The 56306-nt window shown below is 59.9% G+C and carries 59 protein-coding genes (1 of these 59 running past the window's edge); 47 read left to right on the forward strand and 12 right to left on the reverse strand.

Going from position 1 to position 56306, the window contains the following annotated elements:
- Window positions 1-133: 133 nt before the first annotated feature.
- The gene (locus tag AC07V0_RS23510) at window positions 134-997 is read right to left on the reverse strand and encodes a helix-turn-helix transcriptional regulator (protein WP_064616543.1); all 864 of its coding nucleotides are present in this window, start codon (window positions 995-997) and stop codon (window positions 134-136) included.
- A 412-nt stretch (window positions 998-1409) separates the two neighbouring features.
- Between AC07V0_RS23510 and AC07V0_RS23515 the strand changes: the two genes are divergently transcribed.
- The 12 genes from AC07V0_RS23515 (at window position 1410) to AC07V0_RS23570 (ending at window position 11700) form a co-directional block, all read left to right on the forward strand.
- Window positions 1410-1604: a Flp family type IVb pilin gene (locus tag AC07V0_RS23515; RefSeq protein WP_018926261.1), complete on the forward strand. Its 195-nt coding sequence runs from the start codon at window positions 1410-1412 to the stop codon at window positions 1602-1604.
- Window positions 1605-1758: 154 nt separating this feature from the next.
- Entirely contained in the window at window positions 1759-1953 is a 195-nt protein-coding gene (locus AC07V0_RS23520; RefSeq protein ID WP_018926260.1) for a Flp family type IVb pilin, read from the forward strand.
- 27 nt (window positions 1954-1980) lie between these two features.
- Window positions 1981-2511, forward strand: coding sequence for an A24 family peptidase (locus AC07V0_RS23525; protein ID WP_018926259.1), 531 nt, complete (start codon window positions 1981-1983; stop codon window positions 2509-2511).
- A gap of 2 nt (window positions 2512-2513) precedes the next feature.
- Complete coding sequence (locus AC07V0_RS23530; protein WP_192350873.1) at window positions 2514-3839, forward strand: DUF8689 domain-containing protein; 1326 nt, start codon at window positions 2514-2516, stop codon at window positions 3837-3839.
- A 15-nt stretch (window positions 3840-3854) separates the two neighbouring features.
- Window positions 3855-4661, forward strand: a complete 807-nt coding sequence (gene cpaB / locus AC07V0_RS23535; RefSeq protein WP_495019975.1) for a Flp pilus assembly protein CpaB — start codon at window positions 3855-3857, stop codon at window positions 4659-4661.
- Between the two features lie 75 nt (window positions 4662-4736).
- Window positions 4737-6080 (forward strand): TadE/TadG family type IV pilus assembly protein, encoded by a 1344-nt coding sequence (locus AC07V0_RS23540; RefSeq protein ID WP_192350875.1) that lies wholly within the window; start codon window positions 4737-4739, stop codon window positions 6078-6080.
- A gap of 8 nt (window positions 6081-6088) precedes the next feature.
- Window positions 6089-6568 carry a TadE/TadG family type IV pilus assembly protein gene (locus tag AC07V0_RS23545; RefSeq protein WP_018926255.1) on the forward strand — a complete coding sequence of 160 codons (480 nt, stop codon included), beginning with the start codon at window positions 6089-6091 and terminating at the stop codon, window positions 6566-6568.
- Window positions 6568-7062 carry a TadE family protein gene (locus AC07V0_RS23550; protein ID WP_018926254.1) on the forward strand — a complete coding sequence of 165 codons (495 nt, stop codon included), beginning with the start codon at window positions 6568-6570 and terminating at the stop codon, window positions 7060-7062. Before AC07V0_RS23545 ends, AC07V0_RS23550 begins: the two co-directional genes overlap by 1 nt.
- A complete protein-coding gene (locus AC07V0_RS23555) occupies window positions 7056-8276 on the forward strand; it encodes an AAA family ATPase (protein WP_192350877.1) in 1221 nt (406 codons plus the stop codon). The genes AC07V0_RS23550 and AC07V0_RS23555 overlap by 7 nt, the downstream gene beginning before the upstream one ends.
- A 3-nt stretch (window positions 8277-8279) precedes the next feature.
- Complete coding sequence (locus tag AC07V0_RS23560; RefSeq protein WP_018926252.1) at window positions 8280-9719, forward strand: TadA family conjugal transfer-associated ATPase; 1440 nt, start codon at window positions 8280-8282, stop codon at window positions 9717-9719.
- Entirely contained in the window at window positions 9716-10702 is a 987-nt protein-coding gene (locus AC07V0_RS23565; protein WP_064616557.1) for a type II secretion system F family protein, read from the forward strand. Before AC07V0_RS23560 ends, AC07V0_RS23565 begins: the two co-directional genes overlap by 4 nt.
- Window positions 10703-10731: 29 nt before the next feature.
- Complete coding sequence (locus tag AC07V0_RS23570) at window positions 10732-11700, forward strand: type II secretion system F family protein (RefSeq protein ID WP_018926250.1); 969 nt, start codon at window positions 10732-10734, stop codon at window positions 11698-11700.
- A gap of 433 nt (window positions 11701-12133) precedes the next feature.
- Here AC07V0_RS23570 and AC07V0_RS23575 read toward each other — a convergent pair whose 3' ends face one another.
- The 6 genes from AC07V0_RS23575 to AC07V0_RS23600 all read right to left on the reverse strand — a co-directional run bounded on the left by AC07V0_RS23575 (window position 12134) and on the right by AC07V0_RS23600 (window position 17195).
- Window positions 12134-12406: a DUF3613 domain-containing protein gene (locus tag AC07V0_RS23575; RefSeq protein ID WP_018926249.1), complete on the reverse strand. Its 273-nt coding sequence runs from the start codon at window positions 12404-12406 to the stop codon at window positions 12134-12136.
- An 18-nt stretch (window positions 12407-12424) separates the two neighbouring features.
- Window positions 12425-13141 (reverse strand): tetratricopeptide repeat protein, encoded by a 717-nt coding sequence (locus AC07V0_RS23580; protein ID WP_026286433.1) that lies wholly within the window; start codon window positions 13139-13141, stop codon window positions 12425-12427.
- A 122-nt stretch (window positions 13142-13263) separates the two neighbouring features.
- Window positions 13264-14493, reverse strand: coding sequence for a type II and III secretion system protein family protein (locus tag AC07V0_RS23585; protein WP_064616561.1), 1230 nt, complete (start codon window positions 14491-14493; stop codon window positions 13264-13266).
- A 572-nt stretch (window positions 14494-15065) separates the two neighbouring features.
- On the reverse strand, window positions 15066-15704 hold the full coding sequence (locus tag AC07V0_RS23590) for a LysE family translocator (RefSeq protein WP_192350879.1): 639 nt from the start codon (window positions 15702-15704) through the stop codon (window positions 15066-15068).
- 1 nt (window position 15705) lies between these two features.
- Window positions 15706-16476: a 2OG-Fe(II) oxygenase gene (locus AC07V0_RS23595; RefSeq protein ID WP_019581187.1), complete on the reverse strand. Its 771-nt coding sequence runs from the start codon at window positions 16474-16476 to the stop codon at window positions 15706-15708.
- Between the two features lie 92 nt (window positions 16477-16568).
- The gene (locus AC07V0_RS23600) at window positions 16569-17195 is read right to left on the reverse strand and encodes an alanyl-tRNA editing protein (RefSeq protein ID WP_018926244.1); all 627 of its coding nucleotides are present in this window, start codon (window positions 17193-17195) and stop codon (window positions 16569-16571) included.
- 90 nt (window positions 17196-17285) lie between these two features.
- Between AC07V0_RS23600 and AC07V0_RS23605 the strand changes: the two genes are divergently transcribed.
- On the forward strand, window positions 17286-18284 hold the full coding sequence (locus AC07V0_RS23605) for a LysR family transcriptional regulator (protein WP_064616565.1): 999 nt from the start codon (window positions 17286-17288) through the stop codon (window positions 18282-18284).
- A 69-nt stretch (window positions 18285-18353) separates the two neighbouring features.
- Here AC07V0_RS23605 and AC07V0_RS23610 read toward each other — a convergent pair whose 3' ends face one another.
- Window positions 18354-18761 (reverse strand): PA2817 family protein, encoded by a 408-nt coding sequence (locus AC07V0_RS23610; protein WP_007938686.1) that lies wholly within the window; start codon window positions 18759-18761, stop codon window positions 18354-18356.
- A 108-nt stretch (window positions 18762-18869) separates the two neighbouring features.
- On the reverse strand, window positions 18870-21326 hold the full coding sequence (locus AC07V0_RS23615; RefSeq protein WP_192350881.1) for an acyl-CoA dehydrogenase: 2457 nt from the start codon (window positions 21324-21326) through the stop codon (window positions 18870-18872).
- A gap of 237 nt (window positions 21327-21563) precedes the next feature.
- Between AC07V0_RS23615 and AC07V0_RS23620 the strand changes: the two genes are divergently transcribed.
- From AC07V0_RS23620 to AC07V0_RS23635, 4 genes are all read left to right on the forward strand, one after another.
- On the forward strand, window positions 21564-22223 hold the full coding sequence (locus AC07V0_RS23620) for a transglutaminase-like domain-containing protein (protein WP_192350883.1): 660 nt from the start codon (window positions 21564-21566) through the stop codon (window positions 22221-22223).
- A 43-nt stretch (window positions 22224-22266) separates the two neighbouring features.
- Window positions 22267-22890, forward strand: a complete 624-nt coding sequence (locus AC07V0_RS23625) for a glutathione S-transferase family protein (RefSeq protein ID WP_018926240.1) — start codon at window positions 22267-22269, stop codon at window positions 22888-22890.
- Between the two features lie 133 nt (window positions 22891-23023).
- A complete protein-coding gene (locus tag AC07V0_RS23630) occupies window positions 23024-23956 on the forward strand; it encodes an ABC transporter ATP-binding protein (RefSeq protein WP_018926239.1) in 933 nt (310 codons plus the stop codon).
- Window positions 23953-24732, forward strand: coding sequence for an ABC transporter permease (locus AC07V0_RS23635; protein ID WP_018926238.1), 780 nt, complete (start codon window positions 23953-23955; stop codon window positions 24730-24732). Before AC07V0_RS23630 ends, AC07V0_RS23635 begins: the two co-directional genes overlap by 4 nt.
- A 742-nt stretch (window positions 24733-25474) precedes the next feature.
- On the opposite strand, the gene AC07V0_RS23640 is transcribed toward AC07V0_RS23635, so the two are convergent.
- A complete protein-coding gene (locus AC07V0_RS23640) occupies window positions 25475-25996 on the reverse strand; it encodes a DUF2062 domain-containing protein (protein ID WP_018926237.1) in 522 nt (173 codons plus the stop codon).
- A gap of 136 nt (window positions 25997-26132) precedes the next feature.
- Here AC07V0_RS23640 and AC07V0_RS23645 point away from each other — a divergent pair, with 136 nt between their 5' ends.
- The 12 genes from AC07V0_RS23645 (at window position 26133) to AC07V0_RS23700 (ending at window position 37591) form a co-directional block, all read left to right on the forward strand.
- Window positions 26133-28367 (forward strand): DNA internalization-related competence protein ComEC/Rec2, encoded by a 2235-nt coding sequence (locus AC07V0_RS23645; protein WP_192350885.1) that lies wholly within the window; start codon window positions 26133-26135, stop codon window positions 28365-28367.
- A 97-nt stretch (window positions 28368-28464) separates the two neighbouring features.
- Entirely contained in the window at window positions 28465-29100 is a 636-nt protein-coding gene (locus AC07V0_RS23650; protein ID WP_007941964.1) for a MotA/TolQ/ExbB proton channel family protein, read from the forward strand.
- Window positions 29097-29525, forward strand: a complete 429-nt coding sequence (locus AC07V0_RS23655) for an ExbD/TolR family protein (protein WP_018926235.1) — start codon at window positions 29097-29099, stop codon at window positions 29523-29525. The genes AC07V0_RS23650 and AC07V0_RS23655 overlap by 4 nt, the downstream gene beginning before the upstream one ends.
- Window positions 29525-30535 (forward strand): tetraacyldisaccharide 4'-kinase, encoded by a 1011-nt coding sequence (gene lpxK / locus AC07V0_RS23660; protein ID WP_018926234.1) that lies wholly within the window; start codon window positions 29525-29527, stop codon window positions 30533-30535. The genes AC07V0_RS23655 and lpxK overlap by 1 nt, the downstream gene beginning before the upstream one ends.
- Before the next feature lie 25 nt (window positions 30536-30560).
- The gene (locus tag AC07V0_RS23665) at window positions 30561-30746 is read left to right on the forward strand and encodes a Trm112 family protein (protein WP_003179363.1); all 186 of its coding nucleotides are present in this window, start codon (window positions 30561-30563) and stop codon (window positions 30744-30746) included.
- Window positions 30743-31507: a 3-deoxy-manno-octulosonate cytidylyltransferase gene (gene kdsB, locus AC07V0_RS23670; protein WP_018926233.1), complete on the forward strand. Its 765-nt coding sequence runs from the start codon at window positions 30743-30745 to the stop codon at window positions 31505-31507. The genes AC07V0_RS23665 and kdsB overlap by 4 nt, the downstream gene beginning before the upstream one ends.
- Window positions 31507-31971 (forward strand): low molecular weight protein-tyrosine-phosphatase, encoded by a 465-nt coding sequence (locus AC07V0_RS23675; RefSeq protein ID WP_192350887.1) that lies wholly within the window; start codon window positions 31507-31509, stop codon window positions 31969-31971. Before kdsB ends, AC07V0_RS23675 begins: the two co-directional genes overlap by 1 nt.
- A complete protein-coding gene (gene murB / locus AC07V0_RS23680; protein WP_064616576.1) occupies window positions 31968-32987 on the forward strand; it encodes a UDP-N-acetylmuramate dehydrogenase in 1020 nt (339 codons plus the stop codon). Before AC07V0_RS23675 ends, murB begins: the two co-directional genes overlap by 4 nt.
- Before the next feature lie 242 nt (window positions 32988-33229).
- A complete protein-coding gene (locus tag AC07V0_RS23685; protein ID WP_007941956.1) occupies window positions 33230-33700 on the forward strand; it encodes a (2Fe-2S)-binding protein in 471 nt (156 codons plus the stop codon).
- Window positions 33697-36018 carry a xanthine dehydrogenase family protein molybdopterin-binding subunit gene (locus AC07V0_RS23690; protein WP_495019976.1) on the forward strand — a complete coding sequence of 774 codons (2322 nt, stop codon included), beginning with the start codon at window positions 33697-33699 and terminating at the stop codon, window positions 36016-36018. Before AC07V0_RS23685 ends, AC07V0_RS23690 begins: the two co-directional genes overlap by 4 nt.
- Entirely contained in the window at window positions 36018-37001 is a 984-nt protein-coding gene (locus tag AC07V0_RS23695) for an XdhC family protein (RefSeq protein WP_192350891.1), read from the forward strand. The genes AC07V0_RS23690 and AC07V0_RS23695 overlap by 1 nt, the downstream gene beginning before the upstream one ends.
- The gene (locus tag AC07V0_RS23700) at window positions 36998-37591 is read left to right on the forward strand and encodes a nucleotidyltransferase family protein (protein ID WP_192350893.1); all 594 of its coding nucleotides are present in this window, start codon (window positions 36998-37000) and stop codon (window positions 37589-37591) included. Before AC07V0_RS23695 ends, AC07V0_RS23700 begins: the two co-directional genes overlap by 4 nt.
- 92 nt (window positions 37592-37683) lie before the next feature.
- On the opposite strand, the gene rne is transcribed toward AC07V0_RS23700, so the two are convergent.
- Window positions 37684-40878: a ribonuclease E gene (gene rne / locus AC07V0_RS23705; protein WP_310398330.1), complete on the reverse strand. Its 3195-nt coding sequence runs from the start codon at window positions 40876-40878 to the stop codon at window positions 37684-37686.
- 700 nt (window positions 40879-41578) lie between these two features.
- Here rne and rluC point away from each other — a divergent pair.
- The 3 genes from rluC to sppA are packed head-to-tail and all read left to right on the forward strand — an operon-like array spanning window position 41579 to window position 44201.
- Entirely contained in the window at window positions 41579-42538 is a 960-nt protein-coding gene (gene rluC / locus AC07V0_RS23710; RefSeq protein ID WP_192350897.1) for a 23S rRNA pseudouridine(955/2504/2580) synthase RluC, read from the forward strand.
- Window positions 42525-43187 carry an HAD-IA family hydrolase gene (locus tag AC07V0_RS23715; RefSeq protein ID WP_192350899.1) on the forward strand — a complete coding sequence of 221 codons (663 nt, stop codon included), beginning with the start codon at window positions 42525-42527 and terminating at the stop codon, window positions 43185-43187. The genes rluC and AC07V0_RS23715 overlap by 14 nt, the downstream gene beginning before the upstream one ends.
- A gap of 24 nt (window positions 43188-43211) precedes the next feature.
- On the forward strand, window positions 43212-44201 hold the full coding sequence (gene sppA / locus AC07V0_RS23720) for a signal peptide peptidase SppA (RefSeq protein WP_064616586.1): 990 nt from the start codon (window positions 43212-43214) through the stop codon (window positions 44199-44201).
- A 61-nt stretch (window positions 44202-44262) separates the two neighbouring features.
- On the opposite strand, the gene AC07V0_RS23725 is transcribed toward sppA, so the two are convergent.
- Window positions 44263-44841 (reverse strand): Maf family protein, encoded by a 579-nt coding sequence (locus AC07V0_RS23725; protein WP_192350901.1) that lies wholly within the window; start codon window positions 44839-44841, stop codon window positions 44263-44265.
- 105 nt (window positions 44842-44946) lie between these two features.
- Here AC07V0_RS23725 and AC07V0_RS23730 point away from each other — a divergent pair, with 105 nt between their 5' ends.
- The 15 genes from AC07V0_RS23730 to AC07V0_RS23800 form a co-directional block, all read left to right on the forward strand.
- Window positions 44947-45474: a YceD family protein gene (locus AC07V0_RS23730; RefSeq protein ID WP_007942001.1), complete on the forward strand. Its 528-nt coding sequence runs from the start codon at window positions 44947-44949 to the stop codon at window positions 45472-45474.
- A gap of 13 nt (window positions 45475-45487) precedes the next feature.
- Window positions 45488-45670: a 50S ribosomal protein L32 gene (rpmF, locus tag AC07V0_RS23735; RefSeq protein WP_003179396.1), complete on the forward strand. Its 183-nt coding sequence runs from the start codon at window positions 45488-45490 to the stop codon at window positions 45668-45670.
- Window positions 45671-45673: 3 nt separating this feature from the next.
- Window positions 45674-46684 carry a phosphate acyltransferase PlsX gene (gene plsX / locus AC07V0_RS23740; protein WP_018926222.1) on the forward strand — a complete coding sequence of 337 codons (1011 nt, stop codon included), beginning with the start codon at window positions 45674-45676 and terminating at the stop codon, window positions 46682-46684.
- 125 nt (window positions 46685-46809) lie between these two features.
- On the forward strand, window positions 46810-47748 hold the full coding sequence (gene fabD / locus AC07V0_RS23745; protein ID WP_026286430.1) for an ACP S-malonyltransferase: 939 nt from the start codon (window positions 46810-46812) through the stop codon (window positions 47746-47748).
- A gap of 16 nt (window positions 47749-47764) precedes the next feature.
- A complete protein-coding gene (gene fabG, locus AC07V0_RS23750) occupies window positions 47765-48508 on the forward strand; it encodes a 3-oxoacyl-ACP reductase FabG (RefSeq protein ID WP_064616588.1) in 744 nt (247 codons plus the stop codon).
- A gap of 192 nt (window positions 48509-48700) precedes the next feature.
- The gene (acpP, locus tag AC07V0_RS23755) at window positions 48701-48937 is read left to right on the forward strand and encodes an acyl carrier protein (RefSeq protein ID WP_003175607.1); all 237 of its coding nucleotides are present in this window, start codon (window positions 48701-48703) and stop codon (window positions 48935-48937) included.
- 109 nt (window positions 48938-49046) lie between these two features.
- Entirely contained in the window at window positions 49047-50291 is a 1245-nt protein-coding gene (gene fabF / locus AC07V0_RS23760) for a beta-ketoacyl-ACP synthase II (RefSeq protein WP_026286429.1), read from the forward strand.
- Window positions 50291-51106 carry an aminodeoxychorismate lyase gene (gene pabC / locus AC07V0_RS23765; protein ID WP_064616590.1) on the forward strand — a complete coding sequence of 272 codons (816 nt, stop codon included), beginning with the start codon at window positions 50291-50293 and terminating at the stop codon, window positions 51104-51106. Before fabF ends, pabC begins: the two co-directional genes overlap by 1 nt.
- Before the next feature lie 3 nt (window positions 51107-51109).
- Complete coding sequence (gene mltG, locus AC07V0_RS23770; protein ID WP_192350903.1) at window positions 51110-52300, forward strand: endolytic transglycosylase MltG; 1191 nt, start codon at window positions 51110-51112, stop codon at window positions 52298-52300.
- Between the two features lie 19 nt (window positions 52301-52319).
- Window positions 52320-52952, forward strand: coding sequence for a dTMP kinase (gene tmk, locus AC07V0_RS23775; protein WP_064616594.1), 633 nt, complete (start codon window positions 52320-52322; stop codon window positions 52950-52952).
- Window positions 52945-53931: a DNA polymerase III subunit delta' gene (locus tag AC07V0_RS23780; protein WP_018926215.1), complete on the forward strand. Its 987-nt coding sequence runs from the start codon at window positions 52945-52947 to the stop codon at window positions 53929-53931. The genes tmk and AC07V0_RS23780 overlap by 8 nt, the downstream gene beginning before the upstream one ends.
- 32 nt (window positions 53932-53963) lie before the next feature.
- Window positions 53964-54320, forward strand: a complete 357-nt coding sequence (locus AC07V0_RS23785; RefSeq protein WP_018926214.1) for a PilZ domain-containing protein — start codon at window positions 53964-53966, stop codon at window positions 54318-54320.
- A 14-nt stretch (window positions 54321-54334) separates the two neighbouring features.
- A complete protein-coding gene (locus AC07V0_RS23790; RefSeq protein ID WP_018926213.1) occupies window positions 54335-55126 on the forward strand; it encodes a TatD family hydrolase in 792 nt (263 codons plus the stop codon).
- Between the two features lie 383 nt (window positions 55127-55509).
- A complete protein-coding gene (locus tag AC07V0_RS23795) occupies window positions 55510-56148 on the forward strand; it encodes a TetR/AcrR family transcriptional regulator (protein ID WP_007942012.1) in 639 nt (212 codons plus the stop codon).
- A 146-nt stretch (window positions 56149-56294) separates the two neighbouring features.
- Window positions 56295-56306, forward strand: partial view of a GTP 3',8-cyclase MoaA gene (locus AC07V0_RS23800; protein WP_018926212.1) — the 5' end (the start) only. The gene runs 957 nt beyond the window's last position; the window shows 12 of its 969 coding nt (coding positions 1-12); its start codon is at window positions 56295-56297; its stop codon lies off the right edge, out of view.

The raw sequence follows: 56306 nt of genomic DNA on the forward strand, positions 1-56306 counted from the left end.
GGGAATAGCTCAGTTGGTAGAGCACGACCTTGCCAAGGTCGGGGTCGCGAGTTCGAGTCTCGTTTCCCGCTCCAAATTCAAAAAAACGCCGCTCATTTGAGCGGCGTTTTTTTATGCGCGTAAAAAACCTGCCTCAACTTCCAAGGCTCTGCACCAGGCTTTCGAGTGCTTCAATGGTTGTATCTTCCAGTGGCGGTTGCGCTGCTACCGCTCTAAGTTGGCTGGCCAAACGGTATTCGCTGGGCGTGCAGTTGACGAACTGCTTGAAGGCGCGGGCGAAGTAGGAAGGATCCTTGAAGCCGGCTTCATAGCCGATGCTGGTAATCGGCATCTGGCTGTTGTCGAGCAGTTGTTTGGCGAAACTCATGCGCTTGTCCAGGATGTAATCGGTGAAACCGACGCCATTGGCCTCTTTGAACAGACGACTGAAGCGAAAAGTCGTCATGCCGCAGCGCTTGGCCAAATCCCTCTGATCGATGCTGTCCCGAAAGTGCTGGTCGATGTACAGCATGGTATGGCTCAGCGCCTGGTGTTTTTGGTGCCCGGAGGTCAGGCGGATGCTCTCTGGCAGAGTGGGCGAGTGGTCGATCAGCAATGTCTTGTCCTGACCGGCATTGCGGCGCAATTCGCAAAGCTGCAGCAGAGCCGTCAGGTAGCGCTTCCTCTCGGCGTTGGTGAGCGGGAGCACCATGTATTCCCAGACACTGGAGCGCATGGCCCAGACGGCCAATTCTTCTGAGTGCTGCACGGTGAACATGGTAATCGGGATGGTAGGGGTGGTGCGTTTGATCTCCAGCAACAACCTCAAGCCGGGGGTGTCGGGGCGATCGAAATGGATGCAGATCATGTCTGCCTGTTCCCCGCTGGGCAGCACGGAATTTTTCGCCAGTTTGCAGTCGCAAGTCTCCTCGAACTGCGCGATGAGTTCCTTCGTGGAACGATCGTGAGTCAGATCGAACCAAAGCAGCGATGGCCTTCTGGTCATGTTGGACGTCATGTCTCTACTCTGCGGTTCTACGGGCCCCTCTTCGCTGAGTAGTATTGCTAACGTGCCATCACTTTGCAGATTAAATACTGATAAGAAAGACGAATTTTAGTTCTATCCGCTCTATGCGTTGCCTGGAAATCAGTCCCAGGCAACAGTCTGTTGGTGTGTCGTCTATGAACCAGGTATCAGCCGCTCGTCGCTTGTAAATCGAAGTCAGTGGTATTCGCGAGCCATCCCTTGTTTTACCCCTCCTGCTACTTCTGCAAAGGCCAATAACCGTATTTGGCCGCACCCGCAAAAAAGTCCTAGTGATGTGCAAAATCTTCCTAACGCCCATGCCTTGCCCCTGACTAGGGTTGCATCAGGCAGTGCAGAACGTACTGCCTTCCGGAAAAAACAACATTCGAGTGAGGTGGGCAAAATGAATCTGCAGACAATCAAGGCTTCGGTAGTGAAGTTCGCCAAAGACGAAGACGGCCTGACCATCGTGGAATACGCCGTGGCCGGTGGGCTGATTACGGTAGCTGTTGCCGCTGCGTTCGTTCTTTTGGGCGGTGCCGTGAATACCAAAATCAGGGCGCTGTGCCAGGCCGTCAACGGCAACGTTGCGTGCTGATAACGAAATTTACGGTGGCGGGACGCGGCGAAGTCCATGAATGACCGGTTGTTGCTGTTTTGCTGATAGAGCGACCGGATAACTCAATGGACTTCGCGCTGTCCCCGCCAATGTACTTTCCGAGCCGTATGACCGCTGAAGTGAGGTACACAAAATGACTCTGCAAACAATCAGAACTTCGATAAGCAAGTTCGCCAAAGATGAAGATGGCCTGACCATTGTGGAATACGCGGTGGCAGGTGGGTTGATTACGGTAGCTGTGGCTGCAGCCTTCGTTCTTTTGGGCGGCGCCGTGGATACCAAGATCAGAGCGCTGTGCCAGGCGGTCAACGGCAACGTTGCCTGCTAACGATAATCCCGGTAGGGGAGACGCGCCATGTCCATGGAATTGCTGGTGTCGACTGTTTTACTGCTAGGACTGCTGGGCGTCGCGGTGGTGAGCGATCTGCTTCGCCACCGTATCCCCAACACGCTGGTCCTGTTGGGCATTGCCCTGGGATTGGCCGGTCAGACTTATTCAGGTGGTATCAGCGGATTGGGTGACAGCCTGTTGGGTATCCTGATCTGTTTTGCGTTCTTTCTGCCGATGTACGCCCTGGGAGGCATGGCTGCTGGCGACGTCAAGTTGATGGCCATGGTCGGCAGCTTTCTTCCGTTCCATTTCGCCTTGTGGGCAGCCATGTTCAGCCTGATAGCTGGTGGGGTGTGCGGTTTCCTGATCGTGCTGGTTCGCGGGCAATTGTTGCAGACCCTGGGGCGTTATTGGCTGATTCTCAGGGCGCAGGCCTATCTGGCGCCGACTTCGGATGAAGTCGCCGGCAAACCTTTTCCTTATTCGATCGCAATCTTGATCGGCACTTTAAACAGCGTCTACTGGCAACTGGTTGCCGGTGGATTGGGAGGTTAGTCATGCACGTCATTGTCGATAGTGATGCCTACTCCAGCGATCGGGAAGCGGTGCAACGGCTAGCTCCTCAGCCTTGCACAATCCGCGAGACGGGTCTGACCGACAGTTTTCTCGGTGAGTTGGTATGCAAGCATTTGTACGACGCCGGCGTGCTGGACATGCCGCGACTGGTGGAGCGCCTGGCGCTGACTGGCGCCGTACTTGAAGAAGTCCTGGCGTTTCTGCGCAAGGACGGTCGTGTCGAAGTCCTGGGTCAGGTGGGGCAATCGGGTGGGCAGCTGCGTTATAGCCTGACCGAACGCGGTCGCAGTGCTGCCCGCGATGCCCTGTCACGCAGCGGCTATATTGGCGCGGCCCCCTTCCCGGTGAGTACCTACCGTTCCCTGATCAAAATCCAGACCATTCACCATGGTCGCATCAGCTCAAGCGATATGCACAAGGCCCTCACCGGCGTAGTGCTCACGGAGGGGATGCTCGATCAACTGGGTGTGGCCCTGAACTCCGGGCGCGCAATCATGATTTATGGCCCCGCGGGTACCGGCAAGACCTACGTCAGCAGTCGGTTGATTCGTCTGTTCGCCGAGGCCATCTGGGTGCCTCATGCCATCGTGATCAACGAGTCGGTGATCGAGATCTATGACCCGCAGGTGCATCAGCGGCTGGATGACAACGGTCAACAGAACAATCTGATGCTCAACGAAGGGATCGATCGTCGACTGCTGTGCTGCAAACGCCCGGTCGTCATTACGGGCGGTGAGTTGAGCATGGAACAGCTGGATGTTCGCTATGACCCCTTCACCCGCCAGTACCAGGCCGCCTTGCAGCTCAAGGCCAGCAATGGCCTGTTCATCATCGATGACATGGGCCGCCAGCGCATGGCACCCGCCGAGCTGTTCAATCGCTGGATCGTACCGATGGAGGAGAAGCGCGACTTCCTCAATTTGGGCGGTGGTCGGCATTGCGAGCTGCCATTCGATCTGATTCTGGTGTTCTCCACCAACCTCAATCCCCTGGAACTGGCTGATGAGGCCTTCCTGCGGCGGATTGGCTACAAGTTGCAGTTCGGTTACCTGAAGCCCGAGGAGTACGAAAAGATCTGGCGTCAGGAAAGCGAGCGTCTGGGCATTCCTTTTGACCCACTGCTGCTGCGTTATGTACTGCAAAGGCTTTATGCAAGTGAAGGCATGCCCCTGGTGCCTTGCCATCCCCGCGATCTCCTGAACATGGCCCTCGATCGTCAGCGTTATATGGGCGGTTCCGGAGCCTTGTCGCCACAAGAGTTGGAATGGGCCTGGCACAACTACTTCGTCCAGCTCGACTTTCTTTGATACGGAGATACTGACATGAGCTCTCGTACTGTTTCCCTGATAGGCGTTTCCCTGGTCATGGGCCTTGGGGCTGCATGGATGGCCGACTCCTGGCTGAGCGCGCGGCTCAATGCTACTCCGGATGACCATCTTCGAAGCGTGGTGGTTGCCACGGTAGAGATTCCATTCGGGCAGATGGTCGAGGCCCAACAGGTCACGACCGTACGCATGCCGATGGACACGATCCCGGACGATGCTCTCGACTCCAGCGACAAGGCCGTGGGCAAGATCGCAACGTTCGACATCTTGCGTGGCGACGTCATGCGCAGCGCACGCCTGAGCGAGCATCTGGGCGGCAGTACCCTGGCCTCTCTGATTGCCACAGACAAACGTGCCATTTCGGTACGCGTGGACGATGTGGTGGGTGTGGGCGGATTCCTCCTGCCAGGTAACCGGGTCGATGTACTGGCGACCAAAACCACCAGTGCCGGCAGTAACAGTGCCGTGTCCAGGACCATCCTTGAGAACTTGCGGGTGTTGGCGGTGGATCAGACGGCGGGTACCGACAAGACCCAACCGGTGGTGGTGCGCGCAGTGACGCTGGAGATGACGGCCGCCGAGGCGGAAACCCTGGTCACGGCGCAAACGGAAGGCAAGCTGCAACTGGCGCTGCGCAATCCGCTGAACTCCGAGAAAAAAATCGTGACCGCCGCGCCTGCTGCGCCGGCCTCCATGGTTGTGGCCGCTGCCCCAGTGCAAAAACGCGTGGTGCACCGTGCCGAGGGTGGCGGGGCTGTCACCATCATTCGCGGGATCCAGACCAGTTTAGTGAAAGTTCGTTGACAGAGCGGTAGGGGTGCCTGTGCACCAAGGTATTGGCGGAGCCGATCCGGATCAGTATCGGCAAACGAGGGCTTGATGATGAATCTTCGTATTCAGCGGCCGTTCACTGCGACGCCAAGGCGCCAGGGAGGAGCGGTGAGCGTACTGATGGTGATCGCCCTGGCGGCGATTTCCATGATAGCGGCGTTGGCTCTGGACGGCGGGCACATGATGTTGAACAAGACGCGCCTGCAAAACGCTGTGGATGCCGCCGCCCTGAGTGGCGCCAAAACCCTGCTTGAGGTGGCAGGTGCTGCCTCCATGGCCAGCGCGACACGCACTGCCGCGCTCAATACGCTGACGCAAAATGCCAATGCCACGGGCAACACCGAATTGGCAACGGCGGTCGCCGGCAACCCAGGCGCATTTGCGACGGTGGAACTCTCCAGCAGCGTCTATGGCCCGTTCTCCTATCCCGGGCCGGCAAATGCCAAGTACGTTCGGGTATCGGTACCGAGCTATCAACTGACAGGTTTTTTCTGGAGCTTCGTTCAGACGTTAGGCACTGCGGGCCTTGGGAACAAGGCCGTGGCGGCGATCGCCACCGCCGGCCCCAGCCCTACCAGCCCCTGTGATCTTGCCCCATTGATGGTCTGTGGCGACCCGACTAAATACAACCCGGCCGCCGGCGTGTTCTGGGGCTTCCAGTTTGGCGATTTGCAGGTGTTGAAGACGGCTGCCGGCAATTCATCTCCCATTGGCCCAGGCAACTTTCAGTTGCTCGACTTTGGCTCCGGCGGCAGTACCGTCAGGGATGACCTGGCCGGAGGCGGCACGGTTTGCCGCAACGTCGGGCAAAACGTCCAGACCGCCCCTGGCAACAAGGTCGGCCCTACCTCTCAAGGGTTGAATACGCGCTTCGGCATCTACAACGGCCCGGTCAGTGCCTCGGACTACCCGCCAGATCTGGTAACAACGTCCAGCACCCCCGCGATCACATACGACGATGCAACGGGACAAAAGATGTACAAGGGGCAAACCGTCACATCGAGCGGCGGCAATCTCACGGCGGGCGCCGACGCGATACTGGACTACAACGACTGGCGTGCGAGCACTGCCGCGTGTGTGGCCGGGACCGGCAGCGGCTGTCAGAGCGGTGGGGTGTTCGAGCGTCGGATGCTGAAAATCGTGGTGGGCGACTGCACCGGTAAACAGGGGGGTACAACCTCGGTGCCGGTCCTGGGTTTTGGTTGCTATTTCGTGGTACAGCCCATGAGCAACGGCGGCACGGAATCGCAGATATTCGGCCAGTTTGTGAAGGAGTGCGAAGGCGATAACGTAGCCGGCCCCTCGCCGTCCACCGATGTCGGCCCGCAGATCATTCAACTCTACAAAACCTATATTGGCAGCGGCACTGGCACTCCGAGCACAGACTCGTAGGAGGCGTCATGGGACTTCACTCATTCAAGCGACCACAGGCTCAGCAAGGCGTGGCATTGGTGGAATTCACCCTCGTCCTGCCGCTGTTGCTTCTGTTGTTACTGAGCCTCGGCGAATTCGGCCGCATGCTCTACCAGTACAACGTCCTGTTGCAGGCCAGCCGTGATGCCGACCGTTTTGTCGCCAGCCAGGCCTGGGACTCGACGCTCGGCGCTATCGCTCTGAGCAATACGCTGCTGACCCAGACGAAAAACGTCGCGGTCTATGGCGTGCCCAGCGCTACCGGCAGCGCTGTGGTGTCAGGGTTGACGACCGCGAACGTCGCGGTCGCCGCGGTGGGCACCGACCATGTGCGAGTCACCATCACCTACAGCTTCTGCCCGGTGATCGGCAGTGGCAATTGTGTCGGCACGTTCCCTGGTCTTATCGGTGGGCAGTTTGCGCTGGCCATTCCGTTGGTTGCCACCACTGTCATGAGGGTGCTGTGATGAATAAAAAACGCATGCACGGCACCTATGTCGTGGAGTTCGCTTTCATCGGCATGCTGGTGTTCATCCTGTTGTTCGGCGTGGTGGAAATGGGCCGCCTGTACTTCACGGTCAGTGCGCTGGATGAAGCCGCGCGGCGTGGTGCGCGTCTGGCGGCGGTGTGCAACATCAGCGATCCGGTGGTCTTGCGGCGGGCAATCTTCAACGCCTCGACCGACGCTGGTACGAGCCAGCTGATCACAAGTCTGGCCACCACCAACCTGACGCTGACCTATCTGGACGTTAACGGTGCTGTGGTGGCCAATCCCGGCGACCTGGTCAGCGCCACTGGTTTTCGTGCCATCCGTTATGTCCAGTTGAGTCTGCAAGGCTTCGTTTTCAATCTGTTTATTCCCGGGTTCGGCGTGCCCATTACCTTGCCTGCATTCAAGGCAACTTTGCCACGCGAAAGCCTCGGGCGTCATTCCGATTCCGGGGAGATCACACCATGCTGAATACCAAGGACACCCCGCTCTCCAGCTCGACCGGCAAGACCGGGCTGCGGTTGCTGATCAGCAGTCGTGATGCCACCTCGTTGCGCGATCTGCAGAGCGTCTGCCAGCGCATGCCCTGCCTGGAGGTGAGCACTCGCCTGGTGAGCAATGGGCATGTTGACCCACTCTACGGCCTGGACCGGATGCCTGATCTGTTGCTGCTGCGTGTCAGCCACCTATGGCGTGAGGAGCTGGCTGCGCTGTTGCAGCGTCCGGCCCATGAGCGTCCACCGATGTTGGTGTGCGGCCTGCTCAGCGAACAGGAAGGCATGCGCCTGGCGATGCAGGCCGGCGCCCGTGACGTGCTGCCGGAGCCTATCGCCGAGACCGAACTGGTTGCCGCCTTGAATCGCCTGGTCATGGAGGTTCGCACCGGCAGCGGGACAGAAGGGAAATTGATCGCCGTGATGAGCGCCAAGGGCGGCTCCGGCGGAACCTTGCTGGCCTGCAACCTGGCTCAACAGCTCAGCGTCAGGGGCGGCAGTACCCTGCTGCTGGACATGGACCTGCAATTCGGCAGCGTGACGCATTACCTGGACGTGGCGCAGACGCACAGCCATCTCGAGGTGCTGCATCAGATCGATGGCATGGACAGCGTCGCGCTACGCGGTTTTTGCAGCCACTTCAGCCCGACCTTGCATGTGCTGGGTGGTCGGGCCGGTGAGCTGTGCCTGCCGCAGGATGCCCAACCCGAGCAACTTGACACCCTGTTGCAACTGGCCCGCGCCAGCTATGACTGGGTGGTGATCGACCTGCCGCGGCAAATCGACCACCTCACCGGCTCCGTGCTGGAACAGGTGGACCGGGTGTACGTGGTGGTGCAGCAGAGCGTCAGTCATCTGCGCGATGCCAGCTCCCTGGTGCGGATTCTTCGCGATGACCTGGGCGTGCGCGGCGATCAGTTGCAGATCGTGGTCAACCGCTATGACAAGGCCGCAGCGATCAGCCTCAAGGATATTGGCGAGGCACTGCGCTGCACCAATCTGTCGAAATTACCCAACGACTTCAACCTGGTCAGCCAGAGTCAGAACACTGGCGTGCCGTTGGGGCTGCATGCGCCGAGGGCCGCGATTACTACCGCCCTGCGCGACATGACCGAGGACCTGGTCGGTCAACAGGTGGCCGGGAACAAAGGCTTACTCAAACGCGCCTTCAACCGTTTCTTCGGGGGATGACCCATGATCAGCGACTTTCGTAACCGCTTGCGCAAACAGTCCGGTAAACCCGCAGCATCGTCAGCTGCTCAGGGCGACGACCTGCTGGATCCGGCAGAGGAAATAATGGCGTGGGAGCGTGCAACACCGGACGTTCTTTACGAAACCAGAAGCCAGGTCACCCCGGTGGAAGCCGAGTGGCGGGAAAAAATCTACCAGCAATTGCTCAAGGTCATGGACCTGTCCTTGCTGGACTCCCTTGAACAGGCCGAGGCCTCACGGCAGATCCGTGATATTTGCCAGCGCCTGCTCGACGAGCATTCGGCACCGGTGAGTACCACCAGCCGCCAGTTGATCATCAAGCAGATCACCGACGAGGTGCTCGGTCTGGGGCCTCTGGAGCCGTTGCTGGCCGATCACAGCGTGTCCGACATTCTGGTCAACGGCTATGCCTCGGTCTATGTCGAGCGCTTCGGCAAACTGCAACGGACCGATGTGCGTTTTCGCGATGATCACCATTTGCTGAATATCATCGACCGCATCGTGTCCAGCCTGGGTCGGCGTATCGACGAGTCCTCGCCCTTGGTGGACGCCCGGCTCAAGGACGGTTCGCGGGTCAACGCGATTATCCCGCCGCTGGCCATCGACGGCCCGAGCATGTCGATTCGCCGTTTTGCGGTGGACCTGCTCAATACCGACAGCCTGATTCAGGTGGGGACATTGACCCCGGCCATTGCGCTGCTGCTCAAGGCGATTGTTCGTGGGCGCCTGAACGTGCTGATTTCCGGCGGTACCGGTAGCGGCAAAACCACCATGCTCAACGTGTTGTCCAGTTTCATCCCGCACAACGAGCGGATCGTCACCATCGAAGACTCGGCCGAACTGCAACTGCAGCAGCCCCACGTGGTGCGCCTGGAAACCCGGCCTTCGAACATCGAAGGGCGTGGCGAGGTGAGTCAGCGGGAGTTGGTGCGTAACAGTTTGCGGATGCGCCCGGACCGCATTGTGATCGGCGAAGTGCGCGGTGCCGAGGCGCTGGACATGCTGACGGCCATGAACACCGGCCATGACGGTTCATTGACCACGATCCACGCCAACACCGCGCGCGATGCGTTGGGGCGAGTCGAGAACATGGTGTCGATGAGCGGGGCGACCTTCCCGATCAAGGCCATGCGTCAGCAGATCGCGTCGGCCATCGATGTGGTGATCCAGCTGGAACGTCAGGAGGACGGCAAGCGCCGGCTGGTCAGCGTGCAAGAGATCAACGGCATGGAAGGCGAGATCATCACCATGACCGAAATTTTCTCCTTTGCGCGCCAGGGCATGGGTGAAAACGGTGAAGTGCTTGGCGATTATCGTCCCAGCGGCATGATTCCGGCCTTCCGCGATGTGCTGGCCAAGCGCGGCATCGAGTTGCCGCTGACGATGTTCAGGCCTGAATGGATGGAGGCACGGCAGCCATGAGCCATATTCCTGCTGAATTCATTGTGATGTTCCTGGGCATGGTGTTTATCGCCGTGTTCCTCTTGTCCCAGGGCGTGGTGGTGCCGGTGTTCGGCGAAGCGGGCAAGATGCGCAAGCGCATCCGCGGCCGTTTGCATGTACTGGAAAAAGCCAACAATTTGCCCAACATGCAGACGGTGTTGCGGCAGAAATACCTGACACGTTTGTCGCCACTGGAGGCCATGCTCGAGCAGTTGCCGTTCATGGCGAGCCTTACGCAGATGATCGAGCAGGGCGGCCATGAATACCGCGCTTATCGAGTGATCTTGCTGGGGCTGTTCCTGGGTGCGTGTGCGGGCATCTCGATCTGGATGGTCGTGACCGTCTGGTGGATGGCGTTGCTGGCAGGCTTCGGGGTGTTCTGGTTACCCCTGCTGAAAATTTCTCGTGACCGTAGCAAACGTTTCGCTGCGTTTGAGGAAGGCCTGCCGGATGCGCTGGATGCCATGTGCCGGGCCTTGCGTGCCGGGCACCCGTTCAACGAAACCCTGCGTCTGGTCGCCGAGGAGCACAAGGGGCCGGTCGCTCATGAGTTCGGCCTGACCTTTGCCGACATCAACTATGGCAACGATGTTCGCCGGGCCATGCTCGGCCTGCTGGAGCGCATGCCCAGCATGACGGTGATGATGCTGGTGACTTCGATCCTCATCCACCGCGAGACTGGCGGCAATCTGACGGAAGTGCTGGAGCGTCTGAGTCGGCTGATCCGCGGGCGTTTCCGCTTTCAGCGCAAGATCAAAACCCTGTCGGCGGAAGGGCGCATGTCGGCCTGGGTGCTGGTGGCGATTCCCTTTGTGCTGGCTATTGCGATCGTGCTCACAAGCCCCAGCTACATGCCTGTGCTGCTCAATGATCCCATAGGCCACAAGCTGATCATCGGGGCTTTCTGCGCCATGTTGATCGGGATTTTCTGGATACGAAAAATCATCCGGATTCAGGTTTAAGCGATATTCGCTACCGGGAGGTACAGGTCATGGACTTTTTACTCGGGTTGTTCAGTCGGTTCACGGGGAACGAGGAAGTAGCGCGCCTGTTGTTCCTTGGCGCGATCGGTTTGAGTACGGTGCTTGCGGTCGTCGCCTTGATGTTGCTGATGCTGGGTCTCCAGGACCCGGTACAGCGTCGTCTGGCGCTGATCAAGCGCGGTTATTTGGGCAATACGGCAGGGCAGGAAGCTCCGGGTAATCTGCAGCTGTTGCTGGAGCGGGTCGGCCAGCGTTTTGCCTCGGCTGAATCGGCCCAGGCGTCAGTTACCCAGACTCTGTTGACGCATGCGGGTTACCGCTCCTCTTCGGCGGTGCAGATGTACTGGGCGGTGCGCTTGATGTTACCGCTGTTGATGGTCGGTCTTGCGTTGCTGCTGTTGCCGCTGATTCCCAAGGTTTCCCTGGCTGTGGGGCTGTTGTTGGTGGTCATGGTGGCCGGTATCGGATGGTTGCTGCCAGCGCTGTATGTCGCCAAGCGTAAGCAGGCGCGTCAAAACCGGCTGCGTATCGCGTTTCCAGATGCGCTGGATCTGATGGTGGTCTGCGTGGAGTCAGGCCTGTCACTGCCCACGACCATTGAACGGGTGGCTGAAGAGATGTCGGTCAGTCATGTTGAACTGGCTGAAGAGCTGGCCCTGGTCAATGCGCAGATCCGCGCGGGCATCACCAGTACCGAGGCGCTCAAACAACTGGCCATACGCACCGGTCTGGAGGACGTGCAAGGGTTGGTCAGCTTGTTGGCGCAGAGTATTCGCTTTGGTACCAGCGTGGCCGACACCCTGCGCATCTATGCCGATGAATTCCGTGATCGGCGTACGCAGGCCGCCGAAGAGGCGGGGGCGAAAATCGGCACCAAGCTGATATTTCCACTGATTTTCTGCCTGTGGCCGAGCTTCTTTCTGGTCGCCATCGGCCCGGCCATGATTGGCGTAATGAAAGCATTCGGAAATATGTAAGAGGATCGGGTGGGGGGCTGTCGAATCAGATGGCCTTGCCACCCGAACCTGATCTGTACTTCCCCTCCCAAGATCTACACCGCTCGCTCCTACGGGCAATGTTGTTCACTTAAGCCGTAATGCGATCTGTCGCAGCTGGCGAAGCCTGCGTTCGGCTGCGAAGCAGTCGTAAAATCAGCCATTGCGGTGCGTCAGGTACATCACGGCAGCCGGACTCACGACTGCTGCGCAGCCGAACGCAGCCTTCGGCAGCTGCTACAAAGAATGCGTCGCGGCTGAAACTGTTTAAGTGAACAGCATTGCGCTCCAGGGGGACTCGGTCAGAACTGAACAATGTGTAGATGCCAATACTTTCCAGCAGACGTGATTAAGCCTGGCGTTTTAGCCAGGCTACTCTGGACGATGCCAGAGGTTGATCATCCATTGACGTCCCTCAGTTGCTGCTGGAGGTCATTTTCCCCCCAGCCTTCTGCTCAAAGAACATCGGGATCGGGTAGGTGAAGCTGTTCAGCCAGCGCTGGAAGGACAGGTCACGCTCAGTGACCGATGCAGTTTGTCGAAAAGGGGAGGCAACCACACCACGAATCTGTAGCTGCATCCACTGTTCGGTGCCCTTTTGCGGCGCCGAGGAGGGACCTGGCTCAATAGCCCAGGCACTGGTGGACAGGCAAGCCATGCACACAATCAACAGCCCTTTGGTATTCATCTCGACTCCTCGTACGTTCTACTTGATCGCAGCATTGGCTGAGGCATCGACTACGGCCTCAGTCTTGCGATTCCCCTCGGAAGCCACCGCTTTTTTGGCAGAGGCCTTGAGTTTTTCCGCTCGGGTTTGAGCCTCTGCAACTTGCTGGGGACTCAAGCTGGCGCGGTTCGCGAGTTCGGCAGCCGCCTTCCAGTTATCCTGATAGATCAGCAGCGTCACCATGTTGAGTGCCGCCAGTGAATCCGCCTGCTTGAGCTCCATGGCCGTCATGAACTCGAAGCGTGCTTCAGGGATCCGTCGCTGATTGAGGTAGACGACCCCCAGGTCATTGCGCATCTTGTCGTCGGTGGGGGACATCTTCACCGCGCGTTCGAGGTGAGTGGTAGCGCCGGCGTTATCATTTTTGGCCGCGGCCAACTGGCCCAGGCCATGTTCCCCTTCAGCGGCCAGACAGGTGCCGAGCAGGCTTTGATACAACGGCTCCGCATCTTTACGCCCCATCAAGCGCAGCACCCGGGCCTTGCGCAGACGAACCTGGACCAGGTCATCGGGCAAACCTTCCAGGTTCGCCAGGCTGGCGTACAAACGGCCTTCGTTGGCCATGTTGTCGGCCAGGTTCAGGGCCAACTCTTGCTCCGAAGCGGGTTTGGCACAACTGCCCGGTCGCGAAACGATACCGTTGGTGGCACAACCTGCGAGCATCAATGTCGCCGTTATTGCAATGACTGCTTTCATCGAGTGTCCTCTGGCTACAACACGTTGAACGCCTGGCCAATGGCAATACAGCTGGCCCGCCAAGCGCTCAAGGTCACCGTTAAGAGTGAGGGCGAAAGCCCGGTTCAGCGTCTGGCTCCGGTTCATTGCGAGAGCCCGGTCTTACTGTCGAAATCACCATTTTCGAGGAAGAACATGCGGTAGAAGTTCGGGTCGTAATTGCGCAGCTGCTCGCCAGGCAACGACGGCAGTTGTGCATTGGCAGCCAGGGGCTGGACCAGATGCGGGGTGACGATCATCAGCAGTTCGCGCTCCTCACGGTTGACGGAGTTGTCGCGGAAGAACGCGCCCAGAATCGGGATATCGCCCAGCCCCGGGAATTTGTTCACCTGGGAATTGTTGCGAGTGCTGATCAGGCCGCTGATGACGAAGCTTTCGCCGTCGGCCAGGGAGATGCTGGTGTCGGTACGGCGTATGGTCAGCGCCGGAACTATGGTGCCGGCGATGCTGACGGCGTTGGTGAAGTCCAGTTCACTGACTTCCGGCGCCACCTTCAGGGCGATACGGTTTTTCTCGATGATGGTTGGCGTCAGGGTCAGGCGGATACCGAACTCCTTGTACTCGATGGAGATGTTATCGCTGCCCGAACTGGGCACCGGAATCGGTACTTCACCGCCGGCCAGGAAGCTCGCACTCTGCCCGCTGAGCGCCACCAGGCTTGGCCGCGCCAGGGTATAGGCGAAACCGCTGCCTTCCAGCGCGTTGATCGCTACCAGGGTATTACCGGTAGCAAAGTTGAGGTTGAACATGCCGTTGTCCACCGGCACCGACGGTGTGACGACGCCGCCAATGGTAGGCAAGGTTCTCGGCGAGCCGAACAGGAAGTTGCCGCGGGTGCCGAAAATAGACGCTGAGGCTTCCTTGAGTTTGGTCCGGCTGACTTCAACGAAGCGAATATCGGTCTGTACCTGGCTCGGCAGCAGCGGGTCTTCGTAAGGTCCGGTCGACGCGCTGGTCAGCGCCGAGGTGGCCCGGCCCTTGACGAACACCATGCTATGGCGCGGCTCTTTCGAACAGCCGGTCCAGACCATCAGGCTGGTGGTGCCCGGTGTCAGACCAGTGAGCAGGAAGGCGTTGGGGTTGTTGCCGCTGGGTTGCACATCGGCAATTTTCGGGTCACCCACGGCCAGTTGCGTCACCGGAACCGGAGTGCGCAGTTCACTCTGAAGCCCCTGACCGACCTCGAACGTTGTCGGCATACTGTCCATCTGCGAACAATTGGCCGCCGCGGCCTGAGCCGCGTCCACGCTGAGGCCCATCCAGAACAGGCCATGGATAATTCGCTTGAAAGCGGGCACGGTACGATAGCTCATTAAGTGCATCCTCGCTGAATAGGCCATCTACAAGGCAAACCAAGTTGCCTTGGATCACTACAAGGGGCCTGAGTCGACCCTCAACCTCGCCAGAGCACTTACCACTAACGATTAATGCCCCCGGCAATATTCCTTGGTGCTACACGCAAGCAGGTGCAATACGCTGATCCGAATGAACAGCGAGCAACCTTCTAAAACGGCTTTTAGTGATCCAGATACCTGGGCTGCCGACCCGAGCAACAGGCTCAGGCTCGACAACCATCGCGGTTATAGGCGGCACTTCCCGCCAACCTGACTCCCCTAAAAAGCAACCGGCAACCACAGCTCTGCGCCGGAAAACGCCTGTCAGGATCATAGTGAGGTAACTCCTTTTGCCAATTCGCTATCTGATCTCTGAACCTAAACGTCAAAATTCAAACCGTTATGACTTCTTCTTGTTTGAAGGTAGTTCAAACAAAGCAAAGCGCCATGATTTAAAACAAAACTTTAAGGGCAGAGTGCGGAGATAGCCGTGTTGCTGGCGTGGGAGCCGCATAAAGTGCGGTTCGACGAGGCGACTAAGGCAGCATGACTTACATGGACAGAATCAGGCGTCCTGCGAACAGAATGAGGATCACCCCCATGGTTCTTTCGAACCAGTGGCCCATGCGCATGAACAGCAGTCGCACCCGGGCGCTGGAAAAGAACAGGGCCACGATCACGAACCACAAGGCGTTCACGAAACACATCCACAACCCGTATAGCGCTTGAATCTGCAGCGGTGTCGTAGCGCTGATGATGGTGGTGAAAATCGCCAGGAAGAACAGCGTTGCCTTGGGGTTGGTGGCGTTGGTCAGAAACCCGGTGCTGAAAGCCTTGAACAACGTCTGTTGCTCAGTTGACGCTGCCGCGCCGTTGTCGCCTTCAATCGCCACTTTGGGTTTGCTGCGCAACAGGCTCACACCGAGGTACAAAATGTAGGCCCCCCCGATCACCTTGGCCACCGTCAATAGCCAAGGCGTGGTGTGCATCAATGCGCCGACGCCGAGCAAGGTGTACAGCACATGCACGGAAATGCCCGCGCCGATGCCCAGCGCCGTGCAGATGCCCACTAAACGCCCGAAACGCACGCTTTGGCGGATGGTCACGGCGAAGTCCGGACCGGGAGCTACCACGGCCAGAAAATGGATGGTTGCCAGCGCCAGAAACTCGCCCAGGTAATTCGAAAACATCTCAACTCCAGAAAGTCAGGGGGGAAGCATTGCCGCGATAGCCGACAAAGAAAGAAAGGCTCAATCGCGGATCGTCCACACCCGGCGTCACCGAGTGCATGCGGCGTGAATTGAACATGATGAAATCACCGGGCTCAGGGCGAATTTCCAGGGTCGGAGGGCCGAGCAAGGCCGGATCGATGCCGTAACTGTCGCCACGCATCTCGTCGAACTGGTCCGGGGAAATGTCGTGGTCCCACATCTGCAAAGCGCCGCCCTCGGTCGGCATGTTCAGGTAAACATTGCAGGCGAACTGCGCTTCCAGGCTTCTGGCCTGGAAGCTGTCCGGGGCGTCCTTGGCGAAAATGTCGTGATGGGCAAGGAAGCACACGCCGGGTTTGACCACGCGCGATAGCCCGACATACATCTTGCGGCCATAGAGATTTTCCAGATGCGCCCCCGCCGGCCAGGACTCATCGAGCATGCAGCGCAGGGTGTCGACAGGCGAGGAGTAGGGCGCACAACGGCTGCGCAACTCGGCAATGTTGCTGGTGGCGCGCTCGAAATAGTCTTCGATCAGCAGTGGCTGGTTTTCCGCTTCGTAAAACGCCATGCCGATGCGACCGATGCTCGGTGCGTTGATGTAGCCTTCAAAGCCGGGGGCGAGGATCTTGTCGCCGATCTGGATCGCCAGTGGCCGAGGCAACAAGCCTCTGACGCGGATGGCGAGGACTTCTTCGTTGGCCAGTTTTTGTATGCACGTCTCATCGAGACGCTCGACGTCAAGCATCATGTCTTAGGTCCATCTATCAGATAGTCAACAGAGCCCGCGAACGCAGGCTCCTCCGGCGTCAGGCGATGACGGGGTCGACATCGCCCAAAAGCTCAATCCACGTGGTAGTGGACTGACAGCGTTCCCTTTTTCTGCGAAAGGGAAGCGATCGTGACCTTGCCCAAATCCTTCAGGCTACGTACATGGGTGCCGCCGCAGCCGTAGGCGGGCAGCTCACCGAAACCGATTTCACGGGCGCCTTCGCGCAACGACGTCAAGCGTGGCAGATCATGGGCGATCCATTGCTTGATGCCGTGCTGAATCGTCTGGGCATCAACCTCCTGCGCGCCATCGCCCGGTTTGAATTGCACACGTCCTTCATCCGGCCAGTGATGAGCCTTGATCGGCATCCAGCCCATGGCCTGGACGAAGTGACCGATCAGGTGCCCCGCCGAATGCATGCGCGTATTGAACTGGCGGCGTTGCTCGTCGACCCGAATCTGGATCATGCCGAGTTTTACCGGGTGGTCGACGAAATGGATGATCCGCTCCGTTTCCTGCACCACGCGCAGCACCTGGCTTTCGCCGATCCAGCCGGTATCACAGGGTTGCCCGCCGCCCTGGGGGTGAAACAGAGTGGCGCGCAGCACCACGGCGAACTCGTTCTCATAGGGCGTGCAATCCAGGACTTCCACGTTGGCCCTGAGGTCATCACTATGGAAAAAGAGGCGAAGCGTCATATTCCATGCCCTTATTAAAGTTTCTATTTTTATTATATGAACCGTGGAATTGCGTGATAATCCGTTCAACCATCAAAGGACTGTTGCGCTGTGAGCATAAATCTTCCCCTGCCGCTGCTCGGTGAAATGGCGATTTTCGTCAAGGTTGTCGAAACCGGCAGTTTCTCCGAAGCGGCGCGTCAGTTGGGGTCTTCCCCCTCGGCGGTGAGTCGCAGCATTTCGCGGCTGGAGAAGGCGCTTGCCACGCGTTTGTTGCAACGAACCACGCGCAAGCTACGCCTGAGCGACGGAGGCGAAGAGGTGTTCAAGCGCTGCCAGGAGATGGTCAGCGCGGCGAAGTCGGTGATGGAAATCAGCGGTCAGTTCACCCAGGAAGCGGAAGGGCTGGTGCGCGTCAGCGTGCCCAAGGCCGTCGGGCGATTTGTGATTCATCCACATATGCCGGAGTTTCTGCGGCGTTATCCCAAAGTGGATGTGGAGTTGTTGCTCGAGGACCGCCAGGTGGATTTGATCGATGACAACGTCGACCTGGCCATCCGTATTACCGATCGGCCCCCTGCGGGGCTGGTGGGGCGCCAATTGCTGACCATCGACCATTTGCTCTGCGCCACGCCGCAGTACCTGGCCGAGCACGGCACACCGACTCATCCCCACGACTTGCTCAATCACAGCTGCATCTATCTGGGCGAAACCCCGAGCGATGCGCGCTGGAAGTTCAAGAAAGGCAGTAAAGCCGTGACCGTCGGCGTGCGCGGACGTTACGCCGCCAATCACACGGGCGTGCGATTGGGCGCGGTATTGCAACACATCGGGATCGGTAGCCTGCCGTACTTCACCGCCCGTTATGCGCTGGAACAGGGGCTGATTGTGCAGGTATTACCGGACTGGACCTTTCTGGCGTCCTACCACGGAGGCGCCTGGCTGCTGCATTCGCCCACCCGCTATCTGCCGCCCAAGTTACGGGTATTCATCGACTATCTGGTGGAATGCCTGGAGAAGGAGCCGACCTTGAGCAATCCGGGCAAGCCAAGCGCGATGGGCAAGGGCGCGGCAGCGTATGAGTTGCCGGAGAGTGATGGGTTGTTTTGATCTTTACCCGGCCAACAAAAAAGGCCCGCATGATTAACCATGCGGGCCTTTTGCGTTACTGATTGGAGATCAGTGCTTGCTGTCCTGGTTCGACATCGCCAGCAGCTGTTTTTCCTGATTCCAGTCGAACGGTTCATCGTTCTGTTCGGCTTCGAAGCGACGTTCTTCCAGTGCCTGGTACAGGTCGATTTCATCATCGGGCATGTAGTGCAGGCAGTCACCGGCGAAGTACCACAGCAGATCGCGCGGCACCAGGTGGGCGATTTGCGGATAGCGGGTGATGATCTGGCACAGGATGTCCTGGCCCAGGTATTGGCTTTCGATCGGGTCGACCGGCAGCAACGCACGCAGTTCGTCGAAGCGCTCCAGGAACAAGGCATGGCTTTCTTCGGGAACCTGTTCGGCCTCACCTACGGCGACCAGGATACTGCGCAGGTGGTCGAGCAAGACGAGATGATCGGCAACGACATTGGACACGAGATAAGTCCTCAAGAGCAAAACGGGCGCAGGAGTATAAAGCTCCCGCGCCCCTTTTTCACAGGGTAAAGCGCCCCATGATGGTAAGGCGACACACGGTCCTCTGGATTAGCGGACCTTGCCCTTGCCCAGCACCAGCACCTCTTTATCGAAATCATCGACGTCGATCACCTTGCGCCGCGCCACCTCCACCTCACGCAAGGTCTCCGCTTCAACCGGTTGCAAGACGCCAGCCTCCAGTGCGGCATCGATGACCGACTCCCCGACAGAGGGTTTGACCTGGCGACTTCTCAGCGCCGTGTTGAGTTTTTTCTGTAGCGGTTTGGCGGCGTTCAGCAAGTCGCAGGCGTGCTGCAAGGCGCCGACCGGATCCTCTGTCGATTGCGGGCGATAGCAGCCCGCCAATAACTCCTCAAGGGTCGGGTCGCCCTTGGCGCGGCCGAGGACTGCGGCGACTTTGGCCGCCAGTCTGTCCGACGGGCCTCTGTGCCGGCGACCGAACGGGAACACCAGTACCCGCAGCAAGCAGCCGAGTACCTTGTTCGGAAAGTTGGTCAGCAGTTCGTCCAGCGCACGCTCGGACTGGCCGAGGCTCTCTTCCATCGCCCAGGCGAACAACGGACGCATATGCTCCGGCGAATCGAGATCGTGATATCGCTTGAGCGCGGCGGAGGCCAGATACAGGTAGCTGAGCACATCGCCCAGACGTGCGGACAAGCGTTCGCGGCGTTTCAGGTCGCCGCCCAGCAGCATCATGCACTGGTCTGCAAGCATGGCAAATGCTGCGGCCTGACGGTTGAGGGCGCGCACGTAGCGTTGGCTGAGCTTGTCCCCGGGCATGTGTTCGAAATGCCCGAAGCCAAGGTTCAGCACCAGGGTGCTGGCGGCGTTGCTCACGGCAAAACCAATGTGATTGAGCAGCAGGGCGTCGAATTCGATCAGCGCCTGTTGTTTGTCTTCGCGGTGGACAAGGGCCATTTCCTTGAGCACGAACGGATGGCAGCGAATAGCCCCCTGGCCGAAGATCATCAGGTTGCGTGTCAGGATGTTCGCACCTTCGACCGTGACGGAAATGGGCGCACCTTGCCAGCTACGCGCGAGATAGTTGTTCGGGCCCATGATGATGGCCTTGCCGCCGTGAACATCCATGGCGTGGCTGATGCACTCGCGACCGCGTTCGGAGAGGTGGTATTTGATGATGGCGGAGGGCACCGACGGCTTTTCGCCGAGGTCGACGGCGTTGGCGGTGAGCATCCGCGCGCTGTCCATCAGCCAGGTACTGCCGCCGATCCGCGCCAGTGCTTCCTGAATCCCTTCGAAGGCTGACAGCGGTGCGTTGAATTGCTCGCGAACCTGTGCATATTGGCCTGTCACCAGGCTGCTGAACTTGCCCGCGGCGGTACCGATGGCAGGCAGCGAAATGGAACGCCCGACCGACAGGCAGTTCATCAGCATCATCCAGCCTTCGCCGAGCATTTCCTGACCGCCGATGATGAACTCCAGCGGTATGAACACATCCTTGCCGGCGTTCGGGCCGTTCATGAAGGCGGCGCCCAGCGGCAAGTGACGGCGGCCGATGTCTACACCGGGAGTCTGGGTTGGAATCAATGCGAGACTGATCCCCAGGTCGACTTTATCGCCCAATAGATGATCCGGGTCATAGGCCTTGAAGGCCAGGCCGATCAAGGTCGCCACCGGACCGAGGGTGATGTAGCGTTTTTCCCAGTTCAGGCGCAGGCCGAGGGTTTCCTGGCCTTCCCATTCACCTTTGCAAATCACCCCGGTGTCGGTCATGCCCCCGACGTTGGAACCGGCCATCGGGCCTGTCAGGGCAAAGCAGGGGATATCGTCGCCGCGGGCCAGCCGTGGCAGGTAATGATTGCGTTGTTCGTCGGTGCCGTAGTGCAGCAGCAGTTCCGCCGGGCCGAGGGAGTTGGGCACCATGACGGTGGAGGCCAGGTCACCGCTGCGGGTCGCCAGTTTCATCGCGATCTGGGAGTGCGCATAAGCCGAGAAGCCTTTGCCGCCGTACTCCTTGGGAATGATCAGGGCAAAAAAGCCATGCTGCTTGATGTGATCCCAGGCCTTGGGCGGCAGATCCATCAACTGGCCGATCTGCCAATCGCTGACCATGGCGCAGAGCTCTTCGGTCGGGCCATCGATAAACGCCTGTTCCTCTTCGCTCAGCTGCGCTTTTGGATAGGCCAGCAGCTTGTTCCAGTCCGGACGACCGCTGAACAGCTCGCCATCCCACCAGACCGTGCCGGCTTCAATGGCTTCACGCTCGGTTTGCGACATGGGCGGCAGGTTTTTTTGAAACCAGTTGAATATGGGCGCCGTGAACAGTTTTCGGCGCAGGTCCGGCAGCAACAGGGGGGCGGCCACGGCCGCGAGCAACACCCAGAAAATCAGCAGCAGCCAGACGGGGGCATGGCTCGCATGTCTGAAGATGCCCATCGCCAGCAGATAGACAGCGATGATGCCCAAAGCGGGCAGAGGTGCGGTGCGGCGATGTGCCAGCCAGGCAATCCCGACCACCAGAACCAGTATCCACAACAGCAGCATAATTAATTCTCCTGAAGCCAGGGGCAAAACCACTCTCAGAGCTTAGACGGCATCCATAAAAGTGGGTGGTCGGAGCGATCGGGTTGAGCTTGTAGGACGAAACGGCCGGACTTCGTCAGTTATTTCGATGCAGGGCTCGTCAACAGGGCGGGCAAGCGCTGATATTTGGCCGAAACGTCGTTATCTCTGTGCTGAAGGTGTCGCTAGACTCGTGGCTTCCCCCAGGAGATAGCTCCCATGCACGCGTATCTGAGCCCCGGCCGCTTCATCGACAGTGACCATCCCTCGGTGGTGGAGTTCGCCGAAAAACATCGTGGCGCCGGGCGCGATCCGCAGGAGCAGGCGATCAATCTCTATTACGCCGTGCGCGAGGCCGTGCGCTACAACCCCTACACCTTCAGCCGTGATCCGCAGACCTTGCGCGGCAGCTATGCGCTGGCGGCCGGGGAGAGTTATTGCGTGCCCAAAGCCACGCTGCTGGCAGGTTGCGCTCGGCATTGCGGGATCCCGGCGCGTATCGGTCTGGCGGATGTGCGCAATCACCTGTCGACGCCGCGCCTGCTCGAACTGCTCAAGAGCGATGTGTTCGCCATGCACGGCTACACCGAGCTGTATCTGGACGACCATTGGGTTAAAGCCACGCCGGCTTTCAATCAACAACTCTGCGAGTTGTTCAATGTCGCGCCGCTGGAGTTCGACGGGATCAACGACAGTGTGTTCCATCCCTTCAACCGTGACGGCGAGCAACTGATGGAATACCTGGTCGATCACGGCCAGTTCACCGATGTGCCTGAAGCGTTTTTTTTCGAGCACCTGGAAAAGTGCTATCCGCATTTGTTCGGCGAGCGGCTGCCGCTGCAACTGGGTGACATGCAGAGCGATTTGAGTCGCGCCTGATCCGGCGTATGCTGCCTGCGCATTCATCCAACAAGGGGCGGTCATGCTGAAAATCTGGGGTCGGAAAAATTCGTCGAATGTCAGAAAACCGTTGTGGGCCGCCGAAGAGCTGGGCCTGGCCTATGAAGCCATCGACGCCGGCGGTGCCTTTGGCGTGGTCGACACGCCTGAGTACCGGGCGATGAATCCCAACGGTCGCGTGCCGGTGATCGAAGACGACGGCTTCGTGCTGTGGGAATCCAACACCATCGTGCGTTACCTGGTGGCTCGCCATGCCAGCGGCACTGCCTGGTATCCGACGGACCTGCAAGCCCGTGCCTCGGCCGAAAAGTGGATGGACTGGACCACCTCAAGTTTTGCCGCGCCGTTTCGCACGGTGTTCTGGGGCGTGTTGCGCACCCCGCAAGAGCAGCAGGACTGGCCGGCCATCAAGGCTGCGATCAAGGAGTGCGACGATCTGCTGTCGATGGCCGATCAAGCGCTGGCGGTTAAGCCATACCTGTCGGGCGATGAGATCGGCATGGGCGACATTCCCTTGGGCAGCTTCATTTATGCCTGGTTCGAGATGCCGATCGAGCGCGCGCCGCTGCCACATCTAGAAGCCTGGTACGCACGGTTGAAACAGCGTCCGGCCTATCGCAAAGCCGTCATGACCGCGTTGACTTAATACTCACTATCAACACGCGTGACTGTACTTGTGTGGCGGCGACAAGCACCATTGCGCTCATGCGCCGCGGTTGCATTGCTCGCCGCCCGCCCTTATTTATTCCTTTCTTCCCTTCCTGGTGCGTAAATCCGATATGAGTTCCGCTCTGTCCATCCGGCAGCTAACCAAAACCTACGGCAACGGTTTCCAGGCCTTGAGCGGTATCGATCTGGACGTCGCCGAAGGTGACTTTTTCGCTTTGCTCGGCCCGAATGGCGCCGGCAAATCCACGACCATCGGCATTATCTCGACCTTGGTGAACAAAACCAGCGGCACGGTGAATGTGTTCGGTCACGACCTGGACAAGGAACCAGCGGCGCTCAAGCGCTGCATTGGTGTGGTGCCCCAGGAGTTCAACTTCAACCAGTTCGAAAAGACCTTCGACATCGTCGTGACCCAGGCCGGTTACTACGGCATCCCGGCGAGAATCGCCAAGGAACGCGCCGAGCAGTACCTGACCCAACTGGGGTTGTGGGACAAGCGCGATGTGCCGTCACGCTCCCTGTCCGGCGGCATGAAGCGCCGACTGATGATCGCCCGGGCGCTGGTTCACGAGCCACGCCTGCTGATCCTCGACGAACCGACGGCGGGGGTGGACATCGAATTGCGTCGCTCGATGTGGACCTTCCTCACTGAACTGAACAAGAAAGGCATCACCATCATCCTCACCACCCACTACCTGGAGGAGGCTGAGCAGTTGTGCCGCAACATCGGCATCATCGACCACGGCACCATTGTCGAGAACACCAGCATGAAGCAGTTGCTCAGCCAACTGCATGTCGAGACGTTCCTGCTGGACCTGAAGAACACCTTGCAAGTGGCGCCGCAGTTGCTTGGTTACCCGGCCAAACTGATCGACAGTCATACCCTGGAAGTCCAGGTCGACAAGGCCATGGGCATTACCGCGCTGTTCACCCAGTTGGCGCAGCAGAACATCGAAGTGTTGAGCCTGCGTAACAAAACCAATCGCCTTGAGGAGTTGTTCGTGTCCCTGGTGGAGAAAAATCTGTCGAAGGTGGCGGTATGAGTTCCGAGCTGCAACCCAACCTCGTCGCCCTCAATACCATCGTTTACCGTGAGGTCAAGCGCTTCACCCGGATCTGGCCGCAGACTTTGCTGCCGCCAGCCATCACCATGGTTCTGTACTTTGTGATCTTCGGCAATCTGATCGGTCGGCAGATCGGCGGCATGGGTGGCTTCACGTACATGGAGTACATCGTGCCGGGGCTGATCATGATGTCGGTGATCACCAACTCCTATGGCAACGTGGTGTCGAGTTTCTTTGGCAGCAAGTTCCAGCGCTCCATCGAAGAACTGATGGTGTCGCCGGTGTCGCCCCATACGATTCTGATCGGCTACACCCTGGGCGGCGTGCTGCGCGGGTTGATGGTCGGGCTCATCGTGACGCTGCTGTCGCTGTTCTTCACCACGCTACAGGTGCATCACCTGGGCGTGACCGTTCTGGTGGTGCTGCTGACGGCGACGATCTTCTCGTTGCTGGGTTTCATCAACGCGGTATTTGCGCGCAATTTCGATGACATCTCGATCATCCCGACCTTCGTGCTGACACCGCTGACGTACCTGGGCGGGGTGTTCTACTCGATCAGCTTGTTGCCACCGTTCTGGCAGACCGTTTCGCTGGCCAACCCGGTGCTGCACATGGTCAACGCCTTCCGTTACGGCATTCTTGGCGTGTCGGACATCAAGATCAGCGTGGCGATCGCTTTCATGCTGGTAGCGACTGTTGTGCTGTACATCGGTTGTGCGCGGCTGCTGGTGAGTGGGCGTGGGATGCGTACCTGATCGAGCTCCTTCGCGGGCAACATGTTTTTTGATGGTGTACATATCCGTTCCTTTGGTAACGGCGGCTGGCGGTTTCGCTCTTACAGCGAGTCACTTTGAAAAGCCCAAAGTAACCCAAGGCTCTTGCCCCTTTCGTTCGGCCCTTCGCCTAGGCTCAGGGTGCCCTCGCTCCGGTCCTGCTCCGTGGGCCCGCCGCCATCGGCCATCCATGGCCGGGGGCGGCTAACCCGGCATCCCTGCCGGGTTGCCCACTGCGCAGAACCTCCACTCGGCCTCTCGATGGGGCGTGCACCGCCAAAACCAGAGCGAGGCGGCCTACCGGCCGGCCTGATCTCATGGGCACGCACTTCCCTGTAGGAGCTGTCGAGCGAAGCGAGGCTGCGATCTTTTGATCTTGCTGTGGCTTCTGCTTTGGCTTTGGATCTGGATCTGGATCTACCGCCCCTTTCCCAGAGGCCGAACGCAGGTATTGCGCAGGGGGCACCGCGGCAGGGATGCCGCGGTAGCCGCCCCCGGCCATGGATGGCCGATGGCGGCGGGCCCCCGGAGTAATGCCGGAGTGAGGGCATGCCGAGCCTAGGCGAGGCACCGAATGGAGGGGCAAAAGCGTTTTGGTTACTTTGGGGCTTTTCCAAAGTGACCCGCCGTAAGGGCGGAACCCTAAGTGGCCGTTACAGAAAAAACGGATATGTACGCCACCAAAAAGCCATAAAAAAACGGCCTCCCAAGTGGAGGCCGTTTTTCATTCCTGCATCCGGCTGCGCTTACGCCGTGCCCACTGCCGACTCACCCACCAGCGCCAATACATCATCACCAGACAATAAGCCAACGCCCCAAGCACCAGCCCCGTTACCACCGAACCCAGTAAAAACGGTTGCCACAAAGTCGAGAGCTCGCCGCTGATCCATGCCCAGGTCAACTCGTCCGGCAAGCTCCTGGCGGGGACGTCCATCAACCAGGCGCCGGTCTGGTAGGTGCAGAAGAACACCGCCGGCATGGTGATCGGGTTGGTCAGCCAGACCAGGCTGACCGCTATCGGCATGTTGCCGCGCACCACGATGGCGAGGATGGCCGCCAACAGCATTTGCAACGGGATGGGCAGGAACGCCGCGAACAGGCCGACGGCCATGGCCCGCGCGACGGAATGACGATTGAGGTGCCAGAGGTTCGGGTCATGCAGCAGGGTGCCAAGAAAGCGTAAGGATTTGTGTTCCCTGATGCTGGTCGGGTCTGGCATGTAGCGTTTGAATAAGCGCCGGGGCATAAGGCTTCTCGGTCGGTTAAGGCGGCAAGTATGTCTGGATTCTACGAACCGCCCATTCAGACTTTGTGACAATTGTTAACGACGCCTGTGCGGCGCGACGGCTAAGCCTAGGGAGGGGACTCTCAAGGACGGGCTTATGCGCACAGGGATGATGGCGCTGGCGTTGGGTCTGCTGGCCCTGCGTTTTTTGCCGGCACTGCCGCCGGCAGGGTTGTGGCTGTTGTTGCCGGTAGTGGGTTTGATGTTGCTGCCGTTTCGAACCTTTCCACTGGCATTTTGGTTGTTTGGCTTCAGTTGGGCGTGTGCGAATGCGCAGTGGGCGCTGGATGATCGCCTGGCGCTGAAGCTCGATGGCGAGACTCGCTGGGTCGAAGGCCGGGTTACCGGGTTGCCGCAGCAGGCCGAGGGTGTAGTGCGTTTCGAACTGACAGACAGTCAGTCGCGTCGCACCCAACTGCCCCGGCACCTGCGTCTGGCCTGGTATGGCGGGCCGCCCGTCAACAGTGGCGAGCGGTGGCGGCTGGCAGTCAAATTGAAGCGTCCTGCCGGGCTGCTCAACCCTCATGGTTTTGATTACGACGCCTGGTTGCTGGCCCAACGTATTGGCGCCACTGGGACCGTCAAGGACGGTCAGCGACTGGGGCAAGCGCAGTGGGCCTGGCGCGACGGCATTCGTCAGCGTTTGCAGGCCGTGGATGCGCACGGGCGAACGGGAGCGCTGACGGCGTTGGTGCTGGGGGACGGCGCCGGGCTGAGCCGTGAGGACTGGCAGGTGCTGCAAGACACCGGCACCGTGCATCTGTTGGTGATTTCCGGGCAACACATTGGTTTGCTGGCGGGGCTGGTGTATCTGCTGATCGCCGGGCTGGCGCGCTATGGCTTATGGCCCAGGCGCTTGCCGTGGCTGCCATGGGCGTGTGGGCTGGCGTTCGCGGCAGCGCTCGGTTATGGGCTGCTGGCCGGTTTCGAGGTGCCGGTGCGTCGGGCCTGCCTGATGATTGGTCTGCTGTTGTTGTGGCGGCTACGGTTTCGTCACCTCGGCGCCTGGTGGCCGCTGTTGCTGGCGCTTGACGGTGTTTTGCTGCTGGACCCGCTGGCAAGCCTGCAACCGGGTTTCTGGTTGTCCTTTGCGGCAGTAGCGGTGCTGATTTTCACCTTTGGCGGGCGATTGGGCCCGTGGCGTTGGTGGCAAACCTGGACCCGTGCCCAATGGCTGATCGCAATCGGTCTGTGCCCGCTGCTGTTGGTACTGGGGTTGCCGATCAGTCTCAGCGGGCCGCTGGCCAATCTTCTGGCGGTGCCCTGGATCAGCCTGCTGGTCTTGCCGCCGGCCTTGCTCGGAACGCTGCTGTTGCCCGTTCCCTATGTGGGCGAGGGGTTACTGTGGTTGGCTGGCGGTCTGATCGACCTTTTGTTCAAGGGGCTGGTGTTGGTGGCCGGGCAATTGCCCGCGTGGGTGCCGGTGGCGGTTCCGTTGTGGGTTTGGGCGTTCGGCGCGCTGGGCGCATTTCTGCTGTTACTGCCACCGGGGGTGCCGTTGCGCCTGCTGGGCTGGCCGATGTTGCTGTTGCTGGTTTTTGCGCCCCGGCACACGCTGCCTGAAGGCGTCGCCGAAATCTGGCAACTGGATGTCGGCCAGGGGTTGGCCATTCTGGTGCGCACCCGCCATCACACTCTGCTGTATGACGCCGGGCCACGGTTCGGCGATATCGACTTGGGTGAGCGGGTGGTGTTGCCAACATTGCGCAAACTGGGGGTGAATGGACTTGATCTGATGCTGATCAGCCATGCCGACGCCGATCACGCCGGCGGTGCGCGAGCGATTGCCAGCGGTGTACCGGTGACTCGGGTACTGAGTGGCGACCCACTGGCCCTGCCGGAGGAGCTACATGCCGAGGGCTGCGAGAGCGGTCAACAGTGGACCTGGGACGACGTGCGGTTCCAGCTCTGGCAGTGGTCGTCGGCCAGCGACAGCAATCAGAAATCCTGCGTGCTGCAGATCGAAGCCAACGGCGAGCGGTTGTTGCTGACCGGCGATATCGATACCGCGGCCGAGCGGGTGCTGCTCGAAGGTCCATTGGCGGTGCCGACGGACTGGTTGCAGGCCCCGCACCACGGCAGTCGCAGTTCATCTTCGATGGCGTTGCTCAGCGCTCTGCTGCCTAAAGCGGTGCTGATTTCCCGTGGCAACGGTAATTCTTTCGGTCATCCCCATCCCACAGTCGTGGCGCGTTATCAAAAGCGTGGCATGGCGATCTACGACAGCGCCGAGCAGGGTGCCATTCGTCTACAACTGGGGCGCTTCAAACCACCTTGGACGATGCTTCAGGAACGGCGTTTCTGGCGCGATCCGCCAGCATTGCGCCAGTAGCTCGCGTCATTAAAGCCCGACCGGATGCGACATCGCGGTCTTCGGTGCGCCCACCCCCTATGTTAGAGTGGCGCACTTTTTCGAGGGGACTGTCACTGTGTGGGAATTGGTCAAATCCGGCGGCTGGATGATGCTGCCGATCATTCTGAGTTCCATCGCGGCCATGGCGATCGTCGCCGAGCGTCTCTGGACCCTGCGCGCCAGCCGCGTGACCCCGGAGCACTTGCTCGGGCAGGTCTGGGTCTGGATCAAGGACAAGCAACTCAATAAAGAAAAACTCAAGGAGTTACGCGCCAACTCTCCGCTGGGCGAGATCCTGGCTGCCGGTCTGGCGAACTCCAAGCATGGTCGCGAGATCATGAAAGAGTGCATCGAAGAGGCCGCCGCGCGGGTGATTCATGAGCTCGAACGTTACATCAACGCCTTGGGCACCATCGCCGCCATGGCTCCGTTGCTGGGGCTGCTGGGTACGGTGCTGGGCATGATTGATATTTTCAGTGCGTTCATGGGCACGGGCATGGGCACCAACGCCGCGGTGCTGGCCGGGGGTATTTCCAAGGCCTTGATCACCACCGCCGCGGGCCTGATGGTCGGTATCCCGGCCGTGTTCTTCCACCGCTTCCTGCAACGCCGGATCGATGAGCTGGTGGTGGGCATGGAGCAAGAGGCGATCAAACTGGTCGAGGTTATTCAGGGCGATCGCGACGTGGACCTGGCCGAGGGTAAAGCGTGAAGTTCCGTCGTAAACCACGGGAAACGGTAGACATCAACCTCGCGTCGCTGATCGACGTGGTGTTTATCCTGTTGCTGTTTTTCGTCGTGACCACCACCTTCACCCGTGAAACCCAGTTGCGCGTCGATCTGCCGGAAGCGGTCAGCGGCTCCCCGGCCGAAGACCAGCAGCTCAAGCAACTGGACATCGCCATCAGCGCCGACGGGGCGTATTCGGTCAATAACCAGCTGTTGCCGAAGAACGACCTCACCAGCCTGATGGAAGCGCTACAGAAAGAATCCAATGGTGACACCAATCTGCCGTTGTCCATCAGCGCCGATGGCAAAACCCCCCATCAGTCCGTCATCACCGCGATGGACGCTGCCGGCAAGCTCGGTTTCAGCCACTTGCGCATGACCACTGTCGAGGCGGCGCCGGCGTCCTGATGGCCATGTCCGATCGATTGCTCGCCGCATGGTACGAAGGTCATCCGGCGTTGAAGCTGTTGCAGCCTCTTGAATGGCTGTATCGACGCGTGGTCACTGGCAAGCGCGAGCGCTTTTTGGCGGGCGAGGGCGAGATCTATCAGTCGCCGGTGCCGCTGATCGTGGTCGGCAACATCACGGTGGGCGGCACGGGCAAGACGCCGCTGATTCTGTGGATGATCCAGCACTGCCAGCGCAGCGGTCTGCGGGTGGGTGTGGTCAGCCGTGGTTACGGCGCCAAACCGCCGCAATTGCCGTGGCGGGTCGCGGCGGATCAAGGCGCGGACGTGGCGGGCGATGAGCCGCTGTTGATCGTCCAGCGCACCGGCGTGCCGCTGATGATCGACCCGGACCGCAGCCGTGCGGTCAAAGCCTTGCTGGCGAGTGAGCCGCTGGACCTGATCCTCTCCGACGACGGTATGCAGCATTACCGGCTGGCTCGAAACCTGGAACTGGTGCTGATCGACGCCGCTCGCGGCTTGGGCAACCGCCGTTGTCTGCCCGCCGGACCATTGCGCGAACCGGTCGAGCGCCTGCAAAGCGTCGATGCAGTGCTGTACAACGGCGCTGCCAATGATCGCGAAGACGGTTTTGCCTTCCAGTTGCAACCCACCGAACTGGTCAACCTGCACAGCGGCGAACGGCGGCCTCTGGACCACTTTCCCGCTGGTCAGGCCCTGCACGCCGTGGCCGGGATCGGCAATCCCCGGCGTTTCTTCACGACCCTCGAAACGCTACACTGGCGGCCAGTGCCCCATGCATTTGCCGACCACGCCGAATACAGCGTGCAGGCCTTGAATTTCACACCGTCATTGCCAGTGGTGATGACAGAAAAGGACGCGGTGAAGTGCCGTGCCTTCGCCGCCGCCGATTGGTGGTACCTGGCGGTCGATGCTGCGCCATCGCCGGCCTTCGTGGCCTGGTTCGATACACAGCTGATGCGCCTGTTGCCGGCTCGTCTTTTGCCTTAACTCCGTTTCTATCCAGGGAATGTACATGGACACCAAATTGCTCGACATCCTCGCTTGCCCGGTCTGCAAAGGCCCGCTCAAGCTCAGCGCCGACAAAACCGAGCTGATCAGCAAGGGCGCCGGCCTCGCGTACCCGATTCGCGACGGCATCCCGGTGATGCTCGAAAGCGAAGCGCGCACCCTGACCACCGATGAGCGTCTGGATAAATGACCACAGCCTTTACCGTTGTCATTCCATCGCGTTACGCCTCCACCCGCTTGCCGGGCAAGCCGCTGCTGCTGATCGCCGGCAAGCCGATGATCCAGCACGTCTGGGAACAGGCGAGCAAAAGCAGCGCCCAGCGCGTGGTGGTTGCCACTGACGATGCGCGCATCGTCGAGGCCTGCAAGGGCTTTGGTGCCGAAGTGGTGCTGACTCGCGAAGATCACAACTCCGGCACTGACCGCCTGGCTGAAGTTGCGGCGAAACTGGGCCTGGCCCCGGACGCGATCGTGGTCAATGTTCAGGGCGACGAGCCGTTGATCCCGCCAAGCGTGATCGATCAGGTCGCCGCCAACCTGGCTGCTCACACCGAAGCACGCATGGCCACCCTGGCCGAGCCGATCGAAGACGTCGAAACCCTGTTCAACCCCAATGTGGTCAAAGTGGTCAGCGACCTCAATGGCCTGGCGCTGACCTTCAGTCGTGCCACCTTGCCGTGGGCTCGGGACGCGTTTGCCAAGAGCCGCGAGCAATTGCCGGAAGGCGTGCCATATCGCCGCCACATCGGCATTTATGCTTACCGTGCCGGCTTCCTTCAGGACTTCGTTACCTGGGGCCCGTGCTGGCTGGAAAACACCGAGTCTCTGGAACAGCTGCGTGCCCTCTGGCACGGCGTGCGGATTCACGTCGCCGATGCGCTGATCGCACCGCCCACCGGCGTCGACACCGTTGAAGATCTCGAGCGCGTTCGTCGCCTGCTGGAGGCCTGATGCGGGTTCTGTTCGTCTGCCTGGGCAACATCTGCCGTTCCCCCACGGCTGAGGGCGTATTGCGGCACAAGCTGCGTGAGGCGGGGCTGGCCGATCAAGTCGAAGTGGCTTCTGCCGGCACCGGTGACTGGCACGTCGGCAAGGCCCCGGACAAGCGCAGCCAGGCTGCGGCGAAACTGCGCGGCTACGACCTGTCCGCCCAGCGCGCCCAGCAAGTGACCCGCGCCGATTTCGCCACTTACGACCTGATTCTGGCGATGGACAACAGCAACCTGCGCCACCTCAAGGCCATGCAACCGGCCAAGGGCAAGGCCGAGCTGGATTTGTTCCTGCGTCGCTACCAGTCGGAAGTCGATGAAGTGCCGGATCCTTATTACGACGGCGACCAAGGCTTCGAACAGGTACTGGACCTGATCGAGCGCGCCAGCGATCTGCTGGTGATCGAATTGAAGGGACGGCTATGAGTTTGCAGGTTCAACCCCGGGTTTCGCTCAAACCGTACAACAGCTTTGGCGTGGACGTTCAGGCGCGGCTGTTTGCCGAAGCCCATAGCGATGCCGACGTGCGCGAAGCCCTGGCCTACGCGGTGGAACACGAAGTGCCGGTGCTGGTGATCGGTGGTGGCAGCAATTTGTTGCTGACCGCCGATGTGCCGGCACTGGTGTTGCGCATGGCCACTCGGGGGATTCGCCTGCTGAGCGATGACGGCAACCAGGTGGTGATCGAAGCCGAGGCGGGCGAGCCGTGGCACCCGTTTGTGCAACACACCCTGGCGCAAGGGTGGTCGGGGCTGGAAAACCTCAGCCTGATCCCCGGCACCGTCGGCGCGGCACCGATGCAGAACATCGGCGCTTACGGTGTCGAGATAAAGGACGTATTCGCCGGCCTGACAGCCCTCGATCGCCAGACCGGCGAGCTGCGGGACTTCACACTGGCCGAGTGCAACTTTGCCTACCGCGACAGCCTGTTCAAACAGGAGCCGGGGCGCTGGTTGATCCTGCGGGTGCGTTTCACCCTCACGCGCACCGCGCACCTGCACCTGGAATACGGCCCGGTGCGTCAGCGCCTGACCGAGCAGGGTATTGATCACCCGACGCCGACCGACGTCAGCCAGGCCATTTGCAGCATCCGCAGCGAAAAACTCCCGGACCCGGCGGTGCTCGGCAATGCCGGCAGCTTCTTCAAGAATCCGTTGGTGCCCGCCGCACTTGTGGCACAACTCAAGGGTGAATACCCGGATCTGGTGGCGTATGCGCAGCCCGATGGGCAAATGAAGCTAGCGGCGGGCTGGCTGATCGAACGCGCCGGCTGGAAAGGCTTTCGCGACGGCGATGCCGGTGTGCATAAATTACAGGCGCTGGTGCTGGTCAACTACGGCAGCGCAACGGGCCTGCAATTGCTGAATCTGGCGCAGCGCATTCAGAAAGACATTGCAGAGCGTTTCAAGGTCGACCTGGAAATGGAACCCAACCAGTATTGAGGCTACGCTTCAGGCTGATTAAAAAGCCCTGCACATTTTCAAATGTGCAGGGCTTTTTTGTTAATGCTCAGTTAACTTAGCCAGCTAACGATGCAAGCATTTGCTCCATCAAAGGCCCGGTGCAGACGTCGCGTCTACATAAGAGAGCCGATTAGCCTGAGTCGATCTGCGTGTAGTGAACCGCGAACCCCAAGCGGCAGATTGCTCGACCCCATAACCTCTATAACTATGCGGGCGTGCCCATGATTACCCTGAAACTCAATGGTCAAGATCATCAACTCGATGTCACCGAGGACATGCCGCTGCTCTGGGCGATCCGTGACGTGGCTGGCTACAACGGCACCAAATTCGGCTGCGGCATGGGCCTGTGCGGCGCCTGCACCATTCATATCGACGGCGCGCCAGCGCGCAGTTGCATCACACCGATCGGCTCGGTGGTCGGCCAGAACGTCAGCACCATCGACAACCTGCACGCCGACCCGGTGGGCAAAGTCGTCCAGCAAGCCTGGCTCGACAGCGCCGTGGCTCAGTGCGGTTATTGCCAGGGTGGACAGATCATGTCGGCCACCGCGCTGCTGAAAACCAACCCGAACCCCAGCGACGAGCAGATTGAAGAGGCGATGGTCGGCAATATTTGCCGTTGCGGCACCTACAACCGGATCAAGACCGCCATCCGCCAGGCATCCACTCACCTGAAGGAGGCCAAGGCATGAGCCAGCTACCGAATGATTTTGCGCTGAGTAATCTCAGCCGACGCGGTTTCCTCAAGGGCGTGGGCGCCACCAGTGCGCTGGTGCTGGCCGCCAGTTGGGGCTGGCAGGATGCATTAGCCGCCGAAAAAGAGCAGAAATTCGGTGCCGACGGCATGCCCAACGGCTGGATCGATGATCCGAAGGTTTACATCAGCATCGCCGCCGATGGCAGCGTGACGGTGATTTGCAACCGTTCGGAAATGGGCCAGGGCGTGCGCACCAGTCTGTCCATGGTGGTGGCCGATGAACTGGAAGCCGACTGGGCACAGGTCAAAGTGCAACAGGCGCCGGGCGATGAAGTACGTTTCGGCAATCAGGACACCGACGGCTCGCGCAGCATGCGTCATTGGTACGAGCCGATGCGCCGTTGCGGTGCTGCCGCGCGGACCATGCTTGAGCAAGCTGCTGCCGCGCAATGGAAAGTGCCGGTCAGCGAGTGCCATGCGCAACTGCACAAGGTCATCCATAAATCGACTGGCCGTGAATTGGGCTACGGCGCGTTGGCCGCAGCAGCCAGTGCGCTTACGGTGCCGGCTCGCGACAGCCTGCGGCTCAAGCAGCCGTCGGAGTTTCGCTACATCGGCAAGGAAGGCACCAAGGCCATCGACGGTGTGGACATCGTCAACGGTCGCGCGGTCTACGGCGCCGATGTGCATTTCGACGGCATGCTTTTCGCCACCATCGCCCGTCCGGCGGTCTACGGCGGCAAGGTCAGATCCTTCGATGCCAGCGCTGCGATGAAAGTCCCGGGGGTGATCAAGGTTCTGCAAATCGAAAGCCGTCCATTGCCGTCCGAGTTCCAGCCTCTTGGCGGTGTGGCTGTGGTGGCCAGCAACACCTGGGCGGCGATCAAGGGTCGCGAAGCGCTGAAGATCGAGTGGGATGACGGCCCCAACGCCAGTTACGACTCGATCGCCTACCGCAAGGAACTCGAAGCCGCGTCGCTCAAGCCCGGCAAAGTGGTGCGCAACACCGGCAACATCGACCAGGCCGTGAGCGCTGCCGACAGCACCCTTGAAGCTTCCTACTATCTGCCGCACCTGGCGCAATCGCCGATGGAGCCGATGGTCGCCATCGCCCGTTTCAAGGACGGTGTGTGTGAGGCCTGGGCGCCAAGCCAGGCGCCGCAAGTCACCCGCGAGCGGATTGGCGAGCGCCTGGGCATTCCGTTCGATAACGTCACGTTCAACGTCACCTTGCTCGGCGGCGGTTTTGGTCGTAAGTCCAAGCCGGACTTCGTGGTTGAAGCGGCGATCCTGGCCAAGGAATTCCCGGGCAAAGCGGTGCGGGTGCAGTGGACCCGTGAAGACGACATCCACCACTCGTATTTCCACACCGTGTCTGCCGAATACCTCAAGGTCAGTCTGAACAAGGACGGCTTGCCGTCTGGCTGGCTGCACCGCACGGTGGCGCCAAGCATCACCGCGCTGTTCGCGCCGGGGATGAACCATGAAGCGGCTTTCGAGCTGGGCATGGGTTTTACCAACATGGCTTATGCGATCCCCAGCGTGCGCCTGGAAAACCCTGAAGCAGCGGTCCACACGCGGGTCGGCTGGTATCGCTCTGTGTCGAACATCCCTCATGGCTTTGCGATTCAGAGCTTTGTCGATGAACTGGCGCATAAGGCCGGCCAGGACCCGCTCAAATACCAGATCAAGCTGCTTGGCCCGGACCGTCAGATCGATCCGCGTACCTTGAGTGAAGAGTGGAACTACGGCGAATCCCCCGAGCGGTATCCGATCGATACCGCGCGGATGCGCACCGTGCTGGAAACCGCCGCTAAAGCCGCCGGATGGGGGCGTAAGCTACCCAAGGGCCGTGGCTTGGGCCTGGCGGTGCATTACAGCTTTGTCACTTATGTGGCAGCCGTGATCGAAGTCGAAGTCAAAGACGATGGCACGCTGATCGTGCACAAAGCCGACATCGCCGTGGATTGCGGCCCGCAGATCAACCCCGAGCGAATTCGCTCGCAGTTCGAAGGCGCCTGCGTCATGGGCCTGGGCAACGCGGTGCTGGGGGAAATCAGCTTCAAGGACGGCAAGGTCCAGCAGGACAACTTCCACATGTACGAAGTGGCGCGCATGTCCCTGGCACCGAAGGAAGTCGCCGTGCACCTGGTCACGCCACCGGGCAATGTACCGTTGGGCGGGGTCGGTGAGCCGGGCGTGCCGCCGATTGCGCCAGCGCTGTGCAACGCGATCTTCGCGGCCACCGGCAAACGCATCCGTAACTTGCCGGTTCGCTATCAGCTGCAAGGCTGGCAGAAGGCTGACGCCTGATGGATAGCGTCGATCTGAACGTCCTGCGCAGCGTGCTGGAATGGCGCCGCGCCGGTCAGCGGGTGATGTTGTACAGCGTGGTTCAGACCTGGGGTACCGCGCCCCGGGCACCTGGCGCCATGCTCGCCTTGCGTGGCGATGGCGTAGTGATTGGCTCGGTGTCCGGTGGCTGTGTCGAGGATGACCTGATTGCCCGGCTGCACGATGGCCGTATCCCGGCCGATGGGCCTCCGGTGCAGTTGATTACTTATGGCGTCACTCGTGAGGAGGCCGCGCGGTTTGGTTTGCCCTGCGGCGGCACGTTGCGCCTGACCGAGGAGCGCGTCGGCGATCCGGCTTGGGTCGCCCAGTTGCTGGCGCGCTGCGAGGCGCATGAAATTGTTGGGCGCTCGCTGGATATTGCGACCGGTGAAGTGGTTCTGCAGCCGGCGAACAAGCACGATGTGCTGAGTTTTGATGGCAACGCACTGCGCGCCATTTACGGCCCGCGTTGGCGATTGTTGTTGATCGGCGCGGGGCAGCTATCGCGGTATGTCGCCGAGATGGCACGGCTGCTGGATTTCGAAGTGCTGATCTGCGATCCGCGCACCGAGTTCGTCTACGGCTGGGAAGAACAACACGGTCGCTTCGTTCCGGGCATGCCCGACGAAGCAGTGCTGACCATCCAGACCGACGAACGCACCGCCATCGTCGCGCTCACCCACGATCCGCGCCTGGATGACATGGCGCTGCTCACGGCCCTGGATTCCAGGGCATTTTATGTCGGTGCGCTGGGTTCGCGAGTCAACAGTCAGAAGCGCCGGGACAACCTGGCTCAGCTAGGCTTGTCCCAACAGGCCATCGAGCGCTTGCACGGCCCGATCGGCTTGCACATCGGCAGCCATACTCCGGCGGAAATCGCCTTGTCGCTGCTGGCCGAGATTGTGGCGATCAAGAACGGCATCGAGCTCAAGCAGAAAAGGCCGTTGCAGGAGGGCGTATGAGTGACTCCATTGGCGTTATCGTTCTAGCCGCCGGGCAGGGCAGCCGGTTTCGACAGGTAGCGGGTGACGATAAGGACAAGTTGCTGGTGGACTGCACCGCCCGTGATGGCATCACCGTGCACTCAATGATCGAGCAGGTGCTGGTGAATCTGCCAACCACACTCGAGAAGCGTGTGCTGGTCACCACCGCGGACCGCCCGCAAGTGATTCGCATGGCGCAGGCTTATGGTTGCGAAATTGTGCGAATCGAGACGACCGGCCTGGGCGACAGCATTGCGGCGGGTGTGGCGGCCTGTTCGCACCTCGGTGGCTGGCTGATCATGCTGGGGGATATGCCGTTTATCCTGCCGTCGAGCATTGAGCAGGTCGTCGCGGCCATTGCGGATGACACCATCAGCGTGCCGGTGCATGAAGGGCAATATGGGCATCCGGTGGGGTTCGGGCGAAGCTTCGGTCCGGGATTGATGGCGCTGACCGGCGATCAGGGCGCCAAGTCACTGTTTGCGCAGGCGAGGGTGGTCGAGGTGGCGGTGGAGGATCCGGGTGTGTTGTGGGATGTGGACATACCAGAGAGGTTGGTCTTCGCCTGATGCACCGCCATCGCGGTTTTCCTGCGAAGCAACCGACATAAAAAAAGCCCCGCCTGGGATCACCAGGCGGGGCTTTTTAGTGGCCGATGGAATCAGGCGAGGGGTTTAGGCTCGTGCTCTTTTTCCAGGGCTTGCTCGTGTTGCTCTAACGCTTCCTGTACGGAGCGCGGTGCTTCGTCGATCACGGATTCAACCGGCTCGGCAGACACTTCAGCGGCCGGGGCAGGGGCTGCCTCGACGACTTCAGCAACAACCGGTGCTGGCTCGGCAGCGGCCGGAGCAGCAGCGGCAGCCAGTTCGGCTTCCTTCTGCAGACGCTCGGCTTCACGCTTGCGACGACGTACTTCACGCGGGTCGTTCGGCGCACGGCCACTTGGAGTCAGAGCGCTGACAGGGGCGGCTTCGACCACGGGTGCAGCTTCGGCAACCACCGGTGCTTCAAGCAGCGGAGCAGGCTCGGCAGCCGCAACCACTGGCTCGGAGACCGTGGCTTCAGCCGCTGGGGCTTCAGCAACCGGAGCCTCAGCGACTGGCGCTGGAGCTTCGACAGCAACCGGTGGCTCGGCAACCCAGTTGAACGTGGTTTGTTCTTCACGAACTTCGCGTACCTGTTCAGCCACTGGTGCTTCAACGACAGGTTCTGCAGCAACCACTGGTTCGGCGGCAGCTTCAACTTCAGGCCGCGCTTCACGAGCCGGGGCCACTTCTATTTCCGGAGCGGCGATGACTTCCACCGGCGTGCTCGCTTCAACCACTGGCGCTTCAACCGGAGCGGTTTCCAGAGTGGCAGCAGTAGCGCGTTCGGCTTGCTCGTTGGCTTGTGCTTCAGCAGGTGCGCTGATCACGGTGCTGGCAACGGCTGCGGTAACAGCCAGGCCGGCGGCCAGATCGGCAGCGCTTGGCGCTTCGGCGTTTTCAGTGGATTCGGACTCTTCCGAACCTTCGATCACGTTGCCATTGGCATCGCGCTGACGCTCACGACGGTTGCTGCGACGACGCTGGCCACGGGAGCGGCGGCGTGGACGATCGCCTTCGGCGACTTCCTGACCATCTTCCTGCAGTTGCTCTTCGTTGGTTGGCAGCTCTTCTTCGGCAGCGGCAGCCGCGGCTTGCTCGGTGCGTGGTTGACGTTCTTCACGCGGTGGGCGTGGAGCGCGCTCTTCGCGTGGCTGACGGGCCGGACGCTCTTCAGCGGTGGCAGCGGCGGCCGGAGCGGCATCCAGAGGCTCGCGCAGTTCACGAACCGGACGTTCTTCACGCTCGCCACGAGGCTTGCGATCTTCACGCGGTGCGCGCGGTGCACGTTCTTCACGAGGGGCACGTGGAGCGCGTTCTTCGCGGGCGACTGCTGGCGTTTCTTCGCGGGCTTCGCGTGGTTGACGCTCTTCGCGTGGCTCACGTGGTGCGCGCTCTTCACGCGGTGCACGTTCCTCACGAGGCTTGCGCTCTTCATCGCGGCGACCGTTACGGTTGCGGCTCTGCTGACGACCGTTGCGACGCTCTTCGTTGCGGGCAGGGCGCTCGGTAGTCGCTGGTTTTTCAACCACGACCGGCGCAACTGGCTCTTCCTTGGTCGCGAACAGGCTGATCAGCGACTTCACCAGGCCCTTGAACAGGCTTGGCTCAGGCGCGGCAACCGGCGCAGCTACTGGGGCGGCGACGACTTCGGTCGGCACCGGAGCATTGGCGCGAGCCGGTGCAGTCTTGACTGCGGCTTCCTGGCGAACCAAGGTGCGGGTCGCGGCGGCTGGCTGGACTTCTTCGACTTCCGCAGCGGCAGCAGCGATCTCGTAGCTGGACTGGTTGATGCTGGCTTCCGGGCTGTCATCACGCAGACGCTGAACTTCGAAGTGCGGCGTTTCGAGGTGATCGTTCGGCAGAATGACGATGCGGGCGCGGGTGCGCAGTTCGATCTTGGTGATCGAGTTGCGTTTTTCGTTGAGCAGGAACGCTGCCACCGGGATCGGCACTTGTGCGCGAACTTCGGCGGTGCGGTCTTTCAGGGCTTCTTCTTCGATCAGGCGCAGGATCGCCAGCGACAGCGATTCAACGTCACGGATGATGCCGGTGCCGTTGCAACGCGGGCAAACGATGCCGCTGCTTTCGCCCAGCGATGGACGCAGGCGCTGACGGGACATTTCCAGCAGGCCGAAGCGCGAGATGCGACCGACTTGCACGCGGGCGCGGTCGGCTTCCAGGCATTCGCGGACTTTCTCTTCCACGGCGCGCTGGTTCTTGGCAGGGGTCATGTCGATGAAGTCGATGACGATCAGGCCGCCGATGTCGCGCAAGCGCAACTGACGGGCGATTTCTTCGGCGGCTTCAAGGTTGGTCTGCAGAGCGGTTTCTTCGATGTCGCTGCCTTTGGTGGCGCGCGCCGAGTTGATGTCGATGGACACCAGGGCTTCGGTCGGATCGATGACGATGGAGCCGCCGGAAGGCAGTTCGACGACGCGCTGGAAGGCGGTTTCGATCTGGCTTTCGATCTGGAAGCGGTTGAACAGCGGAACGCTGTCTTCGTACAGCTTGATCTTGCTGGCGTACTGCGGCATCACCTGGCGAATGAAGGTCAGGGCTTCGTCCTGGGCTTCAACGCTGTCGATCAGCACTTCGCCGATGTCCTGGCGCAGGTAATCGCGGATGGCGCGGATGATCACGTTGCTTTCCTGGTAGATCAGGAACGGCGCGGCGCGGTCCAGCGAGGCTTCTTTGATGGCGGTCCAGAGTTGCAGCAGGTAGTCGAGGTCCCACTGCATTTCTTCGCTGCTGCGGCCAAGGCCGGCAGTGCGAACGATCAGACCCATGTCGGCCGGGGCAACCAGGCCGTTGAGGGCTTCACGCAGTTCGTTGCGCTCTTCACCTTCGATGCGACGGGAGATACCGCCGGCACGCGGGTTGTTCGGCATCAGAACCAGGTAACGACCGGCCAGGCTGATGAAGGTGGTCAGGGCGGCGCCCTTGTTGCCACGTTCTTCTTTTTCGACTTGAACGATGACTTCCTGGCCTTCGCTCAGGACGTCCTTGATGTTGACGCGGCCTTCGGGAGTTTTCTTGAAGTATTCGCGGGAGATTTCTTTGAGGGGCAGGAAGCCGTGGCGCTCAGAGCCGAAATCGACAAAGGCAGCCTCAAGGCTTGGTTCGATGCGAGTAATCCGGCCTTTATAGATGTTGGCCTTCTTCTGCTCGCGTGCACCGGATTCGATGTCCAGGTCGTAGAGGCGTTGGCCATCTACCAGTGCAACACGCAACTCTTCAGGTTGAGTCGCGTTAATCAGCATTCTTTTCATGTAGTACCGTCGGTTTCCGGGCTGCCGGAAACGGCGTTCGGCACACACGACTTCTCACGGTCGGTGTCAGGTGCGTCGGGAGCGGTTGGCCATTCCCGTGTCCAGCGATGTCCGACCAATTGGGCCGGTATCGCGACGTACGCGTCCTGCTTGCTGTGGCTACTTAAGCACTCAGTCAGGAGGAGGAATCAACCGGCGGCTGTGGACGAGATGAAGCGTCTTGATAAAGCCTATTGCTACACAGTCCAGCGGTTGTGCATCTCCACCCTACACGTATCCCTGATAATTCGGGTGCTGCCGCGCGCAGAATCCGCAGCGGGTTGGCATTTACCGTGAGCTCCGAAAGGGGAGGTCACGCATCATGGCTAATTTAGGCGTTGTTTCCGAAGCGTTCGCTCGGGGTCGTTTGCAGCTGACTGCACTTTGTGAACTGGCCGTGAATATTTGCTCGGAAGGCGAGTGAAAACTCTGCTTTGCGGCATGATTCAGGCCTTATGTCACCTGCGCTTGTTACAACTGCAAACTCTGCCGTTACGTAGCGAAAGCCCCGTAGGACGGCCTCTCGTCCTCGTGAATTGCGTTGGTCAGGGCCGGTTTTTGACCGTTAGTCCGCTGTCCAGGCCACTTTTGGCGGCGTTCGCGACTATAGCAGCAATGATTAAGTGCTTCAATTCCATAAAAAATTGTTATCATCCGCACCATGACGACTACTGCCCCTTCGACCCCAGGCGTACAACTGCTTGAGGTCTCGCCGGAATATGCCGGCCAACGTATTGATAACTTCCTTCTCGCTCGGCTCAAAGGCGTGCCCAAGACCTTGATTTACCGCATTTTGCGTAAAGGCGAAGTGCGGGTGAACAAAGGTCGGATCAAGCCCGAATACAAGCTGCAGGCGGGCGATATCGTGCGCGTGCCGCCGGTTCGCGTGCCCGAACGCGACGAGCCCGTGCCACTGGCGCAGGGGCTGCTGCGGCGGCTCGAGGCCTCGATTGTCTACGAAGACAAGGCGCTGATCGTGATCAACAAGCCCGCTGGCATCGCGGTTCACGGCGGCAGCGGCTTGAATTACGGCGTCATCGAAGCCTTTCGTCAGTTACGTCCTGATGCAAAAGAGCTCGAGTTGGTTCACCGCCTCGACCGGGACACGTCCGGCCTGCTGATGATCGCCAAAAAGCGCAGCATGTTGCGTCACTTGCACGCCGCATTGCGCGGTGATGGCGTCGACAAGCGCTATATGGCGCTGGTGCGCGGCAACTGGGCGACCTCGATCAAGCAAGTCCGTGCGCCGTTGCAAAAGAGCAATCTGCGCTCCGGCGAGCGCATGGTCGAAGTCGACGAAGAAGGCAAGGAAGCCCTGACCGTGTTCAAGGTGCTGCGCCGCTTCGGTGACTTTGCCACCATGGTCGAAGCCAAGCCGATCACCGGTCGCACTCACCAGATTCGCGTCCATACTTTGCATGCCGGGCATTGCATCGCCGGCGACACCAAGTACGGCGATGAAGATTTCAGCAAGGAAATTCGTGACCTGGGCGGCAAGCGTCTATTCCTGCATGCCTACATGCTGACCGTGCCGCTGCCTGATGGCGGCGAGCTGAAGTTGCAGGCGCCGGTCGACGAGATGTGGGCCAAAACCGTGGAGCGATTGAGTGCGCCCATCTGATTACAAACTGCTGATTTTCGATTGGGACGGCACGCTCGCAGACTCCATTGGTCGGATTGTCGAGGCGATGCACGTGGCGTCCAGGCGCTCTGGCTTCCCGTTGCGCGATGATTTTGCGGTCAAAGGCATTATCGGTCTCGGGTTGCCGGAGGCGATTCGGACTTTGTATCCCGAGATCGGCGATGGCGAGCTTATGGCTTTCCGTGACTATTATGCGGAGCACTACATCGCGGCAGAGGCTGTTCCTTCGCCGTTGTTCGAGGGCGTGCTTGAGTCGATGGAGGCGTTTCGTGCTGACGGCTATCACCTGGCGGTTGCCACCGGCAAGGCTCGGCGCGGGCTGGACCGGGTGCTGAAAGCTCACGGCTGGGAAGATTATTTTGATGTCACTCGCGCAGCCGATGAAACGGCCAGCAAGCCCCATCCGTTGATGCTTGAGCAGATTCTCGTCCATTGCGAGGTTCGTCCGGAGCAGGCGCTGATGGTCGGGGATTCGTCCTTCGATCTGCAGATGGCGCGCAACGCCGGCATGGATTCGGTGGCGGTCAGCTATGGCGCTCAATCGATTGAGGCGTTGCAGCAGTTCGAACCGCGGCTGTCCATTGATCGTTTTTCAGAATTGCGCGCCTGGCTGAGTCAGCGGGCATAACGGTTTTTTGCAGGGGTAAATGTCATGACCGACGAATGGAAAGCACCCGCCAAGGCGAGCGCGGAGAGCGGTGACGAAAAAAGCTGGAAGCTGCTGGAAAAGACCCTGCTGGCCAGTGTGCAGGAGCATCGCCGATCCCGTCGCTGGGGGATTTTCTTCAAGCTGCTGACCTTTGCATATCTGTTGCTTGCGTTGTTCTTGTTCTCGCCGCTGATGGATATGGAAAAAAGCGCCACTCGCGGTTCCGCTTACACGGCGCTGATCGATATAACCGGCATGATCGCCGACAAAGAACCGGCGAGTGCAGATAATATCGTAGGCAGTCTGCGTAAAGCCTTCGAGGACAACAAGGTCAAGGGTGTGATCCTGCGGATCAACAGTCCGGGCGGCAGTCCGGTGCAGTCGGGTTATGTCTATGACGAGATTCGTCGTTTGCGCGGCTTGCATCCGGATACCAAGGTTTACGCGGTGATCTCGGATCTGGGAGCTTCCGGTGCCTATTACATTGCCAGTGCGGCAGATCAGATCTATGCCGACAAGGCGAGCCTGGTGGGTTCCATTGGTGTGACCGCGGCCGGTTACGGTTTTGTCGGCACCATGGAAAAATTGGGTGTCGAGCGTCGTACCTATACCTCTGGCGAGCACAAATCATTCCTCGATCCGTTCCAGCCGCAGAAGCCTGAAGAAACTCAGTTCTGGCAGGGTGTGCTCGACACCACTCATCAGCAGTTCATCAGTAGCGTCAAGAAGGGGCGTGGCGATCGTCTCAAGGACAAAGATCATCCGGAGCTGTTCTCCGGGCTGGTCTGGTCCGGTGAGCAGGCGCTGCCGCTGGGCTTGATTGATGGTCTGGGCAGTGCCAGTTCGGTGGCGCGTGACGTGATTGGCGAGAAAGAGCTGGTGGACTTCACTATCGAGGAGTCGCCGTTTGATCGCTTCTCGAAAAAGCTCGGTGCCAGCGTGGCTGAGCATTTGGCGATGTGGATGGGCTTCCAGGGGCCGGCGTTGCGCTGATCGTTGTCTGCATAAAAAAAACCGGCCTGTGTGGCCGGTTTTTTTGTGCGCGCGCAGCGGTTCAGGGTATTTGCACGCCTTCAGCCAGTAACATGTCAACCAGGCGAATCAGTGGCAGGCCGATCAGGCTGGTGGCGTCAGGGCCTTCGGTGCTTTGAAACAGGCTCACCCCTAATCCTTCAGCCTTGAAGCTGCCAGCGCAGTCGTAGGGCTGCTCGGCGTGCAGGTAGCGTTCGATGCGTGCTGCGTCGAGTGCGCGCATGTGCACGGTAAACGGCGCGCAGTCGACCTGGCAGTGGCCGGTCTGGCTGTTGAGCAATGCCAGCCCGGTGAGGAATGTCACACTGGCACCGCTCGATGCGAGCAGTTGTTCGCGGGCCTTTTCGAAGCTGTGTGGCTTGCCGATAATTCGCTGGCCAAGTACCGCGACCTGGTCCGAGCCGATGATCAGGTGAGCAGGATGGCTGGCGGTAAGTGCCCGGGCTTTTTCTTCGGCGAGGCGCTTTACCAGTTCGATGGCTGACTCGTTCGGGCGATGGCTTTCGTCAATATCCGGCGAGCTGCAAGTAAACGGCAGCTGCAGGCGGGCCAGCAATTCCCGGCGATAAACCGAGCTTGAAGCGAGTAATAAAGGCAGCATGCGCATCTCCAAAGGGCAAGGGGCGAATTCTAACGCAGGCTCAAGTGGCGGACAGGGCTGAATTTCCTTTGACATGGCTGGGGGCATCCCTATAATGCTGCGCCTATGTTGAATGACCCGATTCCACCTCACGTTGACCCGCGCAAATTGGCTGACCGTGGCACCACCCTTCAAGGTGAAATGCTGCTGGCCGATTTGGAGAGACTCTGCGACCCGCTTTCCGACAATGTCGGTACGGTGCAGGCTAAATTCGTTTTTGAACGAGATGAACGTAAGTCTGTGGTAATCCACAGCTTTATCGACACCGAAGTCAAAATGGTTTGCCAGCGTTGTCTTGAGCTGGTCACCCTGCCGATCCATAGCGAATGCAGTTATGCTGTGGTGAAGGAGGGTGCGAATACCCAGTCGTTGCCGAAAGGTTATGACGTGCTGGAACTGGGCGAAGATCCATTGGATCTGCAGTCACTGATCGAGGAGGAGCTTCTGCTCGCCTTGCCCATTGTGCCTGCTCATCATCCGGAAGAATGCCAGCAGCCGGCGGGAGCAGATGAGCCCGAACCGAGCGAGGACGAGGTAACGCGGTCCAACCCGTTCAGTGTATTGGCGCAGTTAAAGCGTGACCCAAACGTTTAGGAGTTAATCAATTATGGCTGTTCAGCAGAACAAAAAATCCCGCTCTGCCCGTGACATGCGTCGTTCGCACGATGCTCTCGAGGCTAGCACCCTGTCTGTAGAAAAAACCACCGGTGAAGTTCACCTGCGTCACCACGTATCGCCAGAAGGCGTATACCGTGGCCGTAAAGTGATCGACAAGGGCGCTGACGAGTAATCCTTGTCCGCTCAAGTCATCGCGATTGACGCAATGGGCGGGGACTTCGGTCCCCGCAGCATTGTTCAGGCCAGCCTTGCTTGTCTGTCAGCTACGCCCTCGCTGCACCTGACCCTTGTCGGTCAACCCTCCCTACTTGAAGAACTGATCGCTGGCCAATCGGCAGCGGATCGCTCGCGCCTGTCGATTGTGCCGGCGTCCGAAGTCATCACCATGGACGAAAAGCCTGCCCAGGCCCTGCGCGGCAAGCCTGATTCGTCGATGCGCGTGGCGCTGGAGTTGTTGCGTGATGGCAAGGTCCAGGCGTGCGTCAGTGCCGGCAATACCGGTGCGCTGATGGCGTTGTCGCGGTTTGTGCTCAAAACCTTGCCGGGGATCGATCGGCCGGCCATGGTCGCCGCCATTCCGACCGAGAAAGGTTTCTGCCAGTTGCTCGATCTGGGCGCCAATGTCGATTGCAGTGCCGAGCATCTGTTGCAGTTTGCGGTGATGGGGTCTGTGGCGGCGCAAGCCCTGGGCGTCGTTCGTCCACGGGTCGCGTTGCTGAATATCGGCACCGAAGACATCAAGGGCAATCAGCAAGTCAAGCTGGCGGCGACCCTGCTGCAAAATGCGCGTGGCCTGAACTACATCGGGTTTGTCGAGGGCGACGGTTTGTACCGTGGCGAGGCGGATGTGGTGGTGTGTGACGGCTTTGTCGGCAATATCCTGCTCAAATCCAGCGAAGGCCTGGCGACCATGATCGCCGGGCGCATCGAGGCCCAGTTCAAGAAAAATTTCGCGTCGAAACTGGTAGGCGCACTGGCGCTGCCGCTGATGAAGCGCTTGCAGGCCGAGCTGGCGCCGGCACGCCATAACGGCGCAAGTTTTCTCGGTTTGCAGGGAATTGTCGTGAAAAGTCATGGTTCGGCGGGGGTTCAGGGCTTCCAGAGTGCGATTCAGCGCGCCTTGATCGAGATCCAGGAAAACTTGCCGGAACGTCTTCATGGGCGCCTGGAAGATTTGTTGCCTTAGGCGTTTTCGTCAGACAATGCTTAAATGTGACCGCTCAGTTCAATGAGCCATCCAACTGTCAGTTTCTTGCGTTCCCCTGGCGGGACGTCAATTCTCCGACGACAAGATCATTAGGGGCTTGTTACATGTCTGCTTCCCTCGCATTCGTCTTTCCAGGACAGGGTTCGCAGTCCCTCGGCATGCTGGCCGAGTTGGGCGCGCAACACCCAGTGGTCCTTGAAACATTCAAAGAAGCTTCCGATGCTCTGGGTTACGACCTGTGGGCGCTGACCCAGCAAGGGCCGGAAGAACTACTCAATCAAACCGATAAAACCCAACCGGCCATTCTGACTGCCTCGATCGCCTTGTGGCGTCTGTGGCTGGCTGAAGGCGGCGCGCGTCCGGCTTACGTTGCCGGTCACAGCCTGGGTGAATACAGCGCCCTGGTGGCTGCGGGCAGCCTGAGCCTGGGCGCCGCGGTGAAGCTGGTAGAGCGTCGCGGTCAATTGATGCAGGAGGCCGTTCCGGCCGGGCAGGGCGGCATGGCCGCTATCCTCGGTCTGGACGATGCTGATGTGCTGGCAGCCTGCGCCGAAGCGGCGCAAGGTGAAGTGGTCAGCGCAGTCAACTTCAACTCGCCGGGCCAGGTAGTGATTGCCGGCGCCAAGGCTGCGGTCGAACGCGCCATCGAAGGCTGCAAGGCGCGTGGTGCCAAGCGCGCCATGCCGTTGCCGGTCAGCGTGCCGTCCCACTGCGAGTTGATGCGTCCGGCCGCCGAGCGATTCGCTGAGTCGATCGCAGCGATCGACTGGCAGGCGCCGCAGATTCCGGTAGTGCAGAACGTCAGTGCCGACGTACCAGCCGATCTGGAAACCCTCAAGCGCGATCTGCTTGAGCAGCTTTACAAGCCTGTGCGCTGGGTCGAATCGGTCCAGGCGCTGGCTGCCAAGGGTGCAACCCAACTGGTCGAGTGCGGTCCGGGCAAGGTCCTGGCCGGTCTGAACAAACGTTGCGCTGAAGGCGTGTCGACCTCTAACCTCAATACCCCAGATGCTTTCGCTGCCGCCCGTGCAGCGCTGGTCTGATCAAGGAGAAGCTTGCATGAGTCTGCAAGGTAAAGTTGCACTGGTCACCGGTGCCAGCCGTGGTATCGGCCAGGCTATCGCTCTGGAGCTGGGTCGTCAGGGTGCCATCGTTGTTGGTACTGCGACCTCCGCATCGGGTGCCGAGCGTATCGCCGCCACTCTGAAAGAAAACGGTATTCAGGGCACTGGCCTGGAACTCAATGTCACCAGCGACGAGTCCGTAGCGGCCGTGCTGGCGAGCATTCAGGAGCAGTTCGGTGCGCCGGCGATCCTGGTCAATAATGCCGGTATCACCCGCGATAACCTGATGATGCGCATGAAAGATGACGAATGGCATGACGTTGTCGACACCAACTTGAACAGTCTGTTCCGCCTGTCCAAGGGCGTTTTGCGCGGTATGACCAAAGCCCGTTGGGGACGAATTATCAGTATTGGCTCGGTTGTGGGTGCCATGGGCAACGCAGGCCAAGTAAACTACGCAGCCGCCAAGGCCGGTCTGGAAGGTTTCAGCCGTGCGCTGGCGCGTGAAGTCGGTTCGCGTTCGATTACGGTAAACTCGGTGGCCCCAGGGTTCATCGACACCGATATGACCCGTGAACTGCCCGATGCGCAGCGTGAAGCCTTGCAGACGCAAATTCCGCTGGGTCGTCTGGGGCAAGCTCAAGAGATCGCATCTGTGGTCGCTTTTCTTGCGTCCGACGGTGCGGCTTACGTTACTGGGGCTACAATCCCGGTGAACGGCGGGATGTACATGAGTTAAATGTGACGGATTGCTTCAAAAAAATGTCATACGAGCTGTCTAAAATCCGTTATAAAGCTGCAATCTATTTTATCGGCAGAGGGCCGCAGGGTTTGAGGAGTGAAGCTTTCAGTTGAAAAACTGAAAAGTCTTTCTATACACTTACCCACTGGCCAGCTGCCTGAATTTGTCCATTAGGAGTGAAAACAAGGTATGAGCACCATCGAAGAGCGCGTCAAGAAAATCGTTGCTGAGCAACTGGGCGTTAAAGAAGAAGAAGTGGTCAACACCGCTTCCTTCGTTGAAGACCTGGGTGCCGACTCCCTTGACACCGTTGAGCTGGTGATGGCTCTGGAAGAGGAATTCGAGACCGAAATCCCTGACGAAGAAGCTGAAAAGATCACTACTGTACAAGCAGCAATCGACTACGTTACCAGCCATCAGGCGTAATAGTTTTTAGTCGTCGCTCGCTGTCATGGAAAAACCGCACTGCCATCATGGCGTGCGGTTTTTTCTTTAGGCCTTGTGCGAAGTCGTCATTTGAAAAAAGGAGAGTGCTGTGTCGCGTAGACGCGTCGTAGTCACCGGTATGGGTATGTTGTCGCCACTGGGCACGGATGTGCCGAGCAGCTGGCAGGGCATTCTGGCTGGCCGCAGTGGCATTGGTCTGATCGAACACACCGACCTTTCTGCCTATTCCACCCGCTTTGGCGGCTCGGTAAAGGGCTTCAATGTCGAGGAATACTTGTCGGTCAAGGAAGCCCGCAAACTCGACCTGTTCATTCAATACGGTCTGGCTGCAGGTTTTCAAGCCGTGCGTAACGCAGGTCTTGAGGTTACCGACGCCAATCGCGAGCGTATCGGCGTGGCCATGGGGTCGGGTATTGGCGGTCTGACCAATATCGAAGACACCAGCCGCACACTGCATGATTCCGGCCCACGGCGGATTTCTCCGTTTTTCGTGCCTGGCTCGATCATCAATATGATTTCCGGTTTCCTGTCCATTCACTTGGGTGCACAGGGACCTAACTACGCCATCGCCACGGCGTGTACCACCGGTACGCACTGCATCGGCATGGCTGCACGTAACATCATGTACGACGAAGCCGACGTAATGATCGCCGGCGGCGCCGAGATGGCTGCATGTGGTCTGGGCATGGGCGGCTTTGGTGCCTCCCGCGCACTGTCGACCCGCAACGACGAGCCGGCCCGTGCCAGCCGTCCATGGGACAAGGGTCGTGATGGCTTCGTGCTGTCCGACGGTGCCGGGGCACTGGTTCTCGAAGAGCTGGAGCACGCCAAGGCCCGTGGCGCGACCATTTACGCCGAGCTGATCGGTTTCGGCACTAGTGGCGATGCCTACCACATGACCTCGCCACCGGCTGATGGCGCGGGTGCTGCGCGTTGCATCACCAATGCCTTGCGCGATGCGAAGATCAATGGTGATCAGGTGCAGTACATCAATGCCCATGGCACCTCGACCTCGGCTGGCGACCTCGCCGAAGCCTGTGCGATCAAATCGGTGTTCGGCGATCACGCCTACAAGCTGGCCGTCAGTTCGACCAAGTCCATGACCGGTCACCTGCTGGGTGCGGCAGGGGCGGTCGAGGCGATTTTCAGCGTGCTGGCAATCAACAGTCAGGTAGCCCCGCCGACCATCAACCTCGATGAGCCGGACGAAGGCTGCGACCTCGACTTCGTACCCCACACCGCGCGCGGCATGGATATCGACGTGGTGCTGTCCAATTCCTTCGGATTTGGCGGTACCAATGGCTCGCTGGTGTTCCGCCGGTTCGCTGACTGATGGACAGCTGGGTCGACGGTCAACCGGCTGACGCTTTGTCGCTGAAAGATCGCGGCCTGGCTTACGGCGATGGTCTGTTCGAGACCATCGCCGTCAAGGGCGGGCAGCCGTTGTTGCTGGATCGACATTTGTCGCGTCTGGCCGAGGGCTGTTCGCGCCTGGCGATTGCCGCCGATCATGAGCTGATCCGCGCGGAGCTGCTGGCCTATGCCGCCGCACTGGGCGAGGGCGTGCTCAAACTCATCCTCACCCGCGGCGACAGCCTGCGCGGTTACGCCCCCGATCCCTCGGCCCAGGCCCGGCGCATTCTGCAAGGCAATCCTCCCGCTGCCTATCCGGCTGTGCATGCGAAGCAGGGCGTGCGCCTGTTCCCTTGTACAACACGGCTTTCCAAGCAGCCATTGCTTGCCGGTCTCAAGCACCTGAATCGTCTGGAGCAGGTTATCGCCCGTTCCGAATGGCAGGACACCGAGCATGCTGAAGGCTTGATGCTGGATCAGGTCGGGCGGGTGATCGAAGGTGTGTTCAGTAATCTGTTCCTGGTGCGCGATGGCGTGCTGGTGACCGCCGATCTCAAACGTTGTGGCGTGGCAGGCGTGATGCGTGCTGAATTATTGTTTCAAGCCGAGTCATTGGGGATTCCCACACAAATCATCGACATTACCCTCGAACAGCTGCAATGGGCTGATGAGGTCTTTGTCTGCAACAGCGTTTATGGCGTTTGGCCGGTGCGCGCCTATGCCGCACTGAGCTGGCCGGTTGGGCCGCTCACCCGTAAACTCCAAACCATTGCCCGTGCGCTACTGGATGCCTGATTCGTGAGACGTAAATTATTGCTGCTGCTGGAAACCGGACTGGTTCTGGCGGGGCTGTTGGCGGGCGCTTGTGCCTGGAAAATCCATTCGGCGCTGGAACAGCCGCTGAACATCGCCCAGGAACAGCTGTTGGAAGTGCCCAAAGGCACTACGCCGAACCGCACTTTCATTCGACTTGAAGCCGATGGCGTCATCAAGGACGCTTTCTGGCTGCGTGTGTACTGGCGCTTCAACCTGGCGGGCCAACCGCTGCACAGCGGCGAATACCGCATGGTTCCCGGCATGACAGTCGAAGGGCTGATCGACCTGTGGAAGCGCGGGGAAATGGTTCAGTACAGCCTGACGCTGGTCGAAGGCTGGAATTTCCATCAGGTCCGCGCGGCCCTGGCCAAGGACGAAAAGCTCGAACAGACCCTCAACGGTTTGAGCGACAGCCAGGTGATGGACAAGCTTGGGCACGGCGGGATTTTCCCGGAAGGGCGCTTCTTCCCCGACACATACCGTTTCGTGCGTGGCATGACTGACGTCGATCTGCTCAAGAAGGCTTACGACCGCCTCGACGAAGTCCTCGCCAAGGAGTGGAGCCAGCGTGCTGCCGACGTGCCCTACACCGAACCCTATCAGGCGCTGATCATGGCCTCGCTGGTGGAAAAGGAAACCGGCGTGCCGCAGGAGCGCGGGCAAATCGCCGGCGTGTTCGTGCGGCGCATGGAGATGGGCATGTTGCTGCAGACCGATCCGACGGTGATCTACGGCTTGGGCGATCGCTATAACGGCAAGTTGACCCGCGCCCATCTCAAGGAGCCGACGCCGTATAACACTTACCTGATCGCTGGCCTGCCGCCGACACCGATTGCGATGGTCGGCCGCGAGGCGATCCATGCGGCGTTGAATCCGGCGGACGGCAACAGCCTGTATTTTGTTGCGCGCGGTGATGGCAGTCACGTGTTCTCCGATGATCTGGACGCCCATAACAATGCGGTGCGGGAGTTCCAGCTCAATCGCCGGGCCGATTACCGTTCCAGCCCGGCACCGACTACCACGCCGCTGACGGAAGATGCCCAGGCGCCAACCCCGGCGGCTTCGCCTGATACGGCAGCCGAAGACGTGCCACAAGTAGCGCCGCAAAACTCTGCACAAGAGCCTGCGCCAGCACCCGAGCGGGATGCTCAGGCGCCGCAAAGCCCGCAATGACTCTGATTAAGGACTGCCTGTGACTGGCTTGTTTATTACCCTGGAAGGCCCGGAAGGTGCCGGCAAGAGCACCAATCGCGAATACCTGGCCGAGCGTCTGCGCGCCGCCGGGATCGAGGTGGTGTTGACCCGGGAGCCGGGCGGCACGCCCCTGGCCGAGCGGATCCGCGACGTGTTGTTGGCGCCGGTCGATGAGGTCATGAACCCTGACACCGAGCTGCTGTTGGTGTTCGCTGCGCGAGCCCAGCACCTGGCCGAGGTGATCCGCCCGGCGCTGGCCCGTGGCGCGGTGGTTCTGTGTGATCGTTTTACCGATTCGACCTATGCCTACCAGGGCGGTGGTCGCGGTTTGTCGCTGGAGCGTATCGCGACCCTCGAAACATTCGTCCAGGGCGATCTGCGCCCGGACTTGACGCTGATCTTCGATCTGCCGGTGGAAGTGGGCCTGGCCCGCGCCAGCGCCCGCGGTCGCCTGGACCGTTTCGAGCTTGAAGGCCGCACGTTCTTCGATGCCGTGCGCAGTGCCTTCCTCGAGCGTGCCAAAGCGGATCCTGCGCGTTATGTCCTGGTGGATGCCGCTCAACCGCTGGCGCAGGTTCAGCAGTCTCTGGATGTCTTGCTGCCACGTCTGCTGGAGTTGACCCGTGGCTGAAGCCTATCCGTGGCAGGACAGTCTCTGGCAGCAATTGGCCGGTCGTGCCCAGCACGCCCATGCCTATCTGCTGCATGGCCCGGCCGGGATCGGCAAGCGTGCGCTGGCCGAGCGGTTGATGGCCAGTTTGTTGTGCCAGCGTCCGACCGCCCAGGGCGCCTGCGGTGAATGCAAATCCTGCCTTCTGCTCAAGGCCGGTAGTCATCCCGACAACTACGTCCTGGAACCGGAAGAGGCAGACAAGGCGATCAAGGTCGATCAGGTACGTGACCTGGTCAGCTTCGTGGTTCAGACTTCGCAGATGGGCGGTCGCAAAGTGGTGCTGATCGAGCCGGTCGAGTCGATGAACATCAACGCCGCCAACGCCTTGCTAAAAAGCCTTGAAGAGCCGTCCGGCGACACCGTATTGCTGCTCGTCAGCCACCAGACCAGTCGTCTGCTGCCGACCATCAAGAGCCGTTGCGTACAGCAGGCCTGTCCTTTGCCGAGCGAAGCCATGAGTCTGGCGTGGCTGGCCAAGACGTTGCCGGACTGCTCGGAAGACGAGCGCATTGAACTGCTGACCCTTGCTGCCGGTTCGCCATTGGCCGCGGTCAAATTGCAGGCCCAGGGCGTGCGCGAGCAGCGGGCGCTGGTGGTCGAGGGCGTGAAGAAGTTGCTCAAGCAGCAGCAATCGCCGACGCAACTGGCCGAGGAATGGAAAACCATTCCCATGTTGCTGCTGTTCGACTGGTTCTGCGACTGGTCGAGCCTGATCCTGCGTTATCAGTTGACTCAGGATGAAGCGGGGCTGGGGCTGGCGGACATGCGCAAGGTCATTCAATACCTGGCGCAGAAAGCCGCTCAGGATAAAGTCCTGAATATTCAGGACTGGATTCTAGCCCAGCGGCAGAAAGTGATGAGCAAGGCCAACCTCAATCCGGCGCTGTTGCTGGAGGCGCTGTTGGTGCAATGGGTATCCTTGCCTGCCCAGAGGTGACTAGACTCTGATCATCAGAAATGGAGGTCAGCATGAATGAACCCATCAGTCCGGGGCCGCGCAATGGCATTTTGTCCTTGACCATCAAGGACAGGTCCGTGCTCTATGCGGCCTACATGCCATTCATCAAGAACGGTGGCCTGTTTATCCCGACCAACAAGAGCTACAAGTTGGGCGATGAGGTCTTCATGCTGCTGCACCTGATGGACGAACCGGAAAAGATCCCGGTCGCCGGCAGGGTCACCTGGATTACCCCCAAAGGTGCCCAGGGCAACCGCGCCGCTGGAGTCGGCGTGCAATTCAACGAAGGCGATAACACCGCGCGCAGTCGAATCGAAACCCATCTGGCCGGAGCCCTGAAGTCCGACCGTCCCACTCATACGATGTAAGTTGCAGCCCTTTTATGCTTGTAGATTCCCATTGCCACCTTGATCGCCTCGACCTCACCGCCCACGACGGCTCCCTGGATGCCGCGCTAGACGCAGCTCGTCAGAGGGGAGTAGGGCACTTTCTGTGCATTGGCGTCAGCGCCGATAACGCCGCCGATGTCAAAGCCCTGGCCGAACGCTACGACGACGTCGATTGTTCAGTCGGTGTGCATCCGCTGGACGTGCAGCCCGGTGCCGCTCCGGCGCTGGATTGGCTGTTGCGCGAACTCAATCATCCGCGGGTGGTGGCGATCGGGGAAACCGGCCTGGATTACCACTACGAACCGGAAGCGGCAGAGTTGCAGCAGGAGTCGTTCCGCCTGCACCTGCAAGCGGCGCAACAGACCGGCAAGCCGGTAATCATTCATACCCGGGGCGCCCGGGCCGACACCCTCGAACTGCTGCGTGAGGCGGCGCTGCCTCAAGCAGGCGTTCTGCATTGCTTCACCGAAGACTGGGAGATGGCCAAGGCCGCGCTGGATATGGGTTATTACATTTCCCTGTCCGGTATTGTCACTTTTCGCAATGCCGATGCCTTGCGCGATGTGGCCAGCAAAGTGCCGGCCGACCGCTTGCTGGTGGAAACCGACTCGCCGTACCTGGCGCCGATCCCGTATCGCGGCAAACCGAACCTGCCGCAGTACGTGCGTGAGGTAGCGGAATTTCTGGCAATGTTACGAGGCGAGCCCTACGAGCGATTTGCCGAGCAGACTACCGAGAATTTCAAGCGGTTATTTCCGTTGGCGCACGTCAGGGCATCGGCGTAACGTTGGAAAAAGTCGCAACCTGTGGCGGGCTTTGCTCCCAAATTGCAGGCAAAAAAAACCCGGGTTCTGGGGGGTGAATCCGGGTTAAGACCATTAGGAGTAAAACAAAGGCACGCAATCCTTTGGTACCTTCATCGGCGCGACACTTGGGGGAGATGCCTCGCCGACAGTTGAAGTATTGATCAGTATCGCGCCGAGTCCAGTTTGGTTGGTCGGGTTTTTAAACAAATTTGGAATACGTGCGCTTCGGTTGAGTTCTCATCAACCGGCGAGGTCGCGTGAATTCATCAAGAAACACATATATGGTCGGATGATCCGTGCATTTTGGCGTAAGTTAGGCATAATACGCGGCTTCGAATTTTGACCCCTACAGACCTTTTCTTATGCATAAAGAACCTCGTAAGGTCCGTGAGTTTCGTCGCCGCGAGCAAGAAATTCTCGATACCGCGCTCAAGCTGTTCCTCGAACAAGGTGAAGACAGTGTCACCGTCGAGATGATTGCTGATGCCGTAGGTATCGGCAAAGGCACGATCTACAAGCACTTCAAATCCAAGGCGGAGATCTACCTGCGCCTGATGCTCGACTACGAGCGTGATTTGAACGAGCTGTTGCATTCCGCCGATGTCGATAAGGACAAGGAAGCCCTGTCCCGGGCCTACTTCGAATTCCGCATGCGCGATCCGCAACGCTATCGGTTGTTCGATCGCCTGGAAGAAAAGGTGGTCAAGGGCAACCAGGTACCGGAGATGGTCGAGGAACTGCACAAGATCCGCGCCTCGAACTTCGAACGCCTGACCCTGCTGATCAAGGGCCGGATCAGCGAAGGCAAGCTCGAAGACGTGCCTCCTTACTTCCATTACTGCGCAGCCTGGGCGCTGGTGCATGGCGCCGTGGCGCTGTATCACTCGCCGTTCTGGAGCAATGTGCTGGAAGATCAGGAAGGTTTCTTCCAGTTCCTGATGGACATCGGCGTGCGCATGGGCAACAAGCGCAAGCGCGATACCGACACTCCGAGCAGCTGAGCCATCCAGTTGTCTAATTGCGCCATGAGCCATGATTTAGCTACGTGGCGCAGTACCGCAGGAATATACTCAGGCATAGGGCTTGCTAAAACTTGATTTGTGAGTCAAGTTTTGCGCGTTCGAATCTTCTTTCGCCGGAGTGATCCATGATCGTTGAC

The sequence above is a fragment of the Pseudomonas sp. GW821-FHT01E10 genome (genome assembly GCF_059422365.1).

Bases quoted from the DNA above. Each gene is read 5' to 3' on its own strand.
- AC07V0_RS23510 (WP_064616543.1), bottom strand. From the start codon at position 997: ATGACGTCCAACATGACCAGAAGGCCATCGCTGCTTTGGTTCGATCTG.
- AC07V0_RS23515 (WP_018926261.1), top strand. From the start codon at position 1,410: ATGAATCTGCAGACAATCAAGGCTTCGGTAGTGAAGTTCGCCAAAGAC.
- AC07V0_RS23520 (WP_018926260.1), top strand. From the start codon at position 1,759: ATGACTCTGCAAACAATCAGAACTTCGATAAGCAAGTTCGCCAAAGAT.
- AC07V0_RS23525 (WP_018926259.1), top strand. From the start codon at position 1,981: ATGTCCATGGAATTGCTGGTGTCGACTGTTTTACTGCTAGGACTGCTG.
- AC07V0_RS23530 (WP_192350873.1), top strand. From the start codon at position 2,514: ATGCACGTCATTGTCGATAGTGATGCCTACTCCAGCGATCGGGAAGCG.
- cpaB (WP_495019975.1), top strand. From the start codon at position 3,855: ATGAGCTCTCGTACTGTTTCCCTGATAGGCGTTTCCCTGGTCATGGGC.
- AC07V0_RS23540 (WP_192350875.1), top strand. From the start codon at position 4,737: ATGATGAATCTTCGTATTCAGCGGCCGTTCACTGCGACGCCAAGGCGC.
- AC07V0_RS23545 (WP_018926255.1), top strand. From the start codon at position 6,089: ATGGGACTTCACTCATTCAAGCGACCACAGGCTCAGCAAGGCGTGGCA.
- AC07V0_RS23550 (WP_018926254.1), top strand. From the start codon at position 6,568: ATGAATAAAAAACGCATGCACGGCACCTATGTCGTGGAGTTCGCTTTC.
- AC07V0_RS23555 (WP_192350877.1), top strand. From the start codon at position 7,056: ATGCTGAATACCAAGGACACCCCGCTCTCCAGCTCGACCGGCAAGACC.
- AC07V0_RS23560 (WP_018926252.1), top strand. From the start codon at position 8,280: ATGATCAGCGACTTTCGTAACCGCTTGCGCAAACAGTCCGGTAAACCC.
- AC07V0_RS23565 (WP_064616557.1), top strand. From the start codon at position 9,716: ATGAGCCATATTCCTGCTGAATTCATTGTGATGTTCCTGGGCATGGTG.
- AC07V0_RS23570 (WP_018926250.1), top strand. From the start codon at position 10,732: ATGGACTTTTTACTCGGGTTGTTCAGTCGGTTCACGGGGAACGAGGAA.
- AC07V0_RS23575 (WP_018926249.1), bottom strand. From the start codon at position 12,406: ATGAATACCAAAGGGCTGTTGATTGTGTGCATGGCTTGCCTGTCCACC.
- AC07V0_RS23580 (WP_026286433.1), bottom strand. From the start codon at position 13,141: ATGAAAGCAGTCATTGCAATAACGGCGACATTGATGCTCGCAGGTTGT.
- AC07V0_RS23585 (WP_064616561.1), bottom strand. From the start codon at position 14,493: ATGAGCTATCGTACCGTGCCCGCTTTCAAGCGAATTATCCATGGCCTG.
- AC07V0_RS23590 (WP_192350879.1), bottom strand. From the start codon at position 15,704: ATGTTTTCGAATTACCTGGGCGAGTTTCTGGCGCTGGCAACCATCCAT.
- AC07V0_RS23595 (WP_019581187.1), bottom strand. From the start codon at position 16,476: ATGATGCTTGACGTCGAGCGTCTCGATGAGACGTGCATACAAAAACTG.
- AC07V0_RS23600 (WP_018926244.1), bottom strand. From the start codon at position 17,195: ATGACGCTTCGCCTCTTTTTCCATAGTGATGACCTCAGGGCCAACGTG.
- AC07V0_RS23615 (WP_192350881.1), bottom strand. From the start codon at position 21,326: ATGCTGCTGTTGTGGATACTGGTTCTGGTGGTCGGGATTGCCTGGCTG.
- AC07V0_RS23620 (WP_192350883.1), top strand. From the start codon at position 21,564: ATGCACGCGTATCTGAGCCCCGGCCGCTTCATCGACAGTGACCATCCC.
- AC07V0_RS23625 (WP_018926240.1), top strand. From the start codon at position 22,267: ATGCTGAAAATCTGGGGTCGGAAAAATTCGTCGAATGTCAGAAAACCG.
- AC07V0_RS23630 (WP_018926239.1), top strand. From the start codon at position 23,024: ATGAGTTCCGCTCTGTCCATCCGGCAGCTAACCAAAACCTACGGCAAC.
- AC07V0_RS23635 (WP_018926238.1), top strand. From the start codon at position 23,953: ATGAGTTCCGAGCTGCAACCCAACCTCGTCGCCCTCAATACCATCGTT.
- AC07V0_RS23640 (WP_018926237.1), bottom strand. From the start codon at position 25,996: ATGCCCCGGCGCTTATTCAAACGCTACATGCCAGACCCGACCAGCATC.
- AC07V0_RS23645 (WP_192350885.1), top strand. From the start codon at position 26,133: ATGCGCACAGGGATGATGGCGCTGGCGTTGGGTCTGCTGGCCCTGCGT.
- lpxK (WP_018926234.1), top strand. From the start codon at position 29,525: ATGGCCATGTCCGATCGATTGCTCGCCGCATGGTACGAAGGTCATCCG.
- AC07V0_RS23665 (WP_003179363.1), top strand. From the start codon at position 30,561: ATGGACACCAAATTGCTCGACATCCTCGCTTGCCCGGTCTGCAAAGGC.
- kdsB (WP_018926233.1), top strand. From the start codon at position 30,743: ATGACCACAGCCTTTACCGTTGTCATTCCATCGCGTTACGCCTCCACC.
- AC07V0_RS23675 (WP_192350887.1), top strand. From the start codon at position 31,507: ATGCGGGTTCTGTTCGTCTGCCTGGGCAACATCTGCCGTTCCCCCACG.
- murB (WP_064616576.1), top strand. From the start codon at position 31,968: ATGAGTTTGCAGGTTCAACCCCGGGTTTCGCTCAAACCGTACAACAGC.
- AC07V0_RS23685 (WP_007941956.1), top strand. From the start codon at position 33,230: ATGATTACCCTGAAACTCAATGGTCAAGATCATCAACTCGATGTCACC.
- AC07V0_RS23690 (WP_495019976.1), top strand. From the start codon at position 33,697: ATGAGCCAGCTACCGAATGATTTTGCGCTGAGTAATCTCAGCCGACGC.
- AC07V0_RS23695 (WP_192350891.1), top strand. From the start codon at position 36,018: ATGGATAGCGTCGATCTGAACGTCCTGCGCAGCGTGCTGGAATGGCGC.
- AC07V0_RS23700 (WP_192350893.1), top strand. From the start codon at position 36,998: ATGAGTGACTCCATTGGCGTTATCGTTCTAGCCGCCGGGCAGGGCAGC.
- rne (WP_310398330.1), bottom strand. From the start codon at position 40,878: ATGAAAAGAATGCTGATTAACGCGACTCAACCTGAAGAGTTGCGTGTT.
- rluC (WP_192350897.1), top strand. From the start codon at position 41,579: ATGACGACTACTGCCCCTTCGACCCCAGGCGTACAACTGCTTGAGGTC.
- sppA (WP_064616586.1), top strand. From the start codon at position 43,212: ATGACCGACGAATGGAAAGCACCCGCCAAGGCGAGCGCGGAGAGCGGT.
- AC07V0_RS23725 (WP_192350901.1), bottom strand. From the start codon at position 44,841: ATGCTGCCTTTATTACTCGCTTCAAGCTCGGTTTATCGCCGGGAATTG.
- AC07V0_RS23730 (WP_007942001.1), top strand. From the start codon at position 44,947: ATGTTGAATGACCCGATTCCACCTCACGTTGACCCGCGCAAATTGGCT.
- rpmF (WP_003179396.1), top strand. From the start codon at position 45,488: ATGGCTGTTCAGCAGAACAAAAAATCCCGCTCTGCCCGTGACATGCGT.
- fabD (WP_026286430.1), top strand. From the start codon at position 46,810: ATGTCTGCTTCCCTCGCATTCGTCTTTCCAGGACAGGGTTCGCAGTCC.
- fabG (WP_064616588.1), top strand. From the start codon at position 47,765: ATGAGTCTGCAAGGTAAAGTTGCACTGGTCACCGGTGCCAGCCGTGGT.
- acpP (WP_003175607.1), top strand. From the start codon at position 48,701: ATGAGCACCATCGAAGAGCGCGTCAAGAAAATCGTTGCTGAGCAACTG.
- pabC (WP_064616590.1), top strand. From the start codon at position 50,291: ATGGACAGCTGGGTCGACGGTCAACCGGCTGACGCTTTGTCGCTGAAA.
- AC07V0_RS23785 (WP_018926214.1), top strand. From the start codon at position 53,964: ATGAATGAACCCATCAGTCCGGGGCCGCGCAATGGCATTTTGTCCTTG.
- AC07V0_RS23790 (WP_018926213.1), top strand. From the start codon at position 54,335: ATGCTTGTAGATTCCCATTGCCACCTTGATCGCCTCGACCTCACCGCC.
- AC07V0_RS23795 (WP_007942012.1), top strand. From the start codon at position 55,510: ATGCATAAAGAACCTCGTAAGGTCCGTGAGTTTCGTCGCCGCGAGCAA.